The organism is Phyllobacterium sp. P5_D12 (assembly GCF_054049495.1).
On the sequence record NZ_JBFUMG010000001.1, the window covers coordinates 1 to 56625 of the forward strand.

Here is a 56625-nt window from a genome sequence, read left to right on the forward strand (position 1 = left end):
TCCTTAGACCTTTCAGCAGGTCATGGTTATCGTGATTTCCGAATGAGTCCAAATACTTGCCCGCTTCCAAGACATAGCACCACGAGCCGGCATCGTCCGCGTAGATTTGTCCTTCGAGATAGTCGAACCGACCTTCCCTTATCAACCAATCCTGATCGAACACGAGATCGCTGAAAGCCTGGTATGAGAGTTTGAACCTCCGCACTATGGTCGACGCAGAAACAAGTTTCAGTGTTGCTCGAGTAATGAGGGCGCATTGGCCCAGCCCGCACAGCGTAGTATGGAAAAGGTCCGGGTTGCGGGTCGCCGAACAATCAGCCGTATCCTCATTCAATAGGACTAGCTCGAGTGAGTCGACGTTGTCGGCTTGAGCGCCGTAGGTTGCGGAGGTGCCGCCAAGGCCACCTACTACGAGGGTTCCCCCCACGGACAGCCCGAGATAATCCGGCAGGACAGGTGGAGTTAGACCGAGCGGAAGGGTTGCAGCCRGTACGTCGCGCCATTGGATCCCAGCATCAACGACGATGTGCGTTGTTAAAACATCGCGGACGCTGTGCCACGTCGAACTATCAATAATGATACCTCCACCTACCAGAGCCTGACCGTTGGTGGAGTGCCCCTGCCCGCGCATAGCCAAGGGGATCCGGTGCTGCTGACAAAACCTAGCGACTATAGCGATATCTCTCGTTGAGCCCGGGTCAAGCACGGCCGACGGGCGCGCGGCAACGATATTGCGAAGTCAGTTGCTACGGATTCGCAACTTCGGCTTTCAATAACCAAGGTTCCATGGAGAGGCGGTAAGGGGACAAGCCCCTCTCTCGCATTGGCGTTTTCAAACCACGCGCTCGTCGTGGATCGAAGGCAATTAGTGTCGAACTGGTTACCATGAGCGCCTCCTTTATCTGCCTTCGTGTTCACGTGATAGAAATGAGTTCAGCTGTTGCAGAACGAGATGCGGGGCTTCGAGCTGAGGTAAATGGCCGACGCCATGCAAGATTTCAAACGAGGCCTGCGGGATCAGTGCATGAAGCGCTTTGCCTCGCTCCAGCGGAATCCATGGATCGTCCTCGCCCCAGATGATCTTTACCGGACACCGAATATCTCCGAACATCGGCTCGACGTCGGCAGTGTATTTTTCGTCGGCTTGCGCGAATTGCCGATAGAAGCTTTCTCGCCCCTCTTCGGAAAGCCACGGCTCGACAAGTTTCTCGAAATCACCGGCATCGACGCTATTGACTAGCGCCCCTTGGATGTAAGCCCGCACGATCGCCTGATGGATGTGCTGCGGTACCCCCAGAAATGCATCCACATGGCGACCAACATGAGCGAAGAACTCCGATCCCCAAGGACGCATCGCGACAACGTTCATGAGAACATATTTGTCGAAGTCGCAATCATGCAGCAAGTGCGCTCGCAGCGTCGTCGCTCCGCCCATGTCATGGGCAACGACGATCGGCTCCTTAAGGCCCCAATACCCAAGCATCTCGGTAAAGACCTGTCCTTGCACGTCCAGCGATGTGCGGTGCTCCGCGCCTTTGTCGGATCGCCCGTATCCGGGCATATCGTACCAATGAACGTGGTACCTCTTTGCAAGATCCGGAATTATCCGATGCCATGAGAATGAAGACCACGGCCAGCCATGGGCGAGTACCAGTGCGGGCCCGTTACCAAGTCGACCCGCCGCTACGGTGCCAGTAGATGTTTCAACGGTTTCATCGAGTTTCCACAACATCAAATATTCTCCTTGTTGTTCGAGAAGACATCGTGCGGGTTGCCGCAGACTGTACTTTCAAGGAGCGTATCGGCGATACTGTCTATCGTTCATCTACCAAATCGTTCTGGCGTGAAGCGTGCCGTCACCGGGTCCGTGTTGCCGTTGATGAGCCCGGCGACTAATCTGCTCGTGATGGCGGCCAAGGTGAGTCCGAGATGGCCGTGGCCAAAGGCATAGACCACATTCTCGCTATTGCGGCTCCGTCCAATGACCGGCCGCGAATCCGGCAGAGACGGCCTGAAACCCAGCCACCTCGCTGAAGCCTGATCCAATTCGGGGAAATACTGCCGGACTCCGCGGTCCAGGAGTTCAAACCGCGAAGGATTGGGGCCAGCCGAGGTTCCGCCAAGTTCCACTGTGCCGGCAACCCGAAGCCTGCCGGCCATCGGCGTCATGTAAAATCCGAGATGGGTTGGACAAACGGGACGCTGGAGCAGCGGACTTTCCGTTGCAAATTCGAGATGGTAACCCCGCTCGGTTTCGAGTGGAATCCTGTCCCCCGCCTGCAAAGCGAGTTCCCTGGAAAAAGCGCCAGCCGCGATCACTACGGTTTTGGCCGTCAGATCAAGATCGGGCCCGCTAAGATGGGTCCCATCGCCAGTGATTTTGAGTTTAACCACTCGCGATCTATGAACGCCAACGCCTTTGGCTTTTCCTGCTGCGGCCAGCCGACGCATCAACGCGCTCGGATCCGTGACATGTATGGAGTCGGGGAAAAAGACGCCGGAGCCCTCGAACCGCGGAAGCGTCGGCTCCATCGCAGTCACTTCCTCCGCACTGAGTGTTTCCTGACGCATCCCGAGTTCGCACCGAATCGAATGAGCCCACGACCCGCGGGAGCGGTTGCTCGTGTTTTGCTGCACATAAAGACAGCCGTTCCTGCGCATGAGTTTTTCGGCTCCGGCTTCCACCGTCATCTCTTCCCAAGCCGGCAGAGCTTCGACCAGCAAGTCTGCCAGAGCAGCAGCATTTGCGCGGGCCGCCGCAGGCAGGGATTGACGTACAAACTTCACCAGCCAAGGTGCAATCTGGAAGAGTGCTGCCCAACGCAATGAAAACGGGCTGTCGGCATCGAACAATAGTCGCGGCAGATTTTTGAGAACATCCGGGTTGCCCACTGGCACGCAAGCGTAGTCTGCAAATGTTCCGGCATTTCCGAACGACGCTCCCGAACCAGGTTCGTTCGGGTCGATCATAAGGACCTCGCGCCCCTCTGAAGCCAGTCGCAATGCTATCGTTAGACCGATCACGCCAGCGCCAACAATTGCGATTTCGACGCTCTTTGACTCGCTCACTTGATTCTCCTAGACGAAGCCCGGAATCTGCAGATGACCCGCTTCCAACAATTCGCGCATTGTCTTCAGAGCACGCCGGAGGTCGTCCCGGGAGCGAGCCGCACCGACATTGATGCGTACGCCGTGCTGCACGGGTTCACGTCCGATTGCGAAAGCATCACCAGGCAAAACACCAACGCCTCGCTGCAGGCACGTGCGGGCAAAGCTGGCGCCGCGCCAGGGTTCGGGCAAGTGTAACCAAGCGTGGGTTGAGGTCACATCGGTCTGAAGATCGAAGTCTCCAAGCATTTCGGTGAGAATGTGTTGCCGTTGTGAAAGCTCCGCTTTCTGGGCGTCGATCACCTCAACCGCGGTGCCCTCTTCGAGTAGAATGGTTGCGATCAGCGCAGCCATCGGATTAACGCTCCAGCAGTTGATTCGGAGCGCTGCCGCCACCTGCCCCATCATGAATCGCGGCCCAATAGCAAAGCCAAATCTCAATCCCGGCGCCACGCACTTGGAAAATCCGCCGATATAAACGGTTAGTTCCGGTTCGAGACTAGCGAACGACGGCGGGGACTCGTTGAGCAGCGGACGGTAGACATCATCTTCGATGATAAGCACATTGTGTCGCCGCGCTATTTCAACAATTTCTCTGCGTCGCGTTTCCGAGAGGGTGATTGTTGTCGGATTATGCAGGCTGGGCACCAAGAAAACCGCTCTCGGTCGCCATTGTACGCAGGCGGCGTCGAAGGCGTCGGGCCTGAGCCCACCCTTGTCCGTCGCGATGCCCCGCAGGTCGAGACCGTGCGAGCGACAGAGGGCATTGATGCCCTGGTATGTCACTTCATCGGCTAGAATGACATCGCTTTTCTGGGTCACGGCACTAAGGACGCAGTCGAGGGCATGCTGGGCACCGATTGTCAGTACAACCCTCCCCGGATCGCCGTCACCCGCAACTGACTTCAGCCAATCCGCCACTGCCGTTCGTGCCCAGAGCGGCCCCTCGGCAGGATGGTAGTCCTGAATTGAATCATAGTGGCGGTTCTTGGCAAGTCGTGGCAGAAGCGCTGTGAAAACGTCGAGATAGGCATTGGTAGCGGGGCGGTTGATCGAAAGGTCGACGATACCTGCCTCTTCGCTTGGAGCAGAAACGAAGCCAGCCCCAGCGTCATTCTTCTGATCCGCGACAAGCATGCCCCTGCCTGGCCGCGCATCGATAAGCCCGCGCTCCTGAAGCGTGGAGAAAGCCCGCGTTACGGTTGTTACATTGATTCCAAGGCTTTGGGCGATCTCGCGTTGGGGCGGCAGCCGTTCGCCGGCAGTGAGCAGACCGCTCGCGATCCGGTCGGCAATTGCGTCCGCAAGGCGACGGTAAACGGGGCCTTCGCCTCCGGAAAGCTGCAAATCTTGCATCATCAATATTGAGCCATTCTGCGCGTTAACATCCGGCTTGTACCATACGACAAATGGCCAAACAATCGAATTCATGTGGGATAACTTTTCAATCAACATAATTTTTGTTGGAAATGCCACACAATTAGAACTTGACATACCGATTGTATGGTTCATTATCCCACCAATGGCCGATTGTATGATCATATAAGTTCAAAGATCCCCCGAGGAGGAGCAGATGTGCCCAAAACTTTGGTTGCGTGAAGCAGAGTGGATGCAACTCCAACCGCGCACGCCGCATATTGTAGCTGGTGACCCGGTCCAATGATGGTCGCGCATACGGATAGACAATTTGAAACGTTAACTGCGAAAGGCGTCTCTCACGCCGAACCCGATCGCTTTGTCGAATTTGTTGACGTGGAAAAATCCTACGATGGCCGCACGTTTGCAGTGACACGGCTCAACATGCATGTGGCAAAGGGCGAATTCCTTACATTGCTCGGGCCTTCAGGCTCCGGCAAAACGACCACGCTGAACATGCTGGCGGGCTTCGAGCGTCCGACCAATGGCAGCATCATGTTAGACGGGCAATCTGTCGACCGTCGACCACCCTATGAACGCAACATTGGCATGGTCTTCCAAAACTACGCGCTGTTTCCGCACATGACTGTCGAGGAGAACGTCGGGTTCCCGCTTTCCGTACGCAAATTTTCGAAAGCTGACGTAACCACCCGCGTCCATAAGGCGCTGGATATGATCCAGCTGCGGAAGTTCGGCGACCGTCGGCCTGGGCAGCTCTCGGGTGGGCAGCAGCAGCGCGTCGCACTAGCTCGAGCGCTGGTGTTCGAACCAAGCCTTGTTCTCATGGACGAGCCGCTTGGAGCGCTTGACAAGAAGCTGCGCGAACACATGCAGCTTGAGATCAAGCAGCTTCATTCCATGTTGGGAGTGACCATCGTTTACGTCACCCACGATCAGAGCGAAGCGCTGACCATGTCGGATCGCGTCGCTGTATTCAACAACGGCGGCATCGCCCAGATAGGCACGCCGGACAATTTGTACAAAAAGCCGGAGAGCCCTTTCGTCGCGAGTTTTATCGGCGAGAACAACACGCTCGAAGGCGTTGTCGACCAGATCTCGGGCCATGTTTGCCAAGTAGCCCTGAAGGGTGGCGGACTCCTCCGCGCAACTCCCATCGACATTGGAACTCAAGGAACCTCATGCCAAGTCGCCATCCGCCCTGAATGCATTCGGATCGCTGCGGCTGCCGATGAGGAGAACGATTTCGAGGCAACTGTCGAAGGAAGAATCTATCTCGGCGATCATTTGCGGCTCCTTGCGCGGCTCGACAATGGCCAATTGCTGAGCGTGAAGGTTGGCCCTGAAACGATAACGACAGAAGCTCAACGAATTAGGCTCGGCTGGTCTCACACGGATTGCCGCGCATTTCCGGCACAGCAATAGGTACAACGACCACAACTAAGAACAAGAGAGGGACCCATGAAACGCAATTCTTTCCATTCCGTTGCCTTGGCGACAGTCGCCGTCTGCGCACTTTTCAGTCATTCTGCCATTGCCGAGGAGTTGTCGATCATGGCCAGCGGCGGTGCGTGGCAGGACGCGCAGCGTAAAGCCTGGTTCGAACCTTTCAGCAAGGAAACCGGCATCAAGATTGTCGAACAGGAATATCTTGGCGATCTCGGCAAGGTCAAAGCCATGGTCGACACGGGTAATGTGCCGATAGACCTTGTTACCGTCGAGACTGCTACGGTTCTGCAGGGTTGTGATGCAGGCATTCTCGAACCCCTCGATTATTCAAAAATCGCCGACCAATCCAAATTCATCGAGGGCTCCGCTCTCAAGTGTGGCGTCGGCCTTGATGCCTATGGCGACATCCTCGCCTATGATCCAAATGTCCTGAAGGAAGCGCCGACGTCCGTGCTCGACATCTTCGACACGACGAAGTTCCCCGGCAAGCGCGCAATGCGGAAATTCCCCGCGCAGAATCTTGAATGGGCGCTCATGGCCGACGGAGTGCCGGCAGATCAGGTTTACGAGGTCCTTGGCACCCCGGAAGGCGTTGATCGCGCATTCAAGAAGCTGGATACGATCAAGAGCGATATTGTCTGGTGGGATGCCGGCGCGCAACCGGCACAATTGCTTGCCTCAAAAGAAGTGGTCATGACGACGGCGTGGAACGGCCGCATCCAGAATGCGATCGACACGGATTCAAAGCCGTTCAAGATCGTCTGGGACGGTCAGATCCTTGAGTATGACATGATCAGCATTCCGAAAGGCGCGAAGAACCCGGAGCTCGCCTATAAATATCTCGCCTATATCAGCAAGCCCGAGAACAACGCCAAGCTTGCAAGCCACATCACCTATGGTCCGGTGCGTACCGACGCAACTGAGTTCGTGGCTGCCGATGCGCTGCCCAAATTGCCGAATGCTCCGGAGCACATGAAATCCTACCTCGTCGCCGATACCGAGTTTTGGGGCGATTATGGCGAGGATCTGGTCAAGCGCTTTAACGCCTGGCTAGCGCAATAGCCATGTCCACGGTCCAGCCCACCAACATGGATCAGGGGCAGTTCATTACCGCTCCCGATGCGGCCGACACCAGGTCGGTCGCGGCAGCGATCCGAAGATCCCAGGCACGCGAACGCCTGCGCTCGTTCGCGCTTGCCATGCCACTCCTTGCCCTGTTGCTCCTCAGTTTCGGCATTCCGATTGCCATTCTCCTGTCGCGGGCCGTTTACGACCCAACGATCGCCAATGCTTTACCGCTTACCGGCGCTGCGATGCAGAGGTGGAGCGGCAACGGAATCCCCGATGACAAAACCCTTGAAGCACTCGCCGCCGACCTGAAGGCCAGCCAGCAAAATGGAAATCTTTCCGAATTTGCGAAAAGTTTGAATGCACGGTTACCCGGCGCCCGCAGCCAGATCCTCAAGACCGCCCGCGCACTGGACAAGGAAGGAGTGACTGACACTGTATCCGTCATCAAATCGGTGCCGTTCTGGACCAGCCCCGGTACGTGGGCGACAATAGAGAGAGGAAGACATGCCCTCACCTCATTCTATCTCTTGAGTGCGGTCGACCTTCGCTGGAACACCGATGGAAGCATTGAACGCGTCCCGCCAGAGCAGGCTATATTCCTGCGCGTCTTCGCACGTACCTTCCTCGTTGCAGCAACGGTTACGCTTGCTACGCTCATATTGGGCTTTCCCCTCGCTTACCTGATTTCCAGCGTGCCAAAAACACTGGGGGCGATACTCATTGTTGCCGTTCTACTGCCGTTCTGGACGTCGATCCTCGTGCGGACCGCAGCATGGACCGTGCTTCTGCAGAAATTCGGGCTGGTCAATGATGTTCTCCTCTGGCTTGGCGTGACCGGTACCAGGCTTGACCTGATGTACAGCCGGCTTGGACTCGTCATTGCCATGACCCACATCCAGTTACCGTTCACGCTACTGCCGATCTACAGCGTCATGCGCACCATCCAGCCGTCGCAGATGCGCGCAGCCTATTCCCTGGGCGGCAGGCCGTTAACATCGTTCTTGCGCGTCTATCTTCCACAGGTTGTGCCGGGAATTATGGCGGGCTGTTTGCTGACGTTCATTCTCTGCCTCGGCTACTACATTACGCCAGCTCTTATCGGTGGTGCCGGCGACCAGCTGATCAGCAACTTCATTGCCAACTACGTCAATGTCGAACTGAATTGGGAAATGGCTGCTGCGCTCAGTTTTATCCTCCTCGTTTTCACCATGGGACTTTATGCGGTGTTTGCCCGCATGCTCGGTCTCGATCGCTTGAAGCCGGTGTGATCATGCTGTTGTCTCCCTATACCACGATCGGTGAACGAATACGGGTTACATTGTTGTGGCTCTGGGGCGCCCTCGTAATCGCCTTTCTGATGGTGCCGATTCTCATTCCTGTGCCGCTTTCGTTCAACAGCGGTGCCTTTTTCGTGTTTCCGCTGGAGGGGCTTTCCACTCGCTGGTACGAGGTGGTTCTCGGCACCGACCGCTGGCAGACGGCAATAGGGAACAGTCTTATCATCGCCTTCGGCACCACAGCCCTCGCCACGGCGCTCGGGACGTTGACGGCGATAGCTCTATCCAGCGACAGATTCCCGGCGCGACGCATCATCATGCCGCTGGTGATCTCCCCCTTGATCGTGCCGGTGGTCATCACCGCTGTAGGGTCCTATCTCTTCTATGCACGGGTTGGTTTGGCCAGCACCTATCTGGGGATCATTCTCGCGCATACCGCCCTCGCCAGTCCCTTTGTCGTCGTGACTGTTGGTGCCAGCCTGACGGGATTTGATCGCAACCTTATGCGGGCGGCATCGATCGCTGGCGCGAAACCTGTCGTCGCATTCTATCGGGTAATGCTGCCCTTGATCCTGCCCGGCGTCCTGTCGGGAGCGGCTTTTGCCTTTGTAACTTCCTTTGATGAGGTCGTCGTTGCCCAGTTTCTTGCCAGCGCCAATCAGCGAACGATGCCGCTCGAAATGTTCATCGGCCTGCGCGAAAGGCTGAGCCCGGCAATCACCGCCGCCGCAACGCTAATGATGCTGCTTTCGATCATATTGCTCGTGGTTGCCCATCTTCTGGCAAGACGCGGTGCCAGGAAGATAAAAACATTCGCGTGAGATCCGTGTCTACGTGAACGTGACGTAGCACCAAACGTGAGCCGACGGCGTGGCCATCAATGATTTCCGGGTGAGGCCTTCGGTGGAAGCTGGTAGGCAAACATGATGATCAGCAGAGGTATCAAAGTTATCAGCGCTATCATGGCCCATGCATCATTGATCGATTGCACCATCGCCGCCCTTGCAACCATTGGGCTGAAAATGCTCTGAGCAATCGCATCGAATTTGCCCGGCATATGCGCAACAACCTCGTTGGCAGGCATTCCAATAAATCTTTCCGTCCGCTGATCCCCCGCCAGCAAGCCGTTGGCTATTGCGATGCCGTGCGTTGTTGATCGCGTATAAATGACCGTGTCAATCAGCGCCAAACCTATCGCGCCGCCAAGATTGCGCATCAGATTGAACAAGCCACTGGCATCCGGAACCCTGTCATCTTGGAGACCACCCAGGGCAAGACGCGTCGGCGGGAGCAGACAAAACATTATTGCCAGACCGCGGATGACTTGAGGCCAGAACATCGCGGCAGCATCGGTTTGCGGTACTTGAAACGCACTGCAACCGAGGCCAATTGCGAACAACAGAAAGCCTATGGTTGATAGCAGTCTCGCTTCGACCCGCTGTTCCAGCATGACGGCAAAGGGCGCAATCATCAGCTGCGCAATGCCGGTCACAAGCATTATTTCGCCGATTTGCAGTGCGTTGTGGCCCCTGACGAAAGCCAGGAAAACGGGCATGAGATATACCGATCCGAACAGACCGAAGCCCAGAACAAAACTCAGAATGCAGCCAATAGTGAAATTTCGGTCCTTGAAGTTATGCAGATCGACTATCGGCGTGAGCGACGTCCATGTACGCCGGGTAAAGGCAGCCAGCATAACCACACTGAAAGCCGAAAGTGACAAAACGACGGGGCCTAGCCAGCCGCGTTGCGGCGCTTCTTTCAATGCGATCTCCAACGCGGCAAGACCCATCGCCATCATTGCGAGCGATTGAAAATCAATCAAACGGAAATACTTGAGCTCCATTGGCGCGCGCGGAAGCAGTAAAGCTGCCAATGACGCCGCGACCAGGCCAGGGACGACATTGATTAAAAAGAGCCAGTGCCATGAGTATGTCTCCGTGATCCAGCCCCCGATGATTGGTCCAACCGTCGGAGCCATGACTGCGACGACACCAGCCACGGTAGTGGCGATGCTTTGGTGCCGCTGCGGAAACAACAGGAAAACCGCAGAGAAAACCAAAGGGATCAAGGTCCCGCCTGAGAACCCCTGCAGGACACGCCAGCACAAAAGAGCATTGAAACTATCGCTTTGCGCACATCCGACGGAAGCAGCGGTAAACAGCAATGTGCCAGATACAAAAAGCCGCCGCATACTAAGCAAGCGGGTCAAGAAACCCGTGAGCGGGATCGCAACGATTTCGGCGATCAAATAGGCGGTCTGAATCCAGCTCATCTGATCTGGGTTGATGCCCAAAGCACCCTGGATTGTTGGTAGCGACGTGGCGACGATCTGGACGTCGAGAATGGCCATAAACATCCCGATGCACATTGCGAAAAAGCCCAGCCAAGTTGAAAGACTTGGCAACCGCGCTTCGCCTGCATCAGGGCATTGCATCATGGCRCAACTCCGAAAGCGCGGAATTCTCTTCGCGAATCCTTACCGCCAGAACGAAGGCATTCAGCGCGGAGAATGCGAGAGCATACCAAACCAGCCCAAAGCACAAGGGCAGCACGGCGATCTCTCCGATCACGACGACATAATTCGGATGCGAAAGGAAACGGTAAGGGCCTGTTCTCACGAGAGGGCTTCCCGGCAGAACGATGATGCGTGTGGTCCAGCGCTTACCCAACGTCCCAAGCACCCAGAACCGCAAGCCTTGGAGCAATATGAAAACGGCAAGMCATCCCGGTTCAACCGGCTTATCCCAGGCAAAAGTCCACAAGCCGACAAGCCAGGCAGCATGCAACGCCACGATGAACATATAATGACCCGGCGCGGCCTCATATGCACCCTTCGCGAGCAGGGCTTTGGTGTTATGTCTGGCGAGCACGAGCTCGCCAAGACGCTCGATAGTGACGAAAGCGAGGAGCATGGAAGCCGCGATCATACGGCTCTCTTGAGTGAGACACAGCTGACGCTGAAGCCCGGGCCCATCGCTGTCAGCAATGTGCGGGATGGCAAACCCGGCTCGACGACGCGGTCGAGAACGAACAATGCCGTAGGGGCCGACATATTTCCAAATTTGGATAGCACGTCACGTTCATGATCCAAGCTCCCTTGACCAAGGGAAAGCGCAGTCTCGAGGGCTATCACGACCTTGGCTCCGCCGGGATGACAGGCAAATCTATCGACGTCTGCAAGTTCAAGATTCGCGCGTCCGAGGATTCCGGAAATGGCCGGGGCGATGCGCTCTTCGGCAAAAGGCGGAATATCGCGATCGAAAATGACGCCGAAACCCTGTCTGTCAACGCTCCAACCCATTATGTCCAGCGTGTTTGGCCAAGTGTGCTGGCCGGACATCTCGATGTCGGCTATTCCTTCGTCTGCAACCTTCAGGACGCATGCCGCCGCACCGTCCCCGAAAAGCGCGCTGGCAACGATATTGGCTTTTGTCAGTTGATCCAACCGGAACGCCAGTGTGCACAGTTCAACAGCGACTAACAGGACGACGGTTCCAGGTCTTGACTTCGCAAGTCGGGAGGCAATGGAGAACCCGGATACACCGCCCGCACAGCCCAGACCAAAAACGGGCACTCGTTCGATGTCATCGCGAAATCCCATTTGCTGGGCCACGCGGGCTTCCAGACTCGGAGTGGCGATACCCGTCGACGAAATTGTCACAACCGTGTCGACATCTTTTCCCCTGATGCCTGCCTTCTCCAAGGCGGTATTGGCAGCTGAGACGAACAAACTGCGCGCTCCCTCGATATAAGCGGCATTTCTTTCCGGCCACCCCAAAGGTTCCAGATACCATTCTAGTGGTTGGACAGCGTAGCGCGTACGAATGCCCGAACTCTCGAAGACTTTCGCCAAACGGTCAAAGTCTCGGAATCGGGCCGAAAAAGCTTTGTGTGCCGCAGCAGCGGCATCACGTTGCTGAATAATGTGGGCGGGCACTGCTGTGCCAATTGAGATCAGTTTCACGGATTGAGACATCGACACTCCTTGGTGACATTGCCTCTGCTGTCGACGTGGCACAAGTGCTGCCACGAGGATCCTGCAGGACACATCCGTTCGACAACACTTGAACTGGTATCAATATTCGGGGAATAATTATACCGCCGGGTCTCGATAATTACTGACAGAAGTAAGGGCCGCCGCCGTCGAAGAAGGGCGGGATCTGCAAACCGATTGGATGCCTACCAGTTTGGTGAAGACGACGGCCGTGTCGTCGCATGTCCTCTGACACACTCAACAAACGTTCGAAAATCAAACTACACCGAGATTTCTTATCGTTAGCCGAATATGCTCGCGCGAGGCGAATTTGACTTTCTGCAAAAATACTTCAAAAATGAAGTAAGATTTCAATCATGCGACAATATAGTCTCCGTACAAAATTTTATTTGTGGAAACTGTCACGTTAGTTCAAGTTGAAGATGGTTGATTGATACTATCGTCTTTTCAGAGATGGAGACTCAAATGCCAATTGACAGGTTTTTGTTCGATCTGCTTGGGGTCGGAGAGATTAATGGTGTCTATAACGTTGCCATCGGTACCGATCGGGCCGAGGAAATTCGCATAGACAGTCCCTCTCGCTGGTATGTTGAAGGCCATGGCGGCGGCGATACGCTCATCGGCGATATATATGACACGGTGGGCTATGCCTCCTCGCCCGAGGCGGTGCGGATCGATTTAACYTCCGTGGGCACTGACGGGTACCTCGACATTGCCGCCGGCGGGGATGCCTGGGGGGACCGGGTCGCCGCCGGATTCTCCAGCGTGGTGGGATCGGAGTTCGATGATCTTCTGACCGGCGACGGGCGCGACAATGTGCTTGCAGGCCTTGCCGGCGACGATGGCCTGGTCGGTGGCGGCGGCAATGACATCCTTGCCGGCGGCCTGGGCGCGGACTCGCTCGATGGCGGAACCGGAGATGACAGGCTTCTTGGCGGGATCGGGGATGACATTCTGCGGGCCGGCAGCGGCAATGACTGGCTTGAAGGCGGGCTGGACAATGACCGGATGAGCGGAGGGGAAGGCAATGATCATCTCCTCGGCGGTGATGGCGATGACTGGATCGACGGCGGCACGGGCGACGATCTGATCAGCGGCGCGGCTGGCAATGACAATCTCGTTGGCGGTGATGGAGTTGATAGTCTCGATGCCGGCGCGGGAGACGACACGATCAGCGGAGGCGCTGGCGGAGATCGCATCAATGGCGGCGAYGGTATCGACAGGATCAGTGGCGGCGTGGGCGTGGACCATATCTGGGGTGGCGCAGGTGATGATTTCATTGCCGGGGGCGACGACAGGGACTATATCGCCGGTGGCGATGGCAACGATCTGATCGACGGCGGTGCCGGGCCGGACTTTATCTGGGGTGGTGCCGGAAATGACGTGCTCATCGGGGGGACGGAACGGGACGAACTGATGGGCGGTGCCGGAAATGATATCATCGTCAGCAATGGCGGCAACAACATCATATCGGGCGGTGAAGGCTTCGACACGCTGGACATGTCCCAGGCACGTGATCCCGCCGATATCGGTCCGGACTACTATCTCGATATAGAACATTTCATTGGAAGCCGTTTCGACGATTCAATCGGCGGCAATGCCTCGGACAATATCATCGAAGGCGGGTTTGGCTCCGATACGCTAACCGGGAGCGGCGGAGCCGACACGTTCACTTTCGACAAGGCCGGCGATAATTTTGCGTTCCGGGCAGCGCAGACCGGCAGCGACACGATCACCGATTTCAATACCGCCGAAGGAGACAGGATCGATCTCAGCGGCATCGACGCCGATGCCGCTGCATCCGGTGACCAGGCCTTTCATCTTATCGGCGGCAGTGAATTCTCGAATTCTGCGGGCGAGCTGCGGGTATTCCAGGTCCAACAGGATAGGCCAGCCGATCTCGATCATTGGATGGTCGAGGCCGATAGCAATGGCGACGGTATCGCTAACTTGATTCTTCAGGTCGACGGGCATCTCGATTCCGGATTGTCAGCGCATGATTTCACGCTGTGAAGCCAATTCTGCGCTTGCCTAGTCAAGCTTGGACCCCCGTTCCGCTAAAACCCTAAGATCGCTAGGGACCGTTTATCCATGCGACCGTCGCAGAATTGATCCAAGGCACGTTTGAAAACAACAGGATCACTCGATGCCATCGAAAAGAGCGTCATCGACGAACAGAATTTCAGATCATCTGGAGATCCCAGTATTCGATTGAGAGGCGTACCGGTGTGGGTCAACAATGTTTCAGTGCAGATCACCAACCGGTTGCCCAGAAGCCGATGACCCAGATAAGCTCGCGCCTCTTCAAGCGATGCTATGCCGTAAAACTGTGCCATGGAGGAGCGGCCAAGGTTCTTCAGCTGTGGAAAGACGAACCACATCCAATGACTGCGTTTTTGTCCTGACCTCAATTCCTCGAGTACTTGATCGAAGATAGGTTCTTGCACTTGGACAAATCTTCCCAGGTTAAATTCGGTTGCTTCTGTCATTACACTATGTGTCGCGACCTCCTGATCGAGCTTTTCGGCGCGCCCGCTATTGCCACATGCCTCGCATACGCGCTCCGATGTCCACGCGCATCTTTGGCGGCTCCGTTTGTCCGGCCGCGGTAGACCGTGCCAGGGGCCATGAGACGCATTCGAAGTATTGCAGCAGCGTCGCCGGGATGAATCGTGTCCGAGAAGCATAAACATGCCGGTCACCCTGGGCATTCTGGCCATGGGTAAAGAAGCGCTKCGGCACAACAAGGTGGAGATTGTCCTTGGCGCGAGTCATGGCGACATAAAGCAATCGCCGTTCCTCTTCGAGTTCTGCCGTAGAACCGACACCGAGGTCGGAGGGCATGCAGCCATCGACAACATTGAGTATATAAACGGATTTCCACTCCTGGCCCTTGGCCGAGTGGATAGTCGAGAGAATCAGATAATCCTCGTCAAGCAGCGGCACACCGGACTGGTCGCTGGTCGCGTCCGGYGGATCAAGCGTCAATTCAGTGAGGAATCGCTCCCGCGATGGATAACCCGCCGCAATCTGTTGCAATTGCAAAAGATCAGCTTGCCGCATTGAGGCATCTTCGTGGATGCGTTCCAAATGCGGTTCGTACCAGAGCCGAGCCTGCTCGATCTCGGCCGGCCACGCCGGTTTCCCTGCAGTGATCTGCTGTAACATTTCCACCAAGCCCACCCAGTCCTCGCCGGCGCGCGGCGGCACGGAGATGTCGGCGAGTGCTGCAATTGGATCAGCTTTTTCCGCCATTTGATCCAGCACACGTTGCGCAGACGAAGGCCCGACACCGGGCAAAAGTTGCATCAGCCGGAAACCCGCCACGCGGTCGCGCGGGTTCTGCGCAAAACGTAATGCGRCAAGCATATCCTTGATATGGGTGCTATCGAGGAATTTGAGCCCGCCGAATTTGACGAAGGGTATGTTGCGGCGTGTCAACTCCACCTCCAGAGGCCCGCTGTGATGCGACGTTCGGAAAAGCACTGCCTGCTGTTTTAAAAGGGTACCGGTTTCGCGGTTCTCCAACACACGTTCCACAATATAACGCGCCTGATCGGTCTCATCGCGAACGGTGACAAGTTGCGGCCGTTCAGCCGATTGCCGTTCCGTCCAGAGATTCTTGGTGAACCGTTCCGAGGCCAGGTCGATGACGCCGTTGGCGGCGGCAAGGATGGTCTGCGTAGAGCGGTAGTTTCTATCGAGCGTTATGATATCCGCGGGCGGGTTGAACGCCTTGGGAAAGTCCAGGATGTTGCGAACTGTCGCGGCGCGAAACGAGTAAATCGACTGTGCGTCGTCTCCAACCACGGTAAGGCCCCGTCCACCTGGCTTCAGCGCCAAGAGGATCGAAGATTGCAGGCGGTTGGTGTCCTGGTACTCATCTACCAAAACATGGTCGAACCGGCCGCCCATATCGTCGGCGAGCATTGAGACACTGGCGGTTTGCGCCCAGTAAAGCAATAAATCGTCGTAATCGAGAATGTTCTGATTCTGCTTGGCTTCGACATAGGCGGCGAAAAGCTGGCGCAGTTGAGCATCCCAGCTAGCACACCAGGGAAAGGAGGTCTTCAGCACTTCGTCGAGCGGCTGTTCCGAATTGACGGTGCGGGAATAAATAGCGAGACAGGTGCCTTTGGTCGGAAATCTGCTTTCCTTTTTGGAAAAGCCCAATTCATGCCGGACGATATTCATCAGATCGGCAGAATCCTCGCGGTCATGAATGGTAAAATCCGGGCTGAGGCCGATCTGATCCGCATATTCGCGCAATAGACGGGCGCCAATGCCATGGAATGTACCCGCCCATTCCAGAGCGTCGACCATAATACCGGACTTCGCACCCAGCACCTGACCGCATATGCGCTCGACGCGGCGGGACATCTCGGCGGCGGCCCGGCGTGAAAACGTCATCAGCAAAATCCGGCGCGGATCAGCTCCGTTTACGATCAGATGTGCGACGCGATGCGCAAGCGTATTGGTCTTGCCCGAACCGGCTCCAGCAATCACCAGTAGCGGGCCAGCCACCTGTCCTATGCCGTATTCCACCGCCATGCGCTGCTCGGCATTCAGTTTTTCCAGATAGGCAGCGCTCATATGGTCCCCAACAGGCAGCCTCGCGAATCAGCCGCGAACAGAGAGGGAACGTAACATCACGGAAATTGGTTGGGAAGGTCAAGCTTGAGTGCACGGTTACAGCGGGCTTTCAGCGGGATGAAACCATCGGCGTACCAAGGCGTTCTGCTATTGCTGATCATTTCAGCAAAGGCTCATTTCGGAGTTCCAATACCCTGCGATCGAGCCACATCGCTCTGGCCACCGAAAGGATGCTACCATGGTCGATGATTTCGACGAAGACGATGAAGATGTCTGGGCAGTTCACAATTCCCTCGGCTGGTACATCGGCATATTTGTTGCTGGCGTGATAGTGGCAGCACTCGTCGCGAATTTTGTCTAAAATACCTTGTATTAATAAACGAGTGCGCGAGAGCTTCGGCACAATACTTTTGGATACTGTCTAAGAAATAGTAGCAAACCGCGATTGATTGAAGCGGCTGCCATATCCGTGCAGACTGACGTGGCTGATTGACCCCAGCAGGCCCGGTGCCCATCCCCCCAGCCCCGCCCGGGCCTTTTTTCCATGAAAGTGCATATGATCCGAAATGGATTCCGACGACCAAGATCCGCCAAAAGCCGAGTATGATCCGTATCTTACGCCGATGCGACCCTACGTGGTGCTTTTCGTCGTGGTAACTGTCGCGGTGCTTTTTGCAGGTTGGTTGTTCAGTCGGTGACATCCAACCCCAAGAGGAAAGCTTAGCTCGTTCATGTCAAAACAGGCTCCGAAGATTTGAAGCCTGCTTTGAATTCTTAACCTCGGATATTCTGATAGTTTGGCCTATCGTTGGCCGTTACCCCCTTTGCCACCGCCGTTGTTACCGCCATTTCCGCCTTGGTTGCCGTTCCCGCCACCGGAATTACCCTGTCCGGAATGGTCACCATTCTCTCCGTTGTTGTGGCCGCCCGAATTGCCGGGAGCGTCCTGATCGCCATTGCCATGACCATTGTTGCCGCCGCCATTGTTGCCGCCGCCATTGTTGCCGCCGCCATTGTTGTCGCCGCCATTATTGCCGCCGCCGTTGTTGCCGCCGCCATTGTTGCCGCCGCCATTGTTGCCGCCGCCATTGTTGCCGCCGCCGTTGTTGCCGCCGCCATTGTTGTCGCCGCCATTATTGCCGCCGCCGTTGTTGTCGCCGCCATTATTGCCGCCGCCGTTGTTGCCGCCGCCATTATTGTCGCCGCCATTGTTGCCGCCGCCATTATTGTCGCCGCCATTGTTGCCGCCGCCGTGATTGCCGTCACCACCATGATTGCCGCCGCCATTATTGCCGCCGCCATTGTTGCCGCCGCCATTGTTGCCGCCGCCGTGATTGCCGTCACCACCATGATTGCCGCCGCCGCCGTGATTGCCGTCACCACCATGATTGCCGCCACCGCCATGATTGCCGCCACCACCATGATTGCCGCCACCGCCATGATTGCCACCATCGCCGTGATTGCCACCACCGCCGTGATTGCCGCCGCCACCGTGGTTGCCGCCGCCACCATGATTGCCGCCACCGCCATGATTGCCACCATCGCCATGATTGCCACCACCGCCGTGATTGCCACCACCGCCATGGTTGCCGCCGCCACCGTGGTTGCCGCCGCCACCGTGATGACCGCCATGGTGCCCACCGTGATGACCGCCGGGTCCTCCAGTACCAGGGTCGCCAGCGCCAGGTCCGCCAGTGCCAGGGTCCCCAGCGCCAGGCCCGCCAGTGCCAGGGCCACCAGTACCGGGCCCGCCAGCGCCAGGTCCACCAGCGCCAGGTCCACCAGTCCCAGGGCCACCAGTCCCAGGGCCACCTGTGCCGGAACCACCTGTACCAGAATTACCGCTCGCGCCAGAACCGCCCGCGCCGGCGCTGCCCCCACTACCAGAATTGCCGCTCCCAGATTTTCGGCCCGATTTGCCTGCCTCTCCGTCGCCACCCGAACGCTCGGCAGTTGAAGTCGTGGTGATTGCCCCCGTAGTTAACGGCGGACACATATCGAGTTGTTGCTTTGAAAGAACCAGTTTTCTGTTGAGAGCAAAGCAGCAAAGCCCTGCGTTATCGTTAGTAAGTGTTCGACATTGAGCTGCACTGGCAAAAAGAGCGCGTTTGGCTTGCGCATATGCTGGGGCGCTCGAAAACGTCGTTGAAACTAATCCTAAAGTGGAAATCGCCATTACAACGAGTAAACCACCGCGTTTTGCCTTGATTATTTTGTTTGTTATTGTAGGCATTTTACGTTTCCCTCAGAGTTAACTTTACAAGCAACTCACCATACTAGGAAAACATTTCGTTTTTTTCTTAGCCATTGATGGCTTTATTGCTTATCCAATCTGTAAGCTAATTATTATTTGGTTACTATTTAACAATGATGCTTAGGGGCCTTATAAAAAGATTAATGAAATGATTCAAAATATACCGTATTGTTTAACCTGATCCCGTCGCGGATTATCAGCCGCCCAATCGTTCTAGAGGATAGTGTTAATCCTCGCCAGTAGCGGCAAAGACGACGTACCCAGCCTCAGGCCCTGAAATTAATGCCGTCACGGCATGTTAATAACCGACGTAAAACTTCAAGGCCGAGAACATGATTTTAACGGGTTAACGCGCAAGCTGCGTTTGGCAATTCGCGGGAGAGCGTCGAATGATTCGCAAATATTCTCTGCTTGTTTTGACGGCATTAGTAATTGGAAGCTCAATTTCAGCTCCGGCATTTGCGCGGGGCACTGAAATGCAACTCAACGGCAAGGGCTTTGGCCCACCGGCATTCCGCTCCTTTTGCGGACGCTTCGCGAGCCTTTGCAACACCCGCTCAGGCGCCAGGATTGTCCAGTTGACAGCGGATAAACGCCATCAACTTCAAACGGTTAACTCAACCGTCAACTCGAGCATCAAGCAACAGAGCGACATGCAGACCAATGGTGTCGAGGACCTCTGGACGATCCCGACGAAAGCCGGGGACTGTGAAGATTTCGCCATCCTGAAGAAGCGTGAACTCCTGAAACGAGGCTGGCCAGCGGCATCACTGTTACTTACGGTTGCCCGTCTTCCCTTCAGCAATGAGGGGCATGTGGTGCTGACTGTTCGCACTTCAGACGGCGACCTCATCCTCGACAATCGCACCAACTCGGTCAGGGACTGGTCGAGCACGTCGTATCGCTATTATGCGCGCCAATCGCAAAAATCGGCGGGCTGGGATAGAATAGGCAAAGCAATCCCCATCGACGTTACCGCGCGGCTGAAGTAACTACCTCAACCGCTTGCATCCAAAATTCAATCGCAGGATGAGATTCTCATCCCGGATTCGACCTTTCTTACATAGGAATCGGATCAAACCGTGTAAGAATCGCTTTTTTTTGTTTTGCTTTCTCACCGGATCAAGCTGGCCGTCGACAAGTCGTGCGGCGCGTTGCCGCCTTCCTCTGCCAGATGTTGCTATTGCCGCAATCAGGTGAAAAACTGGTGACCTATTCGCTCTTGCAATGAGAGGCCCATCGAAATTTTTCTGGTGGGAAATCTGATTCCCGGCATGACTGACATCGATGAACCCGGCTCCTCGAGTGAGTCGCTCTACTGGCGGCAGAACCTCGTCGTCTGCCTGCTTGGCTCTTTCACGACGATCGTCGCGATGACGTTGATCCTGCCTTTCCTGCCACTCTACATTGAACAGCTCGGCGTGAAGGACCATGCGGCGATCGTCCAATGGTCGGGTATTGCCTATGGCGCAACATTTTTCTCAGCGGCGCTCGTGGCGCCGCTGTGGGGGCGTCTCGCCGATCTGTATGGACGCAAACTGATGCTCATCCGCGCCAGTCTCGGCATGGCGGTCGCCATGTCGCTGATTGGCATGGCGACCGATGTCTGGCAGCTTGTGTTCCTGCGGCTTTTGACCGGACTGCTCGGCGGCTATGCATCGGGCTCCACTGTCCTGGTGGCAACACAGACGCCGAAAGCGCGAACCGGCTGGGCACTCGGGACCCTTGCGTCAGGCATCATGGCCGGCAATCTTGTCGGCCCGCTGATCGGCGGCGCGCTGCCGCCGTTGATCGGCATCCGCCAGACCTTCTGGCTGGCTGGAGGTGTCATTTTCATCACCTTTCTGGCGACGAGTTTCTTCATCAAGGAGGAATGGCGCCCGGCAAAGTCGAAGACTGACAGACAGGGCGGCGGCTGGTCGGCCATTCCCGACAAGCGGCCAATCATCGTGATGCTGCTCGCAGGCATGCTGCTGATGCTCGCCAATATGTCGATCGAACCGATCATCACGGTCTATGTGGCGCAGCTCGTCGACAATCCTTCCCATGTCACAATGGTGGCCGGTATCGTCATGTCGGCGGCGGCGCTGGGAAGCATCCTTTCAGCATCGCGTCTCGGCAAGCTCGCTGACCGCATCGGCCATTGGAACGTCATCGTTGCGGCGCTTGGTGTATCGGCACTCCTGTTGATCCCGCAGGCATTCGTGACCGAGGGGTGGCAGCTTGTCGTTTTGCGCTTCCTGATGGGGCTTTCGCTCGGCGGGCTTCTGCCCTGCATCACCAGCGTGATCCGCCATAGTGTTCCCGACCGCGTCTCCGGCACTATTCTCGGCTATGCCACCTCTTCGCAATATGCCGGGCAGGTAATCGGCCCACTTGCCGGCGGATTTGTTGGTGGGCATTTCGGCATGCGCGCAGTCTTCCTCGGCACCTGCCTGATGCTTGGCCTCGGCGCGCTCTATGGCTGGCTGGTGCGTCCGCGATAGAGCCGCTGTTCGTCGGCAGGTTCAACAAGCTCGAAGGCAATGTTATCGGCGAGATGGGCAATGAACTTTTCGATAATCTTCAGTGCGGCCTCCGCATGGCCGGAGATGGGGTAACCCGAAGGTTGCAATAGAAAAAGCGTGCGCGTGAGCGGTGGATTGGCAATCTTGCGTGCAATCAGCGTACCGGCCTCGACCTCACGCGCGACGACGCCATAGGGCAGAAGTGCGGAAGCGGTGCCTTGCGCTATCAGTCCCTTGATCGCTTGCTTCGATTCAATCTGATAGGTGACATCGAGTGGCAAATGCAGTTGCTCCATCGCCTGTTTGACAAGCTGGATGATATGGCTCTTTTCGGTGGAGATCACGAAAGTCGCCCTGGAAAGTTCGGCGAGATCGATTGGCCCCTGCTTGTTGAATTCTGTTGCCGGACCGGTGACGAAGAAAAGCGATTCGGTGAGGACTGGCGTGCAATTGACCGCCTTAATATGTGGAGCAACGTCGAATGCCAGCGCCAGATCAATCTCACCTCTGGCAATCCGCTCTGGCAGATTGTGGCTGATATCTTCGATGATATGTGCTTTGGCGGCCAGGTTCTGCCGGTTGAATTCCTGTGCCAGCGGGGCCGCGAGCAGCATGGAGAGGCTGGCTGTCAGTCCGATCGACAGATGCCCTGGCTCCGGGTTGTTGAAGTTCTTTATATTCTTCTTGATCGTCGCGAACCGTCCCAGCAGGTCCCTGGCTTCTTCGAGAAAATACTGGCCGGCAGGCGTTGTCTTGATGCCCCTTGGGCTGCGATCCAGCAGTTGCACACCGAGCTCCTGCTCAAGCGCAGTAATCTGCGAGCCAAGCGCCGGCTGGACTATGTTCAATATGGCCGCGGCCTGCGTGATGCTTCCGCTCTCACAAACACAAACGAATGATTCAAGCTGACGAACCCTCACCGATTTTTCTCCTCTGCACGAGCCCGTCTTACCATGCCGGCAGGGTCAGGTCATGCGGAAGAACGTTTCCATTGGGGAATACAGCTCGCGGGGGATAGAGCCTTATTAGAATGTTTCAGGTTTGAAGCATACCCGCTTCCGCCACCTCTGCTTCATTCCGTCCCCGACCTCTCCGTCATCCTCGGGCTTGACCCGAAGATCCACATTTTCTTGACGAAACAAGAACGCAGCGCCGTGATTTGAGCATCCCAAGGGGTCCTCGGGTCAAGCCCGAGGATGGCGGACAGGGAGGGCGCGTTTCAGCCAAAGCTGACCGGCTCCAGGAATCAGATGACGATTTTGGTCATGATGCCCGCCGGAAAAACCTCCTCCGGAGTCATGTGCCGTTGGGCGATACCCTGCTGATAGGTATAGAGCATCATCTGTTCGAAGGTTGCCCGGTTCTTTTCGATACCGAAGGGAAATGTATCGCCATCGAAGAGCGTGCGCATGCGGCGGGCGTAGGTGGCAAGCCAGGGCAATGGATAACGCGAAACAGCAGGATCGAGCAGACGCTCTAGACTGCGATTCTTCGACTCCTCGAAGGCATTGTAAAGGTTGCGAGCGATCCATGGATTGTCATCAAGCAGATGTTTCTTGAGCGCGATGATGTGCATGATCGGCCAGATGCGCGTGCGCTCGTAATATTCCTCCTCCATCTCCAGGTAATCTGGAAACAACCGTTCGATATTGGGATCTCCCTCGAGGAAACAGGTGGGCGGCCGGGCGATGATAGCGCAATCGATCTCGCCGGAGGCAAGCATCTCCGAGAGAGACTTGTCGCCGACGCGGGTCAGCTTGACACCTTCCGGCAAGTCGAGATCGACCTTCTCGATGCGCCCGGGTGCGTTTGCCCCCGCCTGATACCAATGAACGTCCTGCAGTTTGACGCCGCAATCATTGTGCATCCAGCCGCGCATATAAACGGCTGCGGAATGTGCCCATTCCGGCGAGCCGATGCGCTTCCCGCGCAAGTCTTCGACTGTCTTTATGCCGCTGTTCTTGTTGACATAAAACGAACTGAACCGGAACAGCCGCGAGCAGATGACCGGCAAGCCGATGATGTCGCTGTCAGGCCGGCTGATCTGCGCCATGAACTTGGCAAACGAAAGCTCGCTTATGTCCCATTCGCGATTGAAGGTGAACCGCGCGAAAATCTCGTGGTGACCCAGGGTCAACCAATTCAGGTCCAGTCCCTCGGCTTTCACAGCGCCAGTGCGGAAATCGCGAAAGTGATCATAGTCCGTCGTGGCGATCGCAAGTTTTTTGCGAGTCATTCCAGGTTCCTGATTGCTTGCTATTTCAGAGCAGAAAAGCCTCATGTTATTTCGACCAGATCCGCGAATCCGAAAGGTAGTGTGAGTTCCGGCGCCTATCCAATACATAGATTGTTTGGGGTCATCTAAAAAACAGATGACTGGCGATCCGAGGCCTGCTTTGAGCAATCAGTCATTCAAAAATATTTCTTCGAAATGTCATGGAACCGGACTCATACCGGACTCATTTCCATGGTTGGCTGAGCGGCGCAAAACTGCTGCCAAACTGTCCGACATTTATGGAGGAAGTGATGAACGACAAGCGTTTTCCCATCCCGGTTATGATCACTCTTGGAGCTGCCGGTCAACGAGCAGTCTCCAGCGTTTGGGAAGCGATCGAATGCCTGCGAAGTTATTGGCCCACAAAGAAAGGACCGAGCTATCGCCGGGCTTTGCAAGCCTGCCTTGATGCGCTTGATGGCTGGAAGCCCGCGCATAAAGCGCGCCATGCCTTTATCAGTGCCGCGCGCGAAGCTGGCGTATTTCTGGATACCCGACTGCATTGAGGTGCCATAGGGCGCAGCTTTACCCTCCCCCTTGTGGGGAGGGACGGAGCGAAGCGACGGGGAGGGGCCTTCCTCAACGTTGCAAAAGAGCCCCTCCCTGCTGCTGCGCAGCCTCCCTCCCCACAAGGGGGAGGGTAAGTGGAGCCTTCAGCGAATATCTGCCCGTGCCCGCGGGCGTTTCTCATTCATCTCATTGGAGAAGATCGCCGGAGGCAGCGATGTCATTTCACGAATGATATCCGCACCTTTTTCGCCCATCATGATCGTTGGCGCATTGGTGTTGCAGGACGGGACGCGCGGTATCACCGAACTGTCGCAGACGCGCAGACCTTCAAGCCCCCGGACTTTCAGATCGAGATCGACGACGGCCATGGCGTCGGTGCCCATCTTGCACGTACCGACCGGATGATGGTCGGTCTTGGCATTGGCACAGCCATAGTCGAACAGTTCCTCGTCGGTATTGTATTTTGGTCCGGGCAGACGCTCCGCCATGACGAATGGTTTCAACGCCGCCTGTTGCATGATTTCCCTGGCAAGCTTCAAGCCCTCGATCGACATCTTTCGATCATGCGGATCGCTCCAATAGTTCGGATCGATGAGCGGCGCGGCGGATGGGTCCGCTGATTTCAGCCGAACAGTGCCGCGCGAACGGGGATGCAGATAGGCCGAATTCAAGGTGACGCCGGCATTCTTCAATCGTTCGACACCTGCCTCGATGCCGGAACCGAGACCGAGATGAAACTGGATATCGGGCGAGYGGGCTTTGTCATCGGCGTACCAGAAGCCGCCGGTCTCGAACAGGCTGGATGCGACGGGACCAGAGCGGAACAGCACATATTGCAGACCGGCCCACAGGGTCCTGTGCAGCTTGGCGACGCCATCATAGGTGTGATCGCCGGTGCATTCGCAGATGACGAACAGATCAAGATGATCCTGCATATTCTCGCCGACGCCCGGCAGATCATGCACGACCGGCACGCCGACGCTTTTCAGATGATCGGCGGGGCCAATGCCGGATTGCAGCAGCAGCTTTGGCGAGCCTATTGCGCCGGAACTCACAAGTACCTCACGGTTGGCGCGGACGATTTCGCGTGCATTGTTGTTCATGATTTCAACGCCAATGGCGCGCCTGCCCTCCACGACGATCCGTGAGACCTGCACGCCAGTGCGAACCGTCAGGTTCTTTCGATCTTTTATGGGTGTGAGATAGGCCATCGACGCGGACGACCGCCGGCGATCACGCTGGGTCAGCTGGTAGAAACCCACCCCGCCTTGCGTCTTGCCGTTGAAATCATGGTTATAGGGTATGCCCAGCTCCTGACCGGCGCGGATATAGGCATCGCAGATCGGCAAAGTGGCAGCAGGCATGGAGACGCCCAGTGGCCCGCCATAGGAATGGTAATCGTCGGCAAAACGCTGATTGTCCTCGGCGCGCTTGAAATAGGGCAAGACATCGCGGTAGCTCCAGCCTTTGCAGCCATCCTCGCTCTCCCACAAATCGTAGTCGGTTGCATTTCCGCGCGTGTAAAGCTGCGCATTGATGCTCGACCCGCCACCAATGACCTTGGCCTGCGTATAGCGAAGAACGCGATTTTTCATGTGCTTCTGCGGCACGGTTTCCCAGCCCCAGCTGGCGACGCCCTTGGTCATCTTGGCGAAGCCGGCGGGCATGTGGAACAGCGGGTTCCAATCGCCGCCGCCTGCTTCCAGCAGCAGCACGGAAATCGCCGGATCTTCACTGAGGCGATTGGCGAGGACGCAACCCGCAGGACCCGCGCCGGTGATGATGTAGTCATAAGTCATGGTCTAACTCTTTGTTTTTACGCAATTCCGGACGGAAAACCGGTTCCCGCTTTTCCTGCAATTGCTTCAAAGCCTGCTTATCGAAAGGGCGCCGTCGGCATTGATGACGGAGCCGGTGGCAAAGTTGAAATCGCCGCTGGCGAGCGCCGCGACGATGCGGCCGAGATCTTCCGGCTCGCCCCAGCGCTTCATCGGCACCAGGCCTTCGGCGATCAGCTTGTCATATTTCGCCGCGGCAACCGCGGTCATGTCGGAGCGTATGATACCGGGGCGTACATCGAAGACACTGATACCCTGGTCCGCCAGGCGCAGGGCGAGGCCTTGGGAGAAGGCGGCCAAAGCGGCCTTGGTCATGCAATAGTCGAGCCGTTCTGGCGAGGTCATCGTGGCAGAAACCGATGTGATGTTGATGATCGAGCGCGGTCGGGATGTCTGCTTTTGCGCCAGCATCGTTCGCAATACGTCCTGCGTGAAAAACACAGTTCCACGCAGATTGATGTCGAAAATCGTATTATAGTTATCCGGCTTAAGATCGAGGAAATCTCCGCGAACTTTCGAGCCGATACCGGCATTGTTGACGAGGCAATCAATATGGCCAAACGCCTTGATGGCGGTCTCGACTGTTGCAACATGGCTAGCCAGATCAGCTATATCCGCCGGGATGAAGATGACCTTGGTACCGAGCTTCTCGAGCGCCTCGATTGCCGATTGACTGGCAGCGTCATCGGCAATGTCGGTGATGGCAAGGTCGAAGCCCTTCGACGCCAGAGCCTTGGCTATGCCAAGCCCGATGCCGCGGCGCGCGCCGGTGACGAGAGCGACGGGTTTCATCACGCAAGCTCCTTCGACACAATATGATCCGCCACACGCAATGCCTGCGCAGCAATGGTCAGTGCCGGATTGACGGCGGCGGAGGTTGGCAGGAACGCTGCATCGACCACGAACAGATTCGGGTGCTCATACGCGCGGCAATAGATGTCGAGCGGCGCGAGCGCCGGGTCGTCACCCATGCGGACGGTGCCGCATTGATGTGATGGGGTCTTGCGGTCGAAGGCCTTGGAGAGAACCAGAGGAAAGCCGGCCGCGCGCAGGACCGATTTGATCTGCGCCACAAGTTTCTGATGCGCCGGCCAATTGCTGCGGATCCATTCCAGGATGATCCTGTCGCCATCGACGCGAACGCGGCTGTCCGGCTTTGGCACATCCTCGCTCATGGCGAGAAAATCCACCGTATGGGCGCAGAAGCGGTCGAGTATCCATTCGGGCACGAGCTTCAGGTCGGATTTAAGCACCGGCCCGCTTATGCGCCCGAGCAGTTGAGCATTGCCGAGCGGCGCACCGCCCTTGCCGTCGGACAGGTAGAAATCATTGAAACCAAAGGTTTTCTGGTAGACGGAATCGTTCCTGAAACGTGGATCGAAGCCGATGACCGCCGAGAGATTGTGGTTCATGAAATTGCGCCCTACCTGATCGGAACGATTGGCGAGCCCGGCCGGATTGGCTCCATCGGCGGAACGCAGGAGCAGCACGGCGGACTGGACGGCACCGGCAGAAAGCACGACAAGCTTGGGCTTTATGACGTAGCTTTTGCCGTCTTTATCGTAGTGCACCGCGGGGATGGCCGTGCCGTCGGGCGCAGTTTGCAGCCGGGTGACCCTAGAATTGGTCTGCAATCTGACATTCTCATATTTGAGCGCGGATGCCAAAGCTGTGGTCTCGGCATCCATCTTGCCGTTGAAACTGTTGGGATGCGCGTCCCATGGCGTTTTCCCGTGGGACAGCCATGTATCGATATCGACACCGAGCGGCAGGGTGGATGGGTGAACACCCGCCGTCTTCAACCGCTCCCGCAAGGCGGCGATCGGCGCTTCGTCGGGAACCGGGGGGAAATCATAGGGCGTCGAATGGAGCGGCTCGGTCGGGTCTTCGCCCAACTTGCCGCGAACCTGAAACAAGGCTTCGGCCTTGCCAKACCAAGGCTCCAGTTCCTCATAGGGAAAGGGCCAGGCAGGCGACACGCCTTCGAGATGCTGCATCTCCTCGAAATCCTCGGAGCGATAGCGCGTCAGCACCGCCCCGTAGAATTTCGAATTGCCGCCCACATTGTAATAGTTCCCGGGGTTGAAGGCGCTGCCGGTCTCGTCGTACCAGCTTTCCTTCGGGCGGAAGATGCCGCGCTGGAAGATCGCTCGGGGATCGCGGTTCTCGGGTCGATCCGGCAGATGATCGCCCGCCTCGAGGATGAGAATATCCGCGCCCGAGGCGGCAAGGCCTGCCGCCATTGTCGCACCGCCGATGCCTGAGCCAATGATCACGATATCTGCGGCTGTGGCCGGTTGTATCTCCTGGCTCATGCGCATTGACCGTTCATGCACTTCAGGCGCCGATACGCAATTGCGATTGCGGATCGAAGAATACGGCCTTGTCCAGATTGAAGGCGAGCTGCGTTTTTGCCCCTGGAACAATCTGCGCATCGGCGCGCAGGCGGGCAACGACTTCCTTGCCGCCAAGCTTCGTCACCGCGAAAGTATCGGAACCTGCGGGCTCGACCACTTCAATCAGGCACTCGCCTTCAACCAGCGAACCCGCGTTGCGGTCCGCCCCATCCGGATCAGTCAGCGCTTCGGGGCGGATGCCGAAGATGACATCCTTGCCGGCATATCCGACGAGAGCGCTGTTGGTCTTCTTGATCGGCAGGCGCAGCGGCGGCGCATCCGGCCTTTCGAGCACGACATGCAGATCCGCAGCGCTGCCATCAATCTTGGCCTTTAGCAGGTTCATAGCCGGTGAACCCATGAAATCGGCAACGAACAGATTGGTCGGGTTGTTGTAGATTTCCGCCGGGGTGCCGAACTGTTGCAGCACGCCATCCTTCAGAACCGCGATCTTGCTGGCCAGCGTCATCGCCTCGATCTGGTCGTGCGTCACATAGACGATCGTGGTCTTCATGCGCTGGTGCAGCCGCTTGATTTCCGTGCGCATATCGACGCGTAGCTTGGCATCGAGATTGGAGAGCGGTTCGTCGAACAGGAACACCTGCGGATTACGCACAAGGGCGCGGCCCATGGCGACACGCTGGCGCTGGCCCCCGGAAAGCTGGCTGGGCTTGCGATCGAGCAGATGTCCGATCTGCAGCATGTCGGCAACCTGCTTGATGGCCTTTTCGCGCTCCGGCTTCGGAACCCCCCGAATTTCCATGCCGAAGGCGATGTTGCCGCCAACGGTCATATTCGGATAGAGCGCATAGGACTGGAACACCATCGCGATATCGCGCTTGGAGGGATGCAGTCCGCTGATCGACTTGCCCTTGATGGAGATATCGCCGGAGGTGATCGGTTCCAGGCCGGCGATGGTGTTGAGCAATGTGGACTTGCCGCAGCCGGAAGGACCGACGAGCACGAGGAAGCCACCCTCGTCTATCTCGATATTGATATCCTTGAGGATCGGCACATTGCCGTAGGACTTATGCAGGTCTTTGATCTGGAGAAATGACATTGATTTATCCCTTCACGGCGCCGGACATGAGGCCGCGGACGAAATAGCGTCCGGAAACGATGTAGACGATGAGAGTTGGCAGCGCTGCGAGAATGGCGCCGGCGAAATGCACGTTATATTCCTTCACGCCGGTCGACGAATTGACGAGATTGTTGAGCGCAACCGTCATGGGCGTGCTTGAGAAACCGGAGAAGGAGGCACCGAACAGGAAGTCGTTCCAGATATTGGTGAACTGCCAGATGACGGACACGACGATGATCGGCCCCGATGACGGCAGAAGGATGCGGCGGAATATCTGGAAGAAGCTCGCGCCGTCGATCTGTGCCGCGCGGACGAGTTCAGTCGGGAATGCCTCATAATAGTTGCGGAAGTAGAGCGTGGTGAAGCCAAGGCCATAGACGATATGGACGAGGATCAGGCCCTGGATCGTACCGGCCATGCCGAGCAGCCCGAGCATGCGGGCCATGGGAATAAGCACGATCTGGAACGGGATGAAGCAGCCGAGCAGCAGCATGCCGAAGATCAGATTCGAGCCGCGGAACTTCCATTTGGTCAAGACATATCCATTGAGCGCACCGACAACCGTGGAGATGGCGACAGCGGGCACGACCATAAGGATCGAATTGATGAAATAGGGTCTGAGGCCTGTCGGCTGCACGCCGATCTGTGCCGTTGACCAGGCTGTAAGCCAAGGCTGAATCGTCCATTCGCGTGGAGGCGACAGCATGCCGCCCTGGCGGATTTCTTCCAGCGGCTTCAGCGAATTGACCAGCATGACGTAGAGGGGCAACAGGTAATAGAAAGCAAACAGGAACAATGCAGCGTAGATCAGTACGCGTGTCAGCTTGCCGCTGGAGATGGCATTATCCGGGCTCTGGGCACTCATTTGTTGCCCCCTCTGATTTCTGAGTAGAGATAGGGCACGATGATCGAGAAGATCATGATCAGCATGATGATGGCCGATGAAGCGCCGATGCCCATGGAATTGCGGGTGAACGTATAGGAATACATGAAGGTCGCGGGCAATTCGGTGGCCTGGCCCGGTCCGCCGCCGGTCAGCGCAATCACAAGATCATAGGCCTTGATGGCGAGATGGGCGAGCACGACGAAGGCGGAGAGGAAAACCGGGCGCATCAGCGGAATGATGATGCGGCGATAGATCATGCCGGTCGATGCGCCATCGATCTGCGCCGCCTTGATGATTTCATTGTCGACACCACGCAGACCGGCAAGAAACATGGCCATGACGAAGCCGGAGGATTGCCAGACGGCGGCAATGACCACCGTATAGATCGCCATTTTGGAGTCCTTGATCCAGTTGAAGTGAAAACTCTCCCAGCCCCATTGGTGCATGGTATTTTCAAGACCGATACCGGGATCAAGGAACCATTTCCAGGCAACGCCGGTGACGATGAAGGAAAGTGCCATCGGGTAGAGATAAATCGGGCGCAGGAGCCCTTCGATACGGATCTTCTGGTCGAGCAGGATGGCAAGACCGAGCCCGATGACCGTACAGATGATGATATAGAGCGAAGCGAAAATACCGAGATTGGTGATCGCGCGCCACCAATGCGGCAACGCCCAGAGCCTACGGTAATTATCAAACCCGACAAAGCCATAGGATGGCAGCATCTTACTATCGGTGAAAGACAGGATGCCGGTATAGGCGATGAAGCCGTAGACGAAAATTAGGACGATCAAAAAACTCGGTCCCAATACCAGTTTCGGTATCAGGTCCTGTATGCGGCTGCGGGTATCCATAGCCTCACCCCTCGATGTGTAATCTTATATTGCCGCGAAGCATCGCGGGAACCTGTCCGGGGCGATATGGCCCCGGACAGAAACACGTGACTTATTTCGCAGCAGCAACAGCGGCAACGAGTTCCTTGACTGCTTCTTCCGACGTCAGATCGCCGTTGAATTCACGGGTCACAACGTCGTAGATCGCGTTCTTGACTGCTGCCGGATTGGCATGACCATGGGCCATGGATCCAAAGAGCGTGCCAGCCTTGTTGGCTTCGGCAAGATCCTTGATGGCCTTCTTGCCGCAATCGTCAAAAGCCGTGTCCGGTACATCGGTACGTGCAGGAGCAGAGCCCTTCACGACATTGAACGCCGACTGGAAGGTCGGGCTTTCGATGGCCGATGCCATGACGAGCTGCGGCTTGAGCTGTGCTTCACTGACCTTGAACATGGCGAACTGGTCGGAGTTGAAGGTTACCGAACCCTGAGTGCCCGGGAAGCGCATGCAGACGAAATCCTTGCCTGGCACTTTGCCGGCCTTGATGAATTCGCCCTTGGCCCAGTCGCCCATGAACTGCAGACCTGCCTTGTTCTCGATAACCATTGCGGAAGCAAGGTTCCAGTCGCGACCGGAGAAATTGTCATCCACATAGGTACGCAGCTTGGTCATGCGGTCGAAGGCTTCCTTCATCTTGTCGCTGCCGAGAGCAGCGGGATCGAGGTCGATGAAAGCCGACTTGTAGAAGTCGTTGCCAAGCGACAGAACGACGGCATCGAAGATCGTCGCATCTTCCCACGGCACGCCACCATGGGCGATTGGAATGATGCCCTGCGCCTTGAAGTTGTCGAGAAGAGCGATCAGCTCGTCCCAGTTTGCAGGCTCCTTGCCTCCGGCCTTGTCGAGGGCGGCCTTGTTGATCCAGATCCAGTTGGTCGAATGCACGTTGACCGGCGCAGCAATCCAATGGCCGTCATACTTCGAGAACTTCTGCAGAGCGGTCGGGATCACGTCATCCCACTTTTCCTTGGCCGCAACTTCATCGAGGTTGCCGAGAGCACCCTGTTTCGCCCAGTCGGTGATGTCGAAACCGAGCATCTGTACGGCCGTCGGAGGGTTGCCGGCTGTAACACGGGCACGCAAAACGGTCATCGCTTCCGTACCGCCACCACCGGAAACCGGCATGTCGGACCACGTGATGCCCTTGGATTCCAGATCCTTCTTGAGCACTTCCAGTGCGGTCGCTTCACCGCCGGAGGTCCACCAATGCAGGACCTCGACGTTTTCGGCCGCACGGGCCATCGTTGCTGTACCGAGCAGCATTGCTGCAGCGGCAACAGTATTCATCAGCTTTTTCATAACAGTCCTCCCACGAGAAAAAAAAGATAAAATTTAACATGTCCGACCGAAGGTGCCCTTAGGTCCGGGGCATTCATACAATAGGCAGAACGGCTATTACAATCGATTTAATCTTCTGACCATACTACTTTCCGCCTACCCATATGCATGTTCAAAGTTTTGGTTTCCGTATAGTCCTCTACCGCGTGCCTGCCGAGTTCACGGCCGAGCCCGGATTGCTTGTATCCGCCAAAGGGTAGTTCCGACGCACCGTCCATGAAGGTGTTCATCCAGATAGTTCCAGCACGTACCTGACGGCCGATTGTCATGCAGGTATCGAAGTCGCGGCTCCAGACGCCAGCGGACAATCCATAGTCGATGGAATTCGCGATACGGACGGCGTCCTCCAGCGTGTCGAATGTTAGCACGGACAGCACCGGTCCGAATACCTCTTCCCGCGCCACGGCCATCTCCGGCTGGACGGCCGAAAGGATCGTCGGTGCCATGAATTGTCCCATGCCCAGATCGAGCGCTTCACCGCCATGGCTGACATTCGCCCCCGCGGAAGCGGCGTTGCGGACATAGGCGCCAACCTTGGCGAGGTGCTCCGGCGTGATGATCGCGCCGACTTTGGTGCGTGGATCGAGCGGATCGCCAACCCTGACCTTGGCGGAAAGCGCCGCCACACGCTGGACGACCTCATCGGCGATATCGCGGTGAACGATCAGGCGGGATCCGGCATTGCAGCATTCGCCTGCGTTAAAATAGGCGCCGAACACCGCCGCATCGATGAAATCGTCGAGATTGGCATCCGGAAACACGATCTGCGGGTTCTTGCCGCCGAGTTCGAGCGAGACCTTTTTCAGGGTCTGGGCGGCATTTGCCATGGTCAGCTTGCCGACAAGGGTAGAGCCGGTGAACGAGGCCATGTCGACATCCGGATGCGTGGTCATTGGGGCACCAACTTCGGCACCCGTCCCGACGATAATATTGACCACGCCAGCCGGAACGCCTGCTTCCATCAGAATCTCACCGAGCACCAGCGTCGAGCCGGATGTCAACTCTGATGGTTTCACCACGGCTGTGCACCCGGCGGCGAGCGCGAAGGGTAACTTCTGGCTTACGATAAGGAACGGGAAATTCCAGGGCGTTATAATCGAGACGACACCGATCGCCTCGCGCAGGACGACACCCAGTGTTGCATCTCCGAGCGTATTATAGCTTTCGCCATGCAAGTCGCGGCCAAGTGCAGCCGCGTAGCGCCAGATATCGACGGCGCCACCGAGTTCGGCCTTGGCCTGGCTGATTGGTTTGCCGGATTCGATACAGTCAAGATAGGCAAGTTCGTCGGAGCGCGCTGCGATGAGATCGGCGGCTTTGAGGATGATATTCGAACGCTCAGCGCCGGTCATGCGCGACCACGGCCCATTGTCGAACGCGTGGCGTGCGGCAGCAATGGCGCGTGTCGCGTCGGTTTTGGTTCCTGCCTGGTAGCGTGAAACGACAACGCCATGACCGGGGCTCTTGCGCTCGATGACGCCGCCTTCCGCGCCATCCGTCCATCGGCCGTCGATCAGCATCTGGAATTCGCGCACCTTGAAATTATCGAGTGCCTGAGGCCGCACCAGAACTGTCATTACCATTCTCCCTTGAACACGGGCTCACGCTTTTCGGCAAAGGCCGAAACACCTTCTTTCAGGTCCGCTGTTTTTGCGACGAGGATCGAGCCAAGTGCCTCGACCGCCGTTCCATTGTCTTCGCCATTGGCTGAAGCGATCATCAGTTTTGCCACTTCGACGGCGGCCGGGCCGCGCTTGGCGATGCGCTCCGCATAGGCTTGCGCCGTGGAAACCGCGGTACCGGTTTCGACTACATGGTCGACAAGGCCGATCACCTGTGCTTCGCTGGCGCTGAAAATCTCGCCGCCAAGCGCCATGCGGCGAACCACTTGCGCGCCAAAACGCCGGACCAACCGCTGTGTGCCGGACCAGCCCGGCACCATGCCGAGGCCGGTTTCCGGCAGGCCGAGCTTGATCTGTGTTTCAGCGATACGGATATCCGCAGCAGCAGCCAATTCCAGGCCCCCGCCCAGCGCATGGCCGTTAAGGGCCGCGATCAGCGGCACACGGAGCGTCGCCAGCCGTTCGAAGACACGATGGCCGAAACGCACCCAGGCATGACCGAACTCATTCGGTGTCATCGCAGCCCAAGCCTTGATATCGCCGCCTGCCGAAAATGCCTTGCCCGCGCCGGTGAGGATCGCAACCCGCACTTGCGCGTTGGCCTCCACTGCATCGCAAGCGGCGCTCAAGTCCTTCAACATATCGAGGTCGAAGGCATTGAGCTTTTCCGGCCGCGACACGGTAATCGTGGCGACAGGGCCGGCGAAGGCGACGTTAATGCGCGGATCAGCCATGGAGCGTCCTTTGCGGTTTCTGCGGCAGTTTCAGGCCAAAGGGCTCCGGCACGAACAGATGCGCGTCCATCAGCTTGAGGTCGCGGGCAACAACCAGTGGAAATTCTGACTGATCGAGAATGTGGGTCTGGAGGTCCACGCCCGGCGCGATTTCGGTCAGGACCACGCCTTCCGGCCTCAGGACCATGACGCAACGTTCCGTGACATAGGTGATCTCCTGACCTTGCTCGACGGCGCGACGGCCGGAGAAAGTAACGTGCTCGACTTGCGTGACAAGCTTMTTCAGCTTGCCTTCCTTCTCGATGACGAGCTTACCATCCTCGACATGTACTTTCGCGCCGGCATTGAACATGCCGGAGAACACGATCTTGCGCGCCCTTGCGGTGATATCGACAAAACCGCCTGCGCCAGCGGTCACATGCGGACGGAAGCTCAACTTCGACACGTTGACCGAGCCGGACTTGTCGATCTCGAGGAACGATAGCAGCGAGGCATCAAAACCCGCGCCCTGGAAATAGGTGAACTGATGCGGTGATGGGACAAAGGCTTCCGCGTTGGAAGCGCAGCCGAACGCGAAATCAAGGAGCGGGATACCGCCGACAGGGCCTTGCTCAATCACCCAGGTAACCGCCCCGTGCAAGCCCTCCTCAAGCAGAATACGCGGCACGTTGGCGGAAATACCGAAGCCGAGATTGACGGCGCTGCCAGCTTCAAGCTCGGTTGCAACCCGGCGCGCAATGACTTTCTGGATATTGAAATCCGGGAGCGCGAAATCTTCGAGCGGATGGAAAATCTCGCCGGAAATGGCCGGATCGTAGAGCGTTTGCGTTGTCTGCTTCTGGTCGGGATCGACGACGACGTAGTCAACAAGGATGCCCGGCACGCGCACATCGTGCGGCTTCATCGAACCGCTCTTGGTGATGCGTTTGACCTGCGCGATGACGATGCCGCCATTGTTGCGTACCGCGAGCGCCTGATCGAAGCCGCCGAGATAGGCGCCTTCATGTTCGTAGGTGAGATTGCCGCGCTCATCCGAGGTGGTGGCGCGGATGATCGCGACCTGCGGAATGATGGGCTTGAAGAACAACCATTCCTCGCCGCCAAACTCGATCTTGCGGACGACCGGTTCCTCAGCGGCAGAGGCGTTCATGGCACAGCCCTGCCGGTCCGGATCGACAAAGGTATCGAGCCCGACTTTGGTGAAAACGCCCGGGCGCTTCGCCGCCGCTTCACGGTGCATGTCGAAGAGAATGCCGGAAGGAATATTGTAGGCCGCAACCTCATCATTGCCGATCATTTGCCAGATCAGTGGAGGTTCGGAGCTGGACGGGCCGGACGGATAGGAACCGCCGATGATCTTCTTGAGCAAGCCCTTTTTGGCGATGTGATCGACACCCTTGATGCCGCTCATATCCCCTGCCGCAATCGGATGCAGTGTCGTCAGACCGCGCGGATGACCAGTCGCATCGAAGCGGGCGCCGATGGCCTTCAGCATCAGATCCGGACAGCCCAGACCGCTCGAAGACGAGACCGAAACGATCGCGTCGTCGGGAATGAGGTTCGCGGCCTCTTCGGGGGTGATGTGCTTGTTCATATTGTATTCGTTTTCTCAGAGGCCCGGATTGATCTTTTGTGCAGTGCCGGTCTTTGCCGCTTCAGCGACGGCGAGCCCGGCAGCCAGCGACCACAAGCCATCTTCGCCACTGGCTGCCGGCTTGCCCTTGCCTGCCATAGCGGCATGGAACTTGGCGATGCCGGTTTCGTAGAGGTTTTTCTGATCGAGCTGCAGTTCACTCTCTCCGTCTTTGTTGCGAAGAGTAACCGTGCCGATCGGCTTTTGCGTCATCACGTTGCGTCCGACCAGCGAGCCTTGGGTGCCGTGCACCTCGAAGCCGGTCTCGGAATATTTGGTTGTGAACCCATCATGGAAGAGGGCGATCAATCCCGACTTGAAACGCATGACGCCCATGACCGCATCCTCGAGGCCCGCCTTGGCCAAACCGCTTTTCTGCGAGAATGCCGTCGCCTCGACAGGATCATCACCAAGGACATAACGCAGTGTGTCCGTGTCGTGCACGGTTATGTCGAGAATGACCCCACCTCCCGCCTCTGGGCGATCAAGCCGCCAGCCCTGCAAATGCGGCGGCAGATAAACCGCATGGAAGACCTTGGCGGCAAGCAGCGTGCCGATCCTGCCAGCGGCAATCGCTTCGCGCATCGCCGTATGGCTGGCCGCATTGCGCAGATGGTGATTAGTCGCGAAAACGACATTGGCGGCGCGGCAGGCGTCAACCATGGCCCGCGCGTCGGCAAGGCTCGTCGCCAGCGGCTTCTCGCACAGAATGTGCTTGCCGGCCTTTGCAGCGGCCAGCACCTGATCCTTATGCAACTCGTTTGTTGTCGAAATATAGACCGCGTCGACGTCCGGGTCGCCGACCAGCGCGTCGAGCGTGGTCACAGACTTGGGAATGTTGTGCTGCGCTGCATATTTCTTGCCGCGCTCTTCATTGGTGCTCATCACAGCGACAATTTCGCCGCCGCTGGCACGGATCGCGTCGATTACCCACTCATGCGCAATGGTGCTTGCGCCGATCAATCCCCAGCGTGTCATGCCAGCTCCTCCAACTGTTTTACAGGCGCACCGCAGCTTTGGCGCACGACCAGGCGCACCGATGTTACAATGGATTCCGGATCTGTTTGTCCGGCATTGATCTGCTTCAGGACCAGCTGCGCCGCGCGCTGCCCCATGCCCTGCGGATCAACCGAGACCGTGGTCAGCGCAGGTACGGCCGTCTTTGCCTCGATCACATCGTCGAAACCGATGATGCCAAAACCCTTGCCGGGCTCGATATTATTGGAACGCAGGCCATCGCAGACGCCGAAGGCCACCGCGTCATTGAGACAGAGGGCAGAGGTCGGGCGCTCGGCAAAGACCATCATGCGCTCGACCGCAGCGACACCACCGGCACGCGACGGTGCGGAGTGGATGACGAATTTTTCATCTACGGGGATATTCGCTTCAGCCAGCGCATCGCGATAACCGCGCAGCCGCTCGCCAAAAACCACCGTATCCACGAAGCCGCCCATAAAGGCGATCCGGCGATGGCCTAGGGAGATCAGATGGCGGATGGCAGCCTTGGCGCCAGCATAATTGTCGGAAAGGAGCGTCGAGACTTTCGCGCCTGGCACATTGCGCACGACCAGCACCACCGGGATGCCGCTATCGGCGAGCGGCTTGATATCACTGGCTTCCGTGCCACGTGCCGGTGACAGGATCAGCCCGGCAATGCCATTCTCGCGCATGGAGGAAATGACTTCGCGCTGCCGGTCGACACTCTCGCCGCTGTGAGCCAGGAACTGCACGTAGCCCGCCGACTGGACCATCATATCCATGCCGACAGCAAGCTCGGCGAAGAAACTGTTGGTGAGATCATTGACGACGATGCCGATGATCTTCGACTTCGACTGCCGCAGGTTAGCGGCGCCGCGATTATAGACATAGCCAAGATCGCCGATCAGGGCATTGACCTTTTCGCGGGTCTTTTCATTGACGAGTGGGCTACCCTGCAGGACCAGTGAGACAGTGGACTTCGACACGCCGGCGGCGTGCGCGATGTCCACAATGCTGGTCCGGGATTTGTTCAACGAAATTCCTCCATGGGCTCTCATATAATTGGAACGTTCCAAATTCGTCAAGCGTTTTTATCGACATTAGTCGTTATTGCGGGGTATTATGAATTCTTTGCGTCGTTAAATTGTCGCTTGTTTTTTGGAACGTTCCAAATTAAAACAGACCGCTTGATCTGGGAGCAATGCAGAATGACCCTCAAAATTCAATTGCCGAATGGAAGTGGGACAACCGCCGATTACGTTTTGAGCGGCGTTCCAATTGTCACGCCTTCAAGCCCTCCAGCATTCAATCGGATCGCCTATGCGGCCGCCCATGTGGTCTCCGACCCGCTGCGGGACGCTGAGCCTTGGGGCAAACCTGCAATCGATTGGGATGCAACCATGGCGTTTCGCCATCATCTATGGTCGCTTGGTTTCAAGATTGCCGAAGCCATGGATACAGCGCAGCGCGGCATGGGCGTTGATTGGACAGGTGCACAGGAACTGATCCGGCGATCGCTGGCCGAGGCGCGGACTTTTGACGGAGCGGACCTTGCCTGCGGCGCCGGTACCGATCAACTGGCACCGGAGGATACCAGGAGCCTCCACGACGTGATCGATTCCTATGAGACGCAAATTGGGTTTGTCGAAGCCGAGGGCGGACGCGCCGTAATGATGGCGAGCCGTGCGTTGGCCCGCGTTGCCCGTACAGCTGACGACTACCGCATGGTCTATGGCGAGATCCTGCGCCAGACCGGCAACAGGGTCGTCCTGCATTGGCTTGGAGACATGTTCGACCCGCAGCTCGCGGGATACTGGGGCTCATCCTCCTTCGAACAGGCACTTGAAACGGTGCTCGCGATCATTAGTGATAACAAAAAGAAGGTCGAAGGCATCAAGATTTCGCTGCTAGACAACGTCAAAGAAATCGAACTGCGCAAGCGGCTGCCGGAGGGTGTCCTCTGCTTTACCGGCGATGATTTCAACTATGCCGAACTGATCGAAGGAGATGGCGAACGCTACAGCCATGCGCTGCTGGGTATTTTCGATGCGGTTGCGCCCTCGGCGTCCAAGGCCTTGGCGCATCTTGCGAAAGGCGAAACGCAGGCCTTCCGCGACGTCATCGAGCCGACCGTCCCGCTGTCGCGCAAGATTTTCGAAGCCCCTACTCAATACTACAAGGCCGGGGTGGTATTCCTCGCCTGGCTCAATGGCCATCAAAGTCACTTCACCATGCCGGCCGGCATGCAGTCCGCCCGCGGCATTGTCCACTACGCGGAAATCTTTCGGCTTGCCGACCAGGCCAATGTGCTGGACAAGCCGGAGCTTGCGGTTAGCCGCATGAAGGGCCTTCTGCAGATTTATTGCGTTTGAAGAACGGACCGGAATTCAGCCTGCTGGACCCGCAAATAGTATGAGATTGCCATCTGGATCCAACACAATGAAATTTCGGGCACCCCACGGTTCTTTCGTGATCGTTTGATGAAACGGCACGCCGTTGGCCTGAAAATCCAGAAAAAGTTGTTTGATCTCATCGGCTGTATCGACTGTGATCGATGCGGAGAGCAGGTGCTCACGCTCCCGGATGTCACCCACGAATACTGGTTCGCACACCAGCCGTAGCGCGAGCCGCGCCTTGTCGCGAATGACCTGTCCGTAGAACGGCGGTTCGCCGTAGATGAAGTCAATGGTGAATCCGAGCTTATCGGTGAAAAAGCTGCACGACACCTGAATGTCGCTCACAAAGAGTTGCGCCGAGGTCGACGCAAGAACGGGACGAAGTCCGGTCCGTTTGAATTGCGCGCTCATGGATTGGGCTCCTGACTTGAGCGCCAGCCATCCCTCGAACCCCATTTGACGTGCGACAAGTTCTTGCGCGTCAGAGAGTTTGAAGCTCGCTTCCAGTATCTCACTGTCACCAAGGTGTTGAAACCGTGGCAAAACGGCCCTGATTTCAGCGGCCACGGGATAGTACCGCTCCCGATGCCAGCGCAAATACTGCTTGGCTTGCTTCTTAAGATTTTCAAGATTCGGCATAGGCGCATCTGTTGTTACATCATGGAGGCGGGCATTGCCCTTTCGACCTTGTGTCGATGCAGCCTACGCAGCTCTTGGATATTCCTTCGAGCCGCCTCTGTTTGTCAATAACTAGGCTGAAGACGGCTCTTCGTGAGTTAGCTTTGGCAGTTCTGAGTGGTTCCAATCAACGAAAAAGGGGCAGCGCCGAAGCGCCACCCCTCCCCCCACCAAAACGCGTGGAACTTACTTGCTCCAGCTTTTGACCAGCTCATCGTAGTTGACGGTCTGGGGCTTTTCCTTTTCGTTCTCGATCTTCAACTGGGGCGCCAGATGGCCGTTTTTGACGGCATCGGCATTCCAGTAGGCAAGGTCATGCTCTTCGGCCAGTTTCGGACCGATATCACCCTGCACGCCTGACTTTTCGAGGCGTCCGAGAACCTTCTCCTGCTCGGAACACAGCGAGTCCATGGCTTCCTGTGCGGATTTCGCACCGGAAGAAGCATCGCCGATCGCCTGCCACCAGAGCTGAGCCAGCTTCGGATAGTCCGGAACATTGGTACCCGTCGGCGACCATTGCAGGCGTGCCGGCGAGCGATAGAACTCGACCAGACCGCCGAGTTTTGGCGCACGGTCAGTGAAGCTCTTGTGATCGAGCGTGGACTGGCGAATGAAGGTAAGGCCAACATGGCTCTTCTTCACGTCGACAGTCTTCGATGTCACGAACTGGGCATAGAGCCAGGCAGCCTTGGCCCGATCGTCCGGAGTGGACTTAAGCAGCGTCCAGGAACCCGCATCCTGATAGCCAAGCTTCATGCCGTCTTTCCAGTAAACGCCATGCGGGCTTGGGGCCATGCGCCATTTCGGTGTACCGTCGGCATTGACGACCGGCAGTCCGTCCTTGACGCTGTCTGCGGTGAACGCCGTGTACCAGAAGATCTGCTGAGCGACATTGCCTTGCGCCGGGATGGGCCCGGATTCGGAGAAGGTCATGCCCTGAGCTTCCGGCGGAGCATAAGCCTTCAGCCAATCGAGATATTTCTGGATCGAGTACACCGAGGCCGGGCCATTGGTATCACCGCCGCGAGCGACGCATGAACCAACTGGCTGTGACTTTTCGTTGACCTTGATGCCCCATTCATCGACTGGCAGACCATTCGGGATACCCTTGTCGCCATTGCCAGCCATGGAAAGCCACGCATCGGTAAAGCGCCAGCCGAGCGATGGATCCTTCTTGCCATAGTCCATATGACCGAAGACCTTCTTGCCATCGATCTCCCGGCCGGTGAAGAACTCGGCGATATCCTCATAAGCTGACCAATTGACCGGTACGCCGAGGTCATAGCCGTATTTCGCCTTGAAATCCGCCTTGTTCTTCTCGTCGTTGAACCAGTCATAGCGGAACCAGTAGAGGTTCGCGAACTGCTGGTCCGGCAATTGATAAAGCTTGCCATCCGGTGCGGTCGTGAACGATTTACCGATGAAATCATCGACGTCGATACCAGGATTGGTGACATCCTTGCCTTCGTTGGCCATCCAGTCGGTCAAGTTGCGCGCCTGCTGATAGCGCCAATGCGTACCAATCAGATCGCTATCGTTGATATAGGCGTCATAGATGTTTTCACCTGACTGCATCTGCGTCTGCAGCTTTTCCACCACGTCACCTTCACCGATCAGGTCATGGGTGACCTTGATGCCGGTGATATCGGTGAATGCCTTGGCGAGTGTCTTGGACTCGTAATCGTGCGTGGTGATGGTTTCGGAAACCACCTTGATGTCCATACCGGCGAAAGGCTTCGCCGCATCGACAAACCACTGCATTTCCTTTTCCTGTGCCGCCCTGTCGAGGGTCGACATGTCGCCAATCTCCTTGTCAAGGAATGCCTTGGCTTCGTCCATTCCGGCCCAGGCGCTGCCTGCACCGAACAGCAGCGCCAAGGCTGTCGTTGTCGTTAAAATTCGCGTTCGCATAGTATTGTCCTCCCAGAGTTGCGATTGCATCGTCAAGTGCGGGGCGGGATGCCCTACACTTAATTTCTAAACGAAGCGGAATACGCCGATGGCGTAGACCACGGATAAAGCCAAAGCCCACCAGAGGTTCGGACCGACAAGTCCAAGCCAGGCGAGATGAATGAAGGCACTGCCGAGCAACGACACGAACAGCCGGTCGCCGCGCGTGGTTTCAAAGCGCAGGATGCCGACACGCGGATTGCCGCCCGGCGAGGCATATTCCCATACGGCCATCAGCGACATCAGAAAGAAAATAGTCAAGAAAAACAGCGCCGTCGGGAACGTCCAGGCCATCCAMCCRCCTTTGATCAGYGGMGCGAACCAGTCACGCGCACCGTCCTTGAAAGGAACCACTCCCACGAGCAGCCCGACCATGATTGCGAAAGCGGCGACGACTGCCGCCAGCACTACAGGCCAACGCCTAGTCGTTTCCATTATACCCTCCCCAGGGCGAAGCCCTTGGCGATGTAGTTGCGGACGAAGTAAATAACGATGGCGCCCGGGATGATGGTCAGCACACCGGCCGCAGCCAGAACGCCCCAATCCATGCCGGAAGCCGAAACCGTGCGGGTCATGATGGCAGCGATCGGCTTGGCAGCAGTCGTCGTCAAGGTTCTGGCAATCAGCAGTTCCACCCATGAGAACATGAAGCAGAAGAAGGCGGCAACGCCGATGCCGCTGGCGATGAGCGGTACGAATATCTTCACGAAGAAACGCGGGAATGAGTATCCATCGATATACGCCGTTTCATCGATCTCCTTGGGCACCCCGGACATGAAACCTTCGAGGATCCACACGGCGAGCGGGACATTGAACAGGCAATGTGCCAGCGCCACGGCGATATGCGTGTCGATCAGGCCAAAGGCCGAATAAAGCTGGAAGAACGGCAACGCAAACACGGCAGGCGGTGCCATGCGGTTGGTSAGCAGCCAAAAGAACAAATGCTTGTCGCCRAGGAACCGGTAGCGCGAGAAGGCATAGGCTGCAGGCAATGCCACCAGCACCGAGATCACCGTGTTCATCACCACATAGATGATGGAATTGATATAGCCCTTGTACCAGGATGGATCGGTGAAGATGACCGCATAATTRTTCAGGGTCGGGTTCTGCGGCCACAGCGAGAATGCGCCGAGGATTTCCTGATTGGTCTTGAARCTCATATTGATRAGCCAGTAGATCGGCAGCATCARRAAGATGATGTACAGCGTCGGGATCAGCCACCAGAAYTTSGATTCRTCGCCGCGCTTGCGCATGCGACGGGCCAGCGCCTTGTCAATCTGGCGCTGTTCGGCTTCGGGCCGCCCGCTCGTTCGTGCAAGTGTGTCGTTCTGCACGCTCATATCAGCGCTCCGCATCGTARTTGGTCATGACGGTGTAGAAGACCCATGACAGCAAGAGAATGATCAGGAAGTAGATGATCGACATGGCCGCGGCGGGCCCGAGGTCGAAYTGGCCRACCGCCATCTTGACGAGATCGATCGACAGGAACGTCGTCGAAYTGCCCGGTCCACCGCCWGTGACGACRAAGGGTTCGGTGTAGATCATRAAACTGTCCATGAAGCGCAGAAGTACGGCGATCAGAAGCACGCGGTTCATCTTCGGCAACTGGATGTAGCGGAACACCGCCCAGCGYGAKGCRCCRTCGATCTTKGCCGCCTGATAGAACGCATCGGGAATGGAYACGAGACCGGCATAGCAAAGRAGCACGACGAGGCTCGTCCAGTGCCAGATATCCATGATGATAACGGTGACCCATGCGTGCATCGGGTTCTGGACGTAATTATAGTGGATGCCAAGCCTTTCCAGCGTATGGCCGAGCAGACCGATGTCGGTGCGGCCAAAGACCTGCCAGATCGTGCCGACTACGTTCCACGGGATGAGGAGCGGGAGCGCCATCAGGACCAGGCAGACGGGAACGCCCCAGCCCTTGCGCGGCATATTGAGCGCAATRATGATGCCCARCGGGATCTCGATCGCAAGGATGATGAAGGAGAAGATGAGATTGCGCCCGAGYGCTGYGTGAAAGCGTTCGGAGTGGAGGATTTCGTCAAACCAGTCGGTTCCGGCCCAGAAAAACTGATTGTTGCCGAAAGTATCCTGCACCGAATARTTRACCACGGTCATCAGCGGGACAACGGCTGAAAAGGCCACGAGCAGCAGTACGGGCAAGACCATGAACCAGGCTTTGTTGTTCCAGGTTTTCTCCATGGCTACAGCCCTCCCACGCGCCAGCTATCGGCATAGATGTTGATGCCCTTCGGATCGAAGGCGATGTGCGGTTCGGCCGGGATATCCCCRCCCTCCTCGACAATGATGGCGATGTCCTGGTTTTCGAGCCGGGTCCGGACGATCTTGTGCCKGCCGATRTCCTCGACCTTGGCAATTTTTACCGGCATCCCMGTGCGCCCGAGGCGCACATATTCCGGCCGGATGCCAAGTTCGATGATTTTCGCATTGGCGGGCATCACCGGCGAAGGCAACTCGATCTGATGGCTGCCTATCTGCGCCATCCCGCCGGAAAGTTTCACGGGCATGACGTTCATGCCGGGCGAGCCAATGAAGTACCCGACGAAAGTGTGTTTCGGCCGCTCGAACAATTCTTCCGGCGTGCCGATCTGCACGATCTCGCCGTCATACATGACGACGACTTTCTGGGCGAAGGTCAGCGCTTCCGTCTGATCGTGCGTGACATAGACCATCGTGTAGCCGAAGCGCTGGTGCAACTGTTTCAGCTGCGATCGAAGCACCCACTTCATGTGCGGGTCGATAACGGTAAGCGGCTCGTCGAAAAGGATCGCGTTGACGTCGGACCGGACGAGACCGCGGCCGAGCGAAATCTTCTGCTTCTGGTCGGCGGTAAGGCCGCGTGCCTTCTTCTTTGCCCAGCTGGCAAGGTCGATCATCTCCAGCGTCTCGCGCACCTTGCGATCGATTTCCGCTTCCGGAACGCCGCGATTGCGCAAGGGAAAGGCCAGATTGTCGTAAACGGTCATCGTGTCGTAGATGACCGGGAACTGGAACACCTGCGCGATGTTGCGTTCCTGCGTCGACAGGTTGGTCACCTCGACGCCGTCGAACAGCAGTTGTCCGTGTGAGGGATGGATCAACCCGGATATGATGTTCAAGAGCGTGGTCTTGCCGCAACCGGACGGGCCGAGCAAAGCATAGGCACCGCCGTCTTCCCAGCTGTGATGGACTTCCTTCAGCGCGTAGTCCTTATCCGACTTCGGGTTGGGACCGTAGGCGTGACGGATATGGTTGAGATCGATGCGTGCCATGGTTCCCCCTATGCCGCCAGCTTCTGGCGGCGGCTGACGGAATTGCCGCTCGCGTCGAAAATCACCAGATTGCGCGGGTCGATGAAGATGTCGATCTCCTCATCGGGCGCATAGATATGGATGCCATGCGTCAGCATCGTCCAACGCGCATCGGCGAAGGAAAGATGGACAAAGCTTTCCGAACCTGTGATTTCGGTAGCCGTAACCGTGGCTTTGAGGCCGATCTCGTCAGGATTTCTGCGGCTCGTATTCACATGATGCGGCTGGAAACCGATCGTATACGTACCGTCCGCGAACTCCGCCAGATGCGCCGGTACCGGTAGGGCAACGCCGCCCTCGAGCTGAAATGCTTTGCCAAATTTCGCCAGAGCAATCGTGTTGAGTGGTGGATCGGCAAAAGTCTGCGCGGTGATCAGATCATCGGGCCTGCGGAAGACATCTATGGTCGGCCCGAACTGGGTGATGCGGCCTTCGGACAAGGTCGCCGTGTTGCCACCAAGCAGCAGGGCTTCGTGCGGCTCGGTCGTGGCATAGACGAAAATCGTACCGGATTCGGCGAAAATCCTCGGCAATTCCTGACGCAGTTCCTCGCGCAGCTTATAGTCGAGATTGGCAAGCGGCTCGTCGAGCAGAACCAGCTTGGCGTTCTTCACGATAGCGCGCGCCAGCGCMGTGCGCTGCTGCTGACCGCCGGAAAGATTGAGCGGCGTGCGATCGAGGAAGGGCGTGAGCTTCAGCATTTCGGCSGCCTTGCGCACTTCGCGGTCGATTGTCGCTTTGTCGGCRCCRGCCACGCGCATCGGCGARGCRATGTTCTCRTAGACYGTRAAGGCTGGGTARTTGATGAACTGCTGATAGACCATGGCGACCGAGCGCTTCTGTACSGGCACGCCTGTCACGTCCTTGCCGTCGAACCAGACAGAGCCGGAGGTCGGCACGTCCAGTCCTGCCATGATGCGCATGAGGCTGGTCTTGCCCGACAGGGTCGGCCCGAGCAGGACATTCAGCGTCGCATGTTCCAAAGTCAGCGAAATATCGCTGAGATGGGGCTTTCCGCCCACTACCTTGGATACATTCCGCAGTTCCAACATTCTTACTCCTCCCAGAGACGGTGCAGACCTATCCACACCGTATCATTCAATTCTATTCCGCCGCGATCTGGCGCCGTCTATCGACAGCATTTTCCATAAAACGGTCGAGCGCAGCAGCCTCATCGGCGCTCAAATGCAAACCCTTCTTTGTCCGACGCCAGAGAACATCCTGAGCCGTCACCGCCCATTCATGCTCGATCTGATAGCGCACCTCGGCTTCATAAAGGTCAGAGCCGAAATGCCTGCCAAGATCGGCGACAGAAGCGGCTTTGCCAAGCAATGTACGTGCCTTCGTACCGTAGAGCCGGAACAGGCGATGCGCATGGCGTGGGTCGAGAAATGGATAATCGGCTTTGAGCTTCTGCAGCTCCGCATCAAAAGTAGTGGCTGCAAAGTCGCCGCCCGGCAGTGTTCCGGCCGCCGTCCAAGGCTTGCCGCGCTTGCCAAGCTGGTCTTCGATCTTTTCCAGCATATGCTCGGACAAGCGCCTGAATGTGGTGATCTTGCCGCCAAATATATTGAGCAGCGGCGCCTGGCCTTCTGGCGCGTCGGTCTTCAACACATAATCGCGCGTAGCTTCCTGCGCCTTCGAGGCACCGTCATCGTAGRGCGGACGCACGCCCGAATAAGTCCAAACAACCTGGTCGCGCTTCACTGGCTCGACAAAATATTCGCTGGCGGCAGCGCAGAGATAATCAATCTCGGCATCGCTGATTTTCACCTCGGCCGGATTGCCGTGATAGTCTTGGTCGGTGGTGCCGATGAGGGTGAAATCCTGCTCGTAGGGAATGGCGAAAATGATGCGGCCATCGGTATTCTGGAAAAAGTAGGCGCGCGGATCGTCGAAGTTCTTCTTTACGACGATGTGGCTGCCCTGCACGAGACGAACGTTGTGCGCATTATTGCTGCCGACGACACCGGTCAATACCTCATCGACCCATGGACCGGCGGCATTGACCAGAAGACGCGAGCGGACTTCCTCCGTCGCGCCGGTCAACCCGTCCTGCAGCGTCAGTGTCCAATGGTCCGCATCGCGGCGGGCACTGACAACTTTCGTACGTGTGCGAATGACCGCACCACGATCGGCCGCGTCACGGGCATTGAGCACAACCAGCCGCGCATCGTTGACCCAGCAGTCGGAATATTCGAATGCCTTGGTATAGAGCGACTTCAGCGGCTTGGCTGCCGGATCGCGGGTCATGTCCAGCGTCCGTGTGGCCGGAAGCTTCTTGCGCCCGCCAATGTGATCGTAAAGGAAAAGTCCGAGCCGCAAGAGCCAGGCTGGACGTAAGCCAGCATGATGCGGCAGAACAAAACGCAGCGGCCAGATGATGTGCGGCGCGCTGGCCCAGAGCACTTCGCGCTCCATCAGCGATTCGCGCACCAGCCGGAATTCGTAATATTCAAGATAGCGCAAACCGCCATGGATGAGCTTGGTCGAACCGGAGGACGTACCGCTGGCAAGGTCACTCATTTCCGCGAGGAAGACCGAAAAGCCACGGCCGACAGCATCACGCGCAATGCCGCATCCATTGATGCCGCCGCCGATGACAAAAATGTCGTAGACCATGTCGACCAGATTAGACAATCCCTGCGCTCCCCATTTCGCAGCGCACCATTTCTTCGCAATTGCGAAAGATATACGGAAGCATTACGAAACCAATACGAAACTGAAAGGAACTATAACGCGCATGGCTGCGCCGCACAAGAGCGTTGTCAAATCGAAGTTTCGATGAGCCTTACGTCCGCGTCGATGCAAATCTGGCGGATTGCTTCGCTCTCGCAGCGATCGGTGATGAAGGTGTGTACTTGCGAAAGATGGCCGATGCGAACCGGCGCCGTGCGCTCGAATTTTGTTGAATCGGAGACGAGGATCACATGGCGCGCATTGGCCATGATTGCTTGCGCCACCTTGACCTCGCGAAAATCGAAATCAAGCAGCGCGCCGTCGCTGTCGATGGCGGACGTCCCGATGACGGCGAAATCCACCTTGAACTGACGGATAAAATCGACCGCCGCTTCACCGACGATACCGCCATCGGACCCACGCACGACACCGCCTGCGATAACCACCTCAATGTCCGGGTAAATACGCAACTTATTGGCAACATTGATATTATTGGTGATTATCATCAGGCCCTTGCGATCGAGCAGGGCTTGGCCTACCGCTTCCGTGGTGGTGCCGATGTTGACGAATAGAGAGGCATTGTCGGGGATGAGGTCGGCCGCGGCGCGGCCAATCGCTTCCTTTTCGCTCGCAGCAATCAAACGCCGCGCCTCATATTCCAAATTCTGCACGCCGGAGGGAAACAGTGCGCCGCCGTGGATACGGTTGAGCAGGCGCTGGTCGCACAGGTCGTTGAGATCCTTGCGAATGGTTTGCGGCGTGACATTGAAATGAACGGCGAGATCGTCCACGAGAACGCGTCCGTGCTCCTTGGCCATTTCCAGAATTTCGGCGTGCCTGGGAGCGAGAAACATGGCTTGCGCTTTCATTTTCGTTTTTCTGCAGTCTATACGAAAACGAAAATGAAAGCTCATGTCAATCTATGGGCAAACGAACCTGACTTATTTCCCTATGCCGTTGCGCCTTCGATAATATCGAACCCTGTATTAATGATGGTCTTTTCGGCGGGCCGCTCGCGGCTTTCAAGCAATTTTTCGGCTGCGGTTTTTCCAATGAGAAAACGTTTCGACAGGATCGTTGACAGAGGCATTGGCATGGCCTGGCCGATATCGAGTCCATTGAAACCAAATATACCAAGCTTCTCTTTCACTGCGATTCCCGCATGCATACAATGAAAAATGCCGCCCATGGCCATATCGTCATTCGGAAATACGACAACGTCGAGGTTGGGATGGGCACCAAGAAGTATCGCTAGCGCGTCGCGCCCTGCCTTGGTCGAACTCGCGTCGGGATAACAATGCTCCGCAACCAGAGACAGGCCAGCCTCCTGCAATGCCGAGCAAAGCCCCTCATAACGGGCACTGGCGCGATCGTCTGTCGTTACATTGTGCCTGGCATAGCCGAAGCGGCGATAGCCGCGCTGGATGAGATGTTTTCCGGTTTCATAGCCAGCCTGGCGATGCGACATGCCAACGGCAATGTCTACAGGCTCGCCATCGATGTCCATCAACTCGGCGACCCGGAAGCGGCCATGCTCGAGATGCCGGCGCGCGGTCGGCGTGTGATGCAGGCCGGCGAGGATCACCGCTGCTGGCTGCCATGCGAGAAAGGAGACGAGAATCCGCTCTTCGATCAGCGGATCATAGTCCGTGACACCGATCACGGGCTGAAACGCCGTTTCGGTGAGCGCCGTGTGGATGCCGCGCAGCACATCGGGAAAGACGATGTTGGATAGCGATGGCAGCAGCACGCTCATCAGCGTCGATCCTGCAGAAGCAAGACTGCCAGCGGCACGATTGGGGATATAGCCAAGCTCGGCAATGGCCGTCAGTACACGTGCTCTGGTTGAATCGGCGATAGGGCCTTGAACACGGACAACGCGTGACGCCGTGATTTCGCTCACGCCGGCAAGCCGCGCAACATCGGCAAGCGTGGGCATATCGGGACTTCGGTGAGCGTTGCGTTTGCGCGGCATTGGCACCAATCCAGTGCGATTGACAAGATTTATGACAGCGCTACCATAAAACGCTTGATGAATGCTAGTCAGTGTGCATAACTTTGCACCACGTTCTTATATATTAGTGCGACGAGCCCGGGAGGGGCTTGCAGGGAGGACTTCTTCTTATGCATGTTTTGGTGATCGGTGCAGCCGGAATGGTTGGCCGCAAATTGCTCGACAGGATTGCTGCAGAGCCCGGCTCTCTGGGCGGAGACATCGACAGGCTGACACTGGTCGACGTCATCGAACCGGCGGCGCCCGGATCCTTTGCCGACATTTCTGTGACCAAAGCGGCAGACCTCTCGGACCCTGGCGTAGCGGAATCATTGATCGCAAGCCGTCCGGACATGATCTTCCATCTCGCCGCCATTGTCTCCGGTGAAGCGGAAGCCGACTTCGAAAAGGGCTACAAAGTCAATCTCGACGGTACGCGCGCGCTGTTCGAAGCAATCCGGCTGGAAAGCCGAAATGCCCCCTACAAGCCCCGGGTGGTATTTGCCTCATCGATCGCCGTGTTCGGAACTCCGTTTCCGGAGAAGATCGGCGACGAGTTTTTCACAACCCCACTGACCAGCTACGGCACGCAGAAGGCAATCTCCGAACTGCTTCTGTCGGACTACAGCCGCCGCGGTTTCTTCGACGGGATCGGCATTCGTTTGCCGACTATCTGCATTCGTCCAGGCAAGCCCAACAAGGCGGCGTCCGGTTTCTTTTCCAATATTCTGCGCGAACCCTTGGCAGGCCAGGAGGCGATACTCCCGGTCGATGAGAATGTACGCCACTGGTTTGCCAGCCCGCGCGCTGCCGTCGGGTTCTTCATCCACGCCGCCACGCTCGATCTCGACAAGGTCGGTGCACGCCGCAATCTTTCGATGCCGGGGCTCTCAGCGCTCGTCGGCGAGGAAATCGCCGCGCTGCGCCGCGTGGCCGGCGATAAGGCGGTCAAGCTGATCCGCCGCGAACCCGATGCAACAATTCAGAAAATCGTTTCCGGATGGGCGACGAATTTCGACACGACGCGTGCGACGAAGCTCGGCTTCAAGGCAGAAACTGCCTTTGATGATATCATCAAGGCACATATTGAAGACGAACTTGGCGGGAACCTTGCGGCATGAGTAAAGAGGATTCAGGCAAGGGGAAGATCGCGCTGGTTACCGGCGGCGGCACCGGCGTGGGCAAGGCTATTACCACGGCACTTCTTGGCGCAGGTTATACCGTCGTGATTTCCGGTCGCCGCAAGGATGTGCTGGAGGATGCCGCCAAGGCATTGGGGACCGAAACAGGCGGCACCGTAAAAGCCATTTCCGCCGATGTCAGCGACCCGAAATCGGTCGCTGCGCTTTTCGAAGCAATCAAATCCGAATTCGGGCGGCTCGACCTGCTCATCAACAATGCAGGGGTCAATGTTCCGAATATCCCTATGGAAGAACTGACCTTCGATCACTGGAATTCGATTGTCGGCGCCAATCTCACCGGCGTTTTCCTGTGCACACAGCAGGCGATGAAATTGATGAAAACGCAAACACCACGCGGTGGACGCATCATCAACAATGGTTCGATTTCAGCACAGACGCCGCGGCCGAATTCCGCGCCCTATACGGCAACGAAACATGCCGTTACCGGCCTGACCAAGTCGACAGCGCTGGACGGCAGGCCATTCGACATTGCCTGCGGTCAGATCGATATCGGCAATGCCACAACCGAGATGACATCGAAGATGGCAACCGGCGTGTTACAAGCCAATGGCGAGACCGCCAGCGAGCCAACCATACCGGCGCATTATATCGGCGATGCGGTGGTGCATATGGCCAGCTTGCCGTTAGAGGCCAATGTACTGACGATGACGATCATGGCGACGAAGATGCCGCTCGTCGGACGCGGTTAAAAAATATTTCGACAGCGATTTTTCGAAAAACGTTGTCTCACGGAAATTTTGGAGGAGAAGGCATGGCATCGGTTGAATTCGCCAATGTACGAAAATCATTCGGGACACACCCGGTTATCAAGGGTGTCGATATCGAGATCGCCGACGGCGAATTCGTCATTCTTGTCGGGCCTTCCGGCTGCGGCAAGTCCACATTGCTGCGCATGCTGGCGGGACTTGAGAATATCTCTGCGGGCGAGATCAAGATCGGCGGAAAGGTGGTCAACAACCTCGCGCCGAAAGAGCGTGATATTGCCATGGTGTTTCAGAACTATGCGCTCTATCCGCATATGACCGTCGCCGACAATATGGCCTTTTCCCTGAAGCTGAAGGGTGCGCCAAAGTCGGAGGTCGACAAGCGCGTGAAGCCCGCAGCGGAGATCCTAGGGCTCTCGCCGCTGCTTGACCGCTTTCCACGCCAGCTCTCCGGCGGTCAGCGCCAGCGTGTTGCCATGGGCCGCGCCATCGTGCGCGATCCGCAGGTCTTCCTGTTCGATGAGCCGCTATCCAACCTCGATGCCAAGCTGCGCGTCGCCATGCGCGCGGAAATCAAGGAATTGCACCAGCGCCTGAAAACAACCACCGTCTATGTCACGCATGACCAGATCGAAGCCATGACCATGGCCGACAAGATCGTGGTGATGCATGACGGCCTGGTCGAACAGATCGGCGCACCGCTCGAGCTTTATGACCAGCCGGCCAATCTTTTCGTGGCAAGCTTCATAGGTTCACCGGCGATGAATATGATCAAGGGCAAGCTCGATCCGAACGACGGGCAGAAATTTACGACGGAAAAGGGCATCGTCTTGCCTGTAGTGAAGGCACCGGAAAGCGCCAAGGGCCGGACATTGATCTATGGTTTACGCCCCGAACACATGACAATTGCAGATGGCGGTATCCCGGCCGAAGTGGTGGTCATCGAGCCAACCGGGTCGGAGACGCAGATGATCATGCGCGTCGGCGGTGATCTCATTACCGGTGTTTTCCATCAGCGCATCAGTGCGAAACCCGGCGAAACTGTCGGCCTGTCGATCCACGCGGAGGCGACATATCTGTTCGATGCGGAAACGGGCAAGCGCTTAGCCTAAAGTTTAACGGCATCTGCCAGTCGGGGTGCAGATGCCAGATACAATTCCCCGCAAGCAGGCCCGGAATGCGGGAGCACTTTGAACAGGCCTTTCTAGTTTATCCGGTCGTTAAATGGAGGAGCATCAATGACCATCAACAGAAGACACCTACTCGGCGCATCAGCCGGGCTCGTTGCCGCAGCCGGACTAAACCGGTTCGGTCTCACGCCGGCCTTCGCGCAATCGGCGCCCGCCTATAAACCGGAAGAGGGCGCAACCCTTCGCCTCCTGCGGTGGGTGCCGTTCGTCCCGGCTGAAGAGGCCGCATGGCTCGCCAACACCAAGAAGTTCACCGACGCCACCGGCGTTCAGGTGCGCATCGACAAGGAAAGCTGGGAAGACGTTCGCCCGAAAGCTGCCGTTGCGGCCAATGTCGGTTCGGGCCCGGACATGGTCATGAGCTGGTTCGATGATCCGCAGCAATATCCGGACAAGCTCGTCGATGTGACCGAGCTTGGCGAATATCTGGGTGGGGCACACGGTGGCTGGTATCCAGGCCTCGAAGGCTATGCCAAGCGCGACGGCAAGTTCATCGCGCTGCCACTTTGCGCCATCGGCAACGCGGTCGTCTATCGCGATAGCCACATGAAGGCGGCCGGCTTCAGCGAATTCCCGAAGGATACGGCTGGTTTCCTCGAACTTTGCAAGGCCATGCAGGCGAAGGGGACGCCGGCGGGCTTCCCGCATGGCAAGGCGGTCGGCGACGGCAACAACTATGCCCATTGGCTGCTCTGGAGCCATGGCGGCAAGATGGTCGATGAGAGCGGCAAGGTGGTGATCAACAGCCCCGAGACGCTGGCATCTGTCAAATATGCGCAGGAGCTCTACAAGACATTCATTCCGGGTACGGAGAGCTGGCAGGACGTCAACAACAATCGTGCATTCCTTGCCGGTCAGGTGTCACTGACGGCCAACGGCGTCTCGGTCTACTATGCCGCCGTGAAGGATCCAGCGATGAAGGCGATCGCCGACGACATGCGCTCGACCAATCTGCCGATCGGGCCGGTTGGTCAATCGGTCGAGTTGCACCAGACATCGACGATTTCCATCTTCAAGCACACCAAATATCCGGAGGCCGCGAAAGCCTACCTGCAGTTTATGTATCAGGCCGACAACATGAACGCCTGGATCGAGGGTGCCAGCGCCTATTGCTGCCAGCCATTGAAGGAGTTCGCTGCCAATCCGGTGTGGACCGCTAATCCGATCCATGCCGCCTATGCCAAGGCTTCCGGAACCCTGCGGCCGAACGGCTATGCCGGCCCGCTCGGCGCAGCCTCGGCTGGAACCATGGCCGACTACGTGCTCGTGGATATGTATGCCACGGCCGTTACCGGCCAGATGACGCCAGAAGACGCCATCGCCCAGGCCGAAAAACGGGCGAACCGCTATTACAAGGTCTAGGCAACAAGACTGGCTTCCGCTGTCCCGAAAGGCAGCGGAAGCCAACTCATCAAGCTAATTTGGCAACCGGAGATATCCGATGACAATGACGACAACTGCGAAGCAGCCCTTGGCCTTCGGAAATATCGCCCGGAGCAATACCGCCGTCGGCTTGTTTTTCATGCTGCCGGCCGCCGTCTTTCTCCTGTGCTTTTTGACCTATCCGCTCGGCCTCGGCGTCTGGCTCGGCTTTACCGACACGACAATAGGCAGGGAAGGTATTTTCATCGGGCTCGAAAATTATGAGGCGCTTGCCCGCGATTCGGTCTTCTGGATGGCGGTGTACAATACGATATTCTACACGCTCATCGCCTCAATCCTCAAATTCGGCCTCGGCCTCTGGCTGGCATTGATTCTCAACGAACATCTGCCGTTCAAGTCGTTCTTCCGCGCCATTATCCTTTTGCCATGGGTGGTTCCGACTGTCCTTTCGGCCCTCGCGTTCTGGTGGATCTATGATGCGCAGTTCTCGATCATTTCCTGGTCGTTGATGAAACTCGGTTGGATCCACAGCCCAATCAATTTTCTTGGTGATCCCAACAACGCACGCGCTTCGGTGATCGCAGCCAATGTCTGGCGTGGTATTCCATTCGTCGCGATTTCGCTGCTTGCCGGGCTTCAGACCATCCCGCAATCGCTGCATGAGGCAGCCTCCCTTGATGGGGCGACCGGATGGCAGCGTTTCCGCTTCATCACGCTACCCATGCTGACGCCGATCATTGCGGTGGTGATGACGTTCTCGGTGCTGTTCACCTTCACTGACTTTCAGCTTATCTACGTTCTGACCAAGGGTGGGCCGGTCAACGCCACCCACCTGATGGCAACACTCTCTTTCCAGCGGGGCATACCCGGCGGTCAGCTTGGCGAAGGTGCGGCGATTGCCGTTGCCATGATCCCGTTCCTGCTTGCATCGATCCTGTTTTCATTTTTCGGCCTGCAGCGCCGAAAATGGCAGCAGGGCGGACAGGATTGAGGGAGGAAACGCACATGAGCATTACCCAACAGACCAACCCGCATGTTCTCACCGACGACGCCCAGGGCATGAGCTATCTCAATCGGCTGCCGCGGCGCATTGTCGTCCTGTATCTGCCGCTCGCCATCTTTGTCTTCGTGCTGATATTCCCGTTCTACTGGATGGCGATCACGGCGGTGAAGCCAAACTCGCAGCTGACGGACTATAACAATTTCAGTCCGTTCTGGGTCGTGAAGCCGACTCTCGACCACATCAAATACCTGCTGTTCGAGACATCCTACCCAGGCTGGCTATGGAACACACTGGTCGTTGCGGTGTGTGCCACAG

Annotated in this window: 49 protein-coding genes and 1 pseudogene; 16 read left to right on the forward strand and 34 right to left on the reverse strand. The window is 57.2% G+C overall.

The window, feature by feature from the left end:
- The 4 genes from ACXJ5O_RS00005 to ACXJ5O_RS00020 form a co-directional block, all read right to left on the reverse strand.
- Positions 1-706 (reverse strand): FAD-binding protein (locus ACXJ5O_RS00005; RefSeq protein ID WP_457298075.1); only part of this gene is annotated, 706 nt, incomplete at its 3' end.
- A 192-nt stretch (positions 707-898) separates the two neighbouring features.
- Positions 899-1732, reverse strand: a complete 834-nt coding sequence (locus tag ACXJ5O_RS00010; protein ID WP_457298076.1) for an alpha/beta fold hydrolase — start codon at positions 1730-1732, stop codon at positions 899-901.
- An 89-nt stretch (positions 1733-1821) separates the two neighbouring features.
- Positions 1822-3069 carry an NAD(P)/FAD-dependent oxidoreductase gene (locus ACXJ5O_RS00015; protein WP_457298077.1) on the reverse strand — a complete coding sequence of 416 codons (1248 nt, stop codon included), beginning with the start codon at positions 3067-3069 and terminating at the stop codon, positions 1822-1824.
- Between the two features lie 9 nt (positions 3070-3078).
- A complete protein-coding gene (locus tag ACXJ5O_RS00020; RefSeq protein WP_457298078.1) occupies positions 3079-4539 on the reverse strand; it encodes an aminotransferase-like domain-containing protein in 1461 nt (486 codons plus the stop codon).
- A gap of 231 nt (positions 4540-4770) precedes the next feature.
- On the opposite strand from ACXJ5O_RS00020, the gene ACXJ5O_RS00025 reads away from it, so the two are divergent.
- Genes ACXJ5O_RS00025 through ACXJ5O_RS00040 form a run of 4 tightly spaced genes read left to right on the forward strand, consistent with a single transcriptional unit; the run spans position 4771 to position 9100 of the window.
- Complete coding sequence (locus ACXJ5O_RS00025; protein WP_457298115.1) at positions 4771-5907, forward strand: ABC transporter ATP-binding protein; 1137 nt, start codon at positions 4771-4773, stop codon at positions 5905-5907.
- Between the two features lie 36 nt (positions 5908-5943).
- Entirely contained in the window at positions 5944-6993 is a 1050-nt protein-coding gene (locus tag ACXJ5O_RS00030) for an ABC transporter substrate-binding protein (RefSeq protein ID WP_457298079.1), read from the forward strand.
- A 2-nt stretch (positions 6994-6995) separates the two neighbouring features.
- Positions 6996-8270 carry an ABC transporter permease gene (locus ACXJ5O_RS00035; protein WP_457298080.1) on the forward strand — a complete coding sequence of 425 codons (1275 nt, stop codon included), beginning with the start codon at positions 6996-6998 and terminating at the stop codon, positions 8268-8270.
- Positions 8271-8272: 2 nt separating this feature from the next.
- Positions 8273-9100, forward strand: coding sequence for an ABC transporter permease (locus tag ACXJ5O_RS00040; RefSeq protein WP_457298081.1), 828 nt, complete (start codon positions 8273-8275; stop codon positions 9098-9100).
- Between the two features lie 56 nt (positions 9101-9156).
- Here ACXJ5O_RS00040 and ACXJ5O_RS00045 read toward each other — a convergent pair whose 3' ends face one another.
- Genes ACXJ5O_RS00045 through ACXJ5O_RS00055 form a run of 3 tightly spaced genes read right to left on the reverse strand, consistent with a single transcriptional unit; the run spans position 9157 to position 12258 of the window.
- The gene (locus ACXJ5O_RS00045; protein WP_457298082.1) at positions 9157-10719 is read right to left on the reverse strand and encodes a DHA2 family efflux MFS transporter permease subunit; all 1563 of its coding nucleotides are present in this window, start codon (positions 10717-10719) and stop codon (positions 9157-9159) included.
- Positions 10703-11209, reverse strand: a complete 507-nt coding sequence (locus ACXJ5O_RS00050) for an isoprenylcysteine carboxyl methyltransferase family protein (protein WP_457298083.1) — start codon at positions 11207-11209, stop codon at positions 10703-10705. Before ACXJ5O_RS00050 ends, ACXJ5O_RS00045 begins: the two co-directional genes overlap by 17 nt.
- Entirely contained in the window at positions 11206-12258 is a 1053-nt protein-coding gene (locus tag ACXJ5O_RS00055) for a type III polyketide synthase (RefSeq protein ID WP_457298084.1), read from the reverse strand. The genes ACXJ5O_RS00050 and ACXJ5O_RS00055 overlap by 4 nt, the downstream gene beginning before the upstream one ends.
- Positions 12259-12741: 483 nt before the next feature.
- On the opposite strand from ACXJ5O_RS00055, the gene ACXJ5O_RS00060 reads away from it, so the two are divergent.
- A complete protein-coding gene (locus ACXJ5O_RS00060; RefSeq protein ID WP_457298085.1) occupies positions 12742-14289 on the forward strand; it encodes a calcium-binding protein in 1548 nt (515 codons plus the stop codon).
- Between the two features lie 44 nt (positions 14290-14333).
- On the opposite strand, the gene ACXJ5O_RS00065 is transcribed toward ACXJ5O_RS00060, so the two are convergent.
- On the reverse strand, positions 14334-14765 hold the full coding sequence (locus tag ACXJ5O_RS00065) for a DUF1810 domain-containing protein (protein WP_457298086.1): 432 nt from the start codon (positions 14763-14765) through the stop codon (positions 14334-14336).
- Positions 14766-14811: 46 nt separating this feature from the next.
- On the reverse strand, positions 14812-16869 hold the full coding sequence (locus tag ACXJ5O_RS00070) for an ATP-dependent helicase (protein WP_457298087.1): 2058 nt from the start codon (positions 16867-16869) through the stop codon (positions 14812-14814).
- A gap of 238 nt (positions 16870-17107) precedes the next feature.
- Between ACXJ5O_RS00070 and ACXJ5O_RS00075 the strand changes: the two genes are divergently transcribed.
- Entirely contained in the window at positions 17108-17230 is a 123-nt protein-coding gene (locus ACXJ5O_RS00075) for a hypothetical protein (RefSeq protein ID WP_271895251.1), read from the forward strand.
- A gap of 441 nt (positions 17231-17671) precedes the next feature.
- Here ACXJ5O_RS00075 and ACXJ5O_RS00080 read toward each other — a convergent pair whose 3' ends face one another.
- Positions 17672-18865: a hypothetical protein gene (locus tag ACXJ5O_RS00080; RefSeq protein WP_457298088.1), complete on the reverse strand. Its 1194-nt coding sequence runs from the start codon at positions 18863-18865 to the stop codon at positions 17672-17674.
- Positions 18866-19512: 647 nt separating this feature from the next.
- Here ACXJ5O_RS00080 and ACXJ5O_RS00085 point away from each other — a divergent pair.
- Entirely contained in the window at positions 19513-20115 is a 603-nt protein-coding gene (locus ACXJ5O_RS00085) for a transglutaminase-like cysteine peptidase (protein ID WP_457298089.1), read from the forward strand.
- A gap of 282 nt (positions 20116-20397) precedes the next feature.
- Positions 20398-21609 (forward strand): MFS transporter, encoded by a 1212-nt coding sequence (locus ACXJ5O_RS00090; RefSeq protein WP_457298090.1) that lies wholly within the window; start codon positions 20398-20400, stop codon positions 21607-21609.
- On the opposite strand, the gene ACXJ5O_RS00095 is transcribed toward ACXJ5O_RS00090, so the two are convergent.
- Positions 21582-22550: a LysR family transcriptional regulator gene (locus tag ACXJ5O_RS00095; protein WP_457298091.1), complete on the reverse strand. Its 969-nt coding sequence runs from the start codon at positions 22548-22550 to the stop codon at positions 21582-21584. The two genes, ACXJ5O_RS00090 and ACXJ5O_RS00095, sit on opposite strands and share 28 nt — an antisense overlap.
- 326 nt (positions 22551-22876) lie before the next feature.
- Positions 22877-23866: an ABC transporter substrate-binding protein gene (locus tag ACXJ5O_RS00100; RefSeq protein WP_457298092.1), complete on the reverse strand. Its 990-nt coding sequence runs from the start codon at positions 23864-23866 to the stop codon at positions 22877-22879.
- Positions 23867-24156: 290 nt separating this feature from the next.
- Between ACXJ5O_RS00100 and ACXJ5O_RS00105 the strand changes: the two genes are divergently transcribed.
- Positions 24157-24411, forward strand: coding sequence for a DUF982 domain-containing protein (locus tag ACXJ5O_RS00105; RefSeq protein WP_112531917.1), 255 nt, complete (start codon positions 24157-24159; stop codon positions 24409-24411).
- A gap of 147 nt (positions 24412-24558) precedes the next feature.
- Here ACXJ5O_RS00105 and ACXJ5O_RS00110 read toward each other — a convergent pair whose 3' ends face one another.
- From ACXJ5O_RS00110 to ACXJ5O_RS00165, 12 genes are all read right to left on the reverse strand, one after another.
- Positions 24559-26214: a GMC family oxidoreductase gene (locus ACXJ5O_RS00110; RefSeq protein WP_457298093.1), complete on the reverse strand. Its 1656-nt coding sequence runs from the start codon at positions 26212-26214 to the stop codon at positions 24559-24561.
- Between the two features lie 66 nt (positions 26215-26280).
- Entirely contained in the window at positions 26281-27045 is a 765-nt protein-coding gene (locus ACXJ5O_RS00115) for a 3-ketoacyl-ACP reductase (protein WP_457298094.1), read from the reverse strand.
- Complete coding sequence (locus tag ACXJ5O_RS00120; protein ID WP_457298095.1) at positions 27045-28574, reverse strand: GMC oxidoreductase; 1530 nt, start codon at positions 28572-28574, stop codon at positions 27045-27047. Before ACXJ5O_RS00120 ends, ACXJ5O_RS00115 begins: the two co-directional genes overlap by 1 nt.
- Positions 28575-28590: 16 nt before the next feature.
- Positions 28591-29709 carry an ABC transporter ATP-binding protein gene (locus ACXJ5O_RS00125; RefSeq protein WP_457298096.1) on the reverse strand — a complete coding sequence of 373 codons (1119 nt, stop codon included), beginning with the start codon at positions 29707-29709 and terminating at the stop codon, positions 28591-28593.
- 4 nt (positions 29710-29713) lie between these two features.
- Positions 29714-30595 carry a carbohydrate ABC transporter permease gene (locus tag ACXJ5O_RS00130; protein ID WP_224515662.1) on the reverse strand — a complete coding sequence of 294 codons (882 nt, stop codon included), beginning with the start codon at positions 30593-30595 and terminating at the stop codon, positions 29714-29716.
- Complete coding sequence (locus tag ACXJ5O_RS00135) at positions 30592-31470, reverse strand: carbohydrate ABC transporter permease (RefSeq protein ID WP_457298097.1); 879 nt, start codon at positions 31468-31470, stop codon at positions 30592-30594. Before ACXJ5O_RS00135 ends, ACXJ5O_RS00130 begins: the two co-directional genes overlap by 4 nt.
- 91 nt (positions 31471-31561) lie before the next feature.
- The gene (locus ACXJ5O_RS00140; protein WP_224515658.1) at positions 31562-32809 is read right to left on the reverse strand and encodes an ABC transporter substrate-binding protein; all 1248 of its coding nucleotides are present in this window, start codon (positions 32807-32809) and stop codon (positions 31562-31564) included.
- A gap of 107 nt (positions 32810-32916) precedes the next feature.
- Positions 32917-34425 carry an aldehyde dehydrogenase family protein gene (locus ACXJ5O_RS00145; protein ID WP_457298098.1) on the reverse strand — a complete coding sequence of 503 codons (1509 nt, stop codon included), beginning with the start codon at positions 34423-34425 and terminating at the stop codon, positions 32917-32919.
- Complete coding sequence (locus tag ACXJ5O_RS00150; RefSeq protein ID WP_457298099.1) at positions 34425-35204, reverse strand: enoyl-CoA hydratase/isomerase family protein; 780 nt, start codon at positions 35202-35204, stop codon at positions 34425-34427. Before ACXJ5O_RS00150 ends, ACXJ5O_RS00145 begins: the two co-directional genes overlap by 1 nt.
- A complete protein-coding gene (locus ACXJ5O_RS00155) occupies positions 35197-36798 on the reverse strand; it encodes an acyl CoA:acetate/3-ketoacid CoA transferase (protein WP_457298100.1) in 1602 nt (533 codons plus the stop codon). The genes ACXJ5O_RS00150 and ACXJ5O_RS00155 overlap by 8 nt, the downstream gene beginning before the upstream one ends.
- A gap of 15 nt (positions 36799-36813) precedes the next feature.
- On the reverse strand, positions 36814-37815 hold the full coding sequence (locus tag ACXJ5O_RS00160) for a Gfo/Idh/MocA family protein (RefSeq protein ID WP_457298101.1): 1002 nt from the start codon (positions 37813-37815) through the stop codon (positions 36814-36816).
- Positions 37812-38849, reverse strand: a complete 1038-nt coding sequence (locus ACXJ5O_RS00165) for a LacI family DNA-binding transcriptional regulator (protein WP_457298102.1) — start codon at positions 38847-38849, stop codon at positions 37812-37814. The genes ACXJ5O_RS00160 and ACXJ5O_RS00165 overlap by 4 nt, the downstream gene beginning before the upstream one ends.
- A 174-nt stretch (positions 38850-39023) precedes the next feature.
- Here ACXJ5O_RS00165 and ACXJ5O_RS00170 point away from each other — a divergent pair, with 174 nt between their 5' ends.
- Entirely contained in the window at positions 39024-40187 is a 1164-nt protein-coding gene (locus ACXJ5O_RS00170; RefSeq protein ID WP_457298103.1) for a dihydrodipicolinate synthase family protein, read from the forward strand.
- 15 nt (positions 40188-40202) lie between these two features.
- Here the strand turns inward: ACXJ5O_RS00170 and ACXJ5O_RS00175 are convergent, their stop codons facing one another.
- The 10 genes from ACXJ5O_RS00175 to ACXJ5O_RS00220 all read right to left on the reverse strand — a co-directional run bounded on the left by ACXJ5O_RS00175 (position 40203) and on the right by ACXJ5O_RS00220 (position 50810).
- Positions 40203-40850 (reverse strand): VOC family protein, encoded by a 648-nt coding sequence (locus ACXJ5O_RS00175; protein WP_457298104.1) that lies wholly within the window; start codon positions 40848-40850, stop codon positions 40203-40205.
- Positions 40851-41075: 225 nt separating this feature from the next.
- The gene (locus tag ACXJ5O_RS00180) at positions 41076-42800 is read right to left on the reverse strand and encodes an ABC transporter substrate-binding protein (protein WP_457298105.1); all 1725 of its coding nucleotides are present in this window, start codon (positions 42798-42800) and stop codon (positions 41076-41078) included.
- Positions 42801-42866: 66 nt separating this feature from the next.
- The gene (locus ACXJ5O_RS00185) at positions 42867-43274 is read right to left on the reverse strand and encodes a DUF2160 domain-containing protein (RefSeq protein WP_457298106.1); all 408 of its coding nucleotides are present in this window, start codon (positions 43272-43274) and stop codon (positions 42867-42869) included.
- Complete coding sequence (locus ACXJ5O_RS00190; protein ID WP_457298107.1) at positions 43274-44179, reverse strand: carbohydrate ABC transporter permease; 906 nt, start codon at positions 44177-44179, stop codon at positions 43274-43276. The genes ACXJ5O_RS00185 and ACXJ5O_RS00190 overlap by 1 nt, the downstream gene beginning before the upstream one ends.
- A 1-nt stretch (position 44180) precedes the next feature.
- Entirely contained in the window at positions 44181-45047 is an 867-nt protein-coding gene (locus ACXJ5O_RS00195; protein WP_457298108.1) for a carbohydrate ABC transporter permease, read from the reverse strand.
- Positions 45048-45049: 2 nt separating this feature from the next.
- On the reverse strand, positions 45050-46117 hold the full coding sequence (locus ACXJ5O_RS00200) for an ABC transporter ATP-binding protein (protein ID WP_457298109.1): 1068 nt from the start codon (positions 46115-46117) through the stop codon (positions 45050-45052).
- An 8-nt stretch (positions 46118-46125) separates the two neighbouring features.
- Positions 46126-47208 (reverse strand): ABC transporter ATP-binding protein, encoded by a 1083-nt coding sequence (locus ACXJ5O_RS00205; protein ID WP_209998573.1) that lies wholly within the window; start codon positions 47206-47208, stop codon positions 46126-46128.
- A gap of 52 nt (positions 47209-47260) precedes the next feature.
- Entirely contained in the window at positions 47261-48778 is a 1518-nt protein-coding gene (glpD, locus tag ACXJ5O_RS00210; RefSeq protein ID WP_457298116.1) for a glycerol-3-phosphate dehydrogenase, read from the reverse strand.
- 146 nt (positions 48779-48924) lie between these two features.
- The gene (locus ACXJ5O_RS00215; protein WP_457298117.1) at positions 48925-49689 is read right to left on the reverse strand and encodes a DeoR/GlpR family DNA-binding transcription regulator; all 765 of its coding nucleotides are present in this window, start codon (positions 49687-49689) and stop codon (positions 48925-48927) included.
- Positions 49690-49784: 95 nt separating this feature from the next.
- Positions 49785-50810 carry a LacI family DNA-binding transcriptional regulator gene (locus tag ACXJ5O_RS00220; protein WP_457298110.1) on the reverse strand — a complete coding sequence of 342 codons (1026 nt, stop codon included), beginning with the start codon at positions 50808-50810 and terminating at the stop codon, positions 49785-49787.
- 149 nt (positions 50811-50959) lie between these two features.
- Here ACXJ5O_RS00220 and denD point away from each other — a divergent pair, with 149 nt between their 5' ends.
- From denD to ACXJ5O_RS00250, 6 genes and pseudogenes are all read left to right on the forward strand, one after another.
- Positions 50960-51949 (forward strand): D-erythronate dehydrogenase, encoded by a 990-nt coding sequence (gene denD, locus ACXJ5O_RS00225; RefSeq protein ID WP_457298111.1) that lies wholly within the window; start codon positions 50960-50962, stop codon positions 51947-51949.
- The gene (locus tag ACXJ5O_RS00230; RefSeq protein ID WP_457298112.1) at positions 51946-52719 is read left to right on the forward strand and encodes an SDR family oxidoreductase; all 774 of its coding nucleotides are present in this window, start codon (positions 51946-51948) and stop codon (positions 52717-52719) included. The genes denD and ACXJ5O_RS00230 overlap by 4 nt, the downstream gene beginning before the upstream one ends.
- A gap of 62 nt (positions 52720-52781) precedes the next feature.
- Positions 52782-53846, forward strand: coding sequence for an ABC transporter ATP-binding protein (locus ACXJ5O_RS00235; RefSeq protein WP_457298113.1), 1065 nt, complete (start codon positions 52782-52784; stop codon positions 53844-53846).
- A gap of 126 nt (positions 53847-53972) precedes the next feature.
- Positions 53973-55286, forward strand: coding sequence for an ABC transporter substrate-binding protein (locus tag ACXJ5O_RS00240; RefSeq protein WP_457298114.1), 1314 nt, complete (start codon positions 53973-53975; stop codon positions 55284-55286).
- 160 nt (positions 55287-55446) lie between these two features.
- Positions 55447-56298, forward strand: a complete 852-nt coding sequence (locus ACXJ5O_RS00245) for a carbohydrate ABC transporter permease (RefSeq protein ID WP_417020958.1) — start codon at positions 55447-55449, stop codon at positions 56296-56298.
- Positions 56299-56312: 14 nt separating this feature from the next.
- Positions 56313-56625 (forward strand): annotated as a pseudogene (locus ACXJ5O_RS00250) (carbohydrate ABC transporter permease); the annotation flags it as partial.

Coding starts and splice junctions, on each gene's coding strand:
- ACXJ5O_RS00010 (WP_457298076.1), bottom strand. CDS start 1,732: ATGTTGTGGAAACTCGATGAAACCGTTGAAACATCTACTGGCACCGTA.
- ACXJ5O_RS00020 (WP_457298078.1), bottom strand. CDS start 4,539: ATGAATTCGATTGTTTGGCCATTTGTCGTATGGTACAAGCCGGATGTT.
- ACXJ5O_RS00025 (WP_457298115.1), top strand. CDS start 4,771: ATGGTCGCGCATACGGATAGACAATTTGAAACGTTAACTGCGAAAGGC.
- ACXJ5O_RS00030 (WP_457298079.1), top strand. CDS start 5,944: ATGAAACGCAATTCTTTCCATTCCGTTGCCTTGGCGACAGTCGCCGTC.
- ACXJ5O_RS00035 (WP_457298080.1), top strand. CDS start 6,996: ATGTCCACGGTCCAGCCCACCAACATGGATCAGGGGCAGTTCATTACC.
- ACXJ5O_RS00040 (WP_457298081.1), top strand. CDS start 8,273: ATGCTGTTGTCTCCCTATACCACGATCGGTGAACGAATACGGGTTACA.
- ACXJ5O_RS00045 (WP_457298082.1), bottom strand. CDS start 10,719: ATGATGCAATGCCCTGATGCAGGCGAAGCGCGGTTGCCAAGTCTTTCA.
- ACXJ5O_RS00055 (WP_457298084.1), bottom strand. CDS start 12,258: ATGTCTCAATCCGTGAAACTGATCTCAATTGGCACAGCAGTGCCCGCC.
- ACXJ5O_RS00065 (WP_457298086.1), bottom strand. CDS start 14,765: ATGACAGAAGCAACCGAATTTAACCTGGGAAGATTTGTCCAAGTGCAA.
- ACXJ5O_RS00075 (WP_271895251.1), top strand. CDS start 17,108: ATGGTCGATGATTTCGACGAAGACGATGAAGATGTCTGGGCAGTTCAC.
- ACXJ5O_RS00080 (WP_457298088.1), bottom strand. CDS start 18,865: ATGTGTCCGCCGTTAACTACGGGGGCAATCACCACGACTTCAACTGCC.
- ACXJ5O_RS00085 (WP_457298089.1), top strand. CDS start 19,513: ATGATTCGCAAATATTCTCTGCTTGTTTTGACGGCATTAGTAATTGGA.
- ACXJ5O_RS00090 (WP_457298090.1), top strand. CDS start 20,398: ATGACTGACATCGATGAACCCGGCTCCTCGAGTGAGTCGCTCTACTGG.
- ACXJ5O_RS00100 (WP_457298092.1), bottom strand. CDS start 23,866: ATGACTCGCAAAAAACTTGCGATCGCCACGACGGACTATGATCACTTT.
- ACXJ5O_RS00105 (WP_112531917.1), top strand. CDS start 24,157: ATGAACGACAAGCGTTTTCCCATCCCGGTTATGATCACTCTTGGAGCT.
- ACXJ5O_RS00115 (WP_457298094.1), bottom strand. CDS start 27,045: ATGAAACCCGTCGCTCTCGTCACCGGCGCGCGCCGCGGCATCGGGCTT.
- ACXJ5O_RS00125 (WP_457298096.1), bottom strand. CDS start 29,709: ATGTCATTTCTCCAGATCAAAGACCTGCATAAGTCCTACGGCAATGTG.
- ACXJ5O_RS00130 (WP_224515662.1), bottom strand. CDS start 30,595: ATGAGTGCCCAGAGCCCGGATAATGCCATCTCCAGCGGCAAGCTGACA.
- ACXJ5O_RS00135 (WP_457298097.1), bottom strand. CDS start 31,470: ATGGATACCCGCAGCCGCATACAGGACCTGATACCGAAACTGGTATTG.
- ACXJ5O_RS00140 (WP_224515658.1), bottom strand. CDS start 32,809: ATGAAAAAGCTGATGAATACTGTTGCCGCTGCAGCAATGCTGCTCGGT.
- ACXJ5O_RS00145 (WP_457298098.1), bottom strand. CDS start 34,425: ATGACAGTTCTGGTGCGGCCTCAGGCACTCGATAATTTCAAGGTGCGC.
- ACXJ5O_RS00150 (WP_457298099.1), bottom strand. CDS start 35,204: ATGGCTGATCCGCGCATTAACGTCGCCTTCGCCGGCCCTGTCGCCACG.
- ACXJ5O_RS00160 (WP_457298101.1), bottom strand. CDS start 37,815: ATGACACGCTGGGGATTGATCGGCGCAAGCACCATTGCGCATGAGTGG.
- ACXJ5O_RS00170 (WP_457298103.1), top strand. CDS start 39,024: ATGACCCTCAAAATTCAATTGCCGAATGGAAGTGGGACAACCGCCGAT.
- ACXJ5O_RS00175 (WP_457298104.1), bottom strand. CDS start 40,850: ATGCCGAATCTTGAAAATCTTAAGAAGCAAGCCAAGCAGTATTTGCGC.
- ACXJ5O_RS00180 (WP_457298105.1), bottom strand. CDS start 42,800: ATGCGAACGCGAATTTTAACGACAACGACAGCCTTGGCGCTGCTGTTC.
- ACXJ5O_RS00215 (WP_457298117.1), bottom strand. CDS start 49,689: ATGTTTCTCGCTCCCAGGCACGCCGAAATTCTGGAAATGGCCAAGGAG.
- ACXJ5O_RS00220 (WP_457298110.1), bottom strand. CDS start 50,810: ATGCCGCGCAAACGCAACGCTCACCGAAGTCCCGATATGCCCACGCTT.
- denD (WP_457298111.1), top strand. CDS start 50,960: ATGCATGTTTTGGTGATCGGTGCAGCCGGAATGGTTGGCCGCAAATTG.
- ACXJ5O_RS00230 (WP_457298112.1), top strand. CDS start 51,946: ATGAGTAAAGAGGATTCAGGCAAGGGGAAGATCGCGCTGGTTACCGGC.
- ACXJ5O_RS00235 (WP_457298113.1), top strand. CDS start 52,782: ATGGCATCGGTTGAATTCGCCAATGTACGAAAATCATTCGGGACACAC.
- ACXJ5O_RS00240 (WP_457298114.1), top strand. CDS start 53,973: ATGACCATCAACAGAAGACACCTACTCGGCGCATCAGCCGGGCTCGTT.
- ACXJ5O_RS00245 (WP_417020958.1), top strand. CDS start 55,447: ATGCTGCCGGCCGCCGTCTTTCTCCTGTGCTTTTTGACCTATCCGCTC.